Below are 57671 nucleotides of genomic sequence, written 5' to 3'. Positions count from 1 at the left end.
CCCTGCGCGGCCTGGTACTTGACCTGCGCGCCGTACGCCAGCTTGCGCTGGTCCAGGGCGCTGTTCAGGCGGTAGGTGGCCTGCACGCGCAGGTCGTTGAGGCTGGGGTCAACGTGATCCAGGGTGCGGGCGAGCGTGATGATGCCGGTGCGGGTGTCCAGGACGTAGTCCACGTTGCGTTGCAGCGTGACGTGGCCGAGGTCCTTGCCGGTGCCGCGTTCCAGCGTCACGACCTCCAGGGTTTCGCTGCCTTCGGAGACGTCGCCGTGCGTGAGCCGCAGCAGGCGGGTGTTTTCGGGAACGAGGACGTCGTGCACGCGGTCGTTGGGCACGAGGGCCGCGAAGCCGCTGACCTGGGGGGTGCTCTTGCTGCTGACGGTCAGGGCGGTCAGCTGTTCACGGACGGGCAGCACGTCAATGGGGAGGCTGCTGCGGCGGTACTCGGCGCGGAAGCTAGGGTGGTCGTAACGGATGCCGATGGGGTCGATGCCCTGCAGCGCAACCGCCTGGGTGCTGGCGTCCCCGTAGGCCGCGAAGCGTTTCTGGGGGTCGGTGTCGGTGGGCAGGCCGTCCTTGTTGGCCGCGACGTACAGTTTGCCGCCGGCAAGCGGCCCTTCGTAGGAGGCGCGGGCCTGCCAGGTGAGGTCGTTGCCGAGGCTCAGGCTGCCGTCCAGGCCAAGGGTGGCACTGACGACGCCCACGCCGACGCGGCTGCTGTCGGGCTTCACGTCGAAGGTATAGGTCCTGGTGTCCTGACCCTGCTGGACGTTCAGTTTCAGGGTGGTGGGCGCCGACTGGGGCTGCAGGACAAGTTCACCCTCGCCGTTGATGAGGCGCACCTGGTAACCGGATTCGCCGGGCAGGGCGTCGGCGTTGCGGGGTTCAAGGTTGCTGGTGACGGTCACGCTGCCCTGAGCGCTGAGGTTGCCGTTGGCGTCCAGGGTGCGGAGTTTTACGCGCAGCGGCGTGGCGCCGTCGGCAGTGAGGTTCACGGGCGTGACCTCGGTGCGTACAGTCGCGCCGACCAGCTGCACGCTGACCGTGTCATTCCCGAACTGCAGGGTGTTCTGGCCGGCTTTCAGCGGCACGCCCACGTACGTGAGCCGGCGCACGCCGCGGGCGGGGTCGGTGGTGGTCTCGCCGATCCGGTCGGTGCTGATTTCCTGACCGTTCACGGTCAGGGCCGCCGCCTGGTCGTCAGGCACTTCCACGGTCACGTTGATGCGGTCACGCAGTCGGATCAGGCTGCCGCGGAGCGGGAACTTGATCGCGCCGTCGTTCTCGGTGAGCGCTTCGGCGCTGTCCAGCGGACGGGCGGCGGCCAGGTCCTGCAGGTCCAGCTGTCCCTGGAGCGTCTCGCTGCGTTCACCCTTGAAGCGGGCCAGCAGGGCCGGTTCGCCCAGTTCATCGAGCGCTTCGGTGTGGGTGAGGTCGTACGTGACCGTGCCGCGCACGGCGGCGCTGGTGGCCGTCATGGCGCTGGTGGGGATGACCACCCAGTACAGGGTGCCGCTGGGGCCACGCACCGGGTCGGTGAGCGGCTGGCCGTTCAGGCGGGCGCTGCCGGGAATGAAGGTCGCGCCGGTCGTGGCGGGGTGGGCGATGACCAGCTCGGTGGACTGGCGCGGCGCGTCGAACGGCAGGGAGACGGTGCTGACCCGCTGCGCCTGGGGAGCCGCTGCCTCTGCGGGTGCAGGGGTGACGGCTTCGGCCAGGGCGGGCGCGGTGGGCGCCGGTTCGGCGGTGAGCTGAGCGCTGGCGGTCTGCACGGCGCTGCAGGTGTCGGAGCTGACCTGGGCGTTCAGGCTCAGTGGGCCGGCCTGCGTGACGCGGGCACGGTAACGGAGGGTGCGGGTCTCGCCGGCGCCCAGGGTGCCGGTGAAGGCGGTGTCGCTCAGGGCGTCGAGCCCGGCGGCGGGGGTGTCCTGCACGCGGTACGTGACGGGCTGCGCGGCCGTGTTCGTGACGCGCAGGCTGACGTCGATCTCCTCGCCGACCTGTGCGTCGGCGGGGGTTTCGCGCTGCACCTGCAGGCTGGTGGTGTCCGGCAGAACGTTCAGCTGCAGCTGGCGTTCCTCACCCCAGGGGGCGAGGCGGGCGGTGACGGTCAGCGGGCCGGGGCGCGTGGCGGTGGCGGTCAGGGTCACCTGGCCGGGCTGGGCGGCACTCAGGGTGCCCTGCGCGCGGCGCCCTTCACTGTCCAGGCCGGGGGCACTGAGACTGAGGTCCAGGGGCAGGTCCCCGGCAAAGGCGGTGACGGCGCGGGCCGTGACGGTCACGGTGTCACCCTGGCAGACCTCCAGCTTGTCGGCCTGGAGATCCAGGCCGACGCTGGGGCGGATCTGCACAAGGGTTTCACCGGTGCCGTCCCTGGGGACGGTGACGCTGGAGGTGCCGACCGTGACCTGGGCACCGGCGACGGGGGCGGCCGTCACCGGGTACGTGCCGGCCACGACGCGCCGCTCCAGCCGGCCATCGATGGTGACGGGCGTCTTGCCAAGCGTCACGGCGGCCCGGGTGGAGCGGGTTTCGCCGGGCAGAACGAGTTCGGCCCTGACGCGCAGCGTGCCGGTCTGGTCCACACGGGCGACCGTGATGGGTGCGGGGCTGCCGTCGCGCACGAGGCTGAACCCGACCGTGTTGCTGAACTGCTGCGCGGTTGCCGGCTGACGCAGTTCCACGGTGTAGGTGCCGGCCTTGGCGGGCAGGGGCAGGTCGGTGTGGTTCAGGTCGGCGCTGACCTGCAGGGGAAAGACGTTGCCCTGCGCGTCGCGCAGGCGGGCCTGAAGCTCCTGGGGGCCGTCGCCGTCGTACAGGCGCAGGGTGTGGGCGCGGCCGTCCGTGGTGACGTTCACGGCCGGGACCCAGTCGCGGCTGTGCACATTCACGCTGATCTGTTCGGCGCTCACTTCGGCGCTCACGCCGGCCAGCCGGATGGCGAAGGTGTTCTTGCCGCTGCCTTCGGTGGCGGCGCGGATGCGGTAGCGCCCGGCGGGCAGCGTCTGGTTCAGCAGGGTCTCCCAGCTGTGCTCGCCGGGCGTGAAGGTGCGGGTCAGGAGGATGGTGCCGTCGTCGCGCACCACCGTGAAGGTCGTGGTGACCTGGGGGCGGCCTGCGTCGTACTGCTCATCACCGTAGTAGGTGTCGGCGCGGTAGTCGCTGGGGGCCAGGCGGGGGCTGTACAGTTCCAGACGAACCGGACCGTCCAGAGGCACCTCCAGGTTCAGGTCCTGGTCGCCCAGGGACCACATCAGGCGGTCGCCGACGGTGGTCAGGGGCAGGCTGGTGCTGATCTCCTGCGCGGAGGCACTGACACTCACGGCCATGAGGGCCGAGAGGGCAGTGGCGATGCGCTTGAAGTCCGGTTGCACGTTCAGTACCTCCAGCTGAGTACCGGATCGGTCGTGGCGGCGCGTGGCTCGCCCGTCCAGTCAAAGCGGTAGGTGAGGTTCAGTTCACCTGCCCCGAAGGTACCAATGTGAATATTTCTGCCTTCTTTCAGCTGTGCGCCCACTGGGAGGGGATCGGTGAGCGTCAGATTCTCCAGGGTCCGCGGGGTGACCAGGCGCAGCGTGACCACGTACCCGCCGTCCACGGCGTATACCGTTTTCTCCAGACGCACGTCCCCCATGGTGAGGGTGGTGCGGCGCAGCGCGTTGATCTCCCCGCCGAGCGGCGCCAGCGGAAAGTCCGCGCTGGTCAGGCCCCGCACGAAGACCGTCTGGGTGCCGCTCAGGCCGCCGTCCTGCGGGACGTGCAGGGGGGGGTAGGGGGTGGTGTTGGGGTCCAGGCGCAGCGCCTGCGTGCCCAGGCCCACGTTCGGGAAGGCGTAGCGGCCGCGCGCGTCGGTGAGGGCCTCGCGGCCGCCGGCGAGCAGGAGGCGTGCGCGCGGCACGGGGAGGTCCAGGAGGGGGTCGAACAGGCCGTTGCGGTTGCGGTCTACGAACACAGTGCCGACAATATCGGCCAGAGGCGCGAATTTCAGTGGGTTGAGTTTCGTGGTGGCGGTGGCGCGGTTGCTGGCGACAGCGCGCGCGCCGCCCGCCCCGGTCCCGGTGACTTCCACGGTGTTCACGATCTGGCTGCCCGCTTCGGGCGTCACGCGTGTCTGGTACGTGATCGTGGCGGTCTGGCCGGGCTTGAGTTCCCCGGCGGTCCAGCGCAGTACGCCGCCACTGACGCTGGGGTCACTCAGTGGCTGCCCGTTCAGGGTGCTGGTGCCGTTCAGGTACTCCAGGCCGGGGGCGGGCGTGTCGGTCACGACGGCGCCGGTGATGGCGGTGGTGGTGGACTGGTTGGTGATTCTCAGCGTGTACGTCAGCTTGTCGCCGTAATTGGCCTCGGCGGCGCTGACGGTCTTCTCGATCACCAGGCGGCCGCTCCAGACGGGGGTCTGTACCTCGTTGCTGGGCAGCGTGCCGTTCAGTTCGCTGCTGACCATGGTGAAGGTGTTGCGCAGGGATTCGCCGTCCACGGCGCGGTCAGAGACGCGGGTGCCGACTGTCAGGGTTCGGGTTTCCCCGGCCTCCAGGCGTTCCAGGGTCCAGGTGACGACCTGCGCGCCGGGCTGGCCGGTCACCTGGGCGCCGGTGCTGGCGCTGGTCAGGTCCAGGTGAGCGGGCAGCGGATCGGTCAGGACGACGTTCGTGAGGGGGCGCGTGTAGGGGTTACGGACACTGAGGGTGTAGGTGATGGTGTCAGCAGTGGCGACCGTGCCGCCCTCAGGTATTACAACTTTCTGACTGTCCGCGTTCAGGGTGCTCGCCTCGAACGCCTTGCGCAGTTCCGGCAGGCCACTTTCGACCGTGCCGATGACGTCACTCGTGGCGTTGCTGGTGCCGCGGTCCCCGCGAATGGTGATCAGGGCGTTCAGCGGGCCGACCTGCGCGTCGTAGCACACACGCACCGGGGCGCTCTGCCCGGCCTCCAGCGTGATGGGCTGCGCGAGCGGCTGGCCGTTCTCGCCGTACAGCGTGGCGGTGGCGCCGCCCTGCGGGTACGTGATGGTCACGCGGTACGTGTCGCGCACGTCCCCCGTGTTCCGGGCGGTGTGGTCGAAGCACACCAGCTGCCCGGCGACCGCCAGCGGTTTGTTCTGCTGGTCGGCGGGGCTCCCTTCAGGCGCGTCGGGCGTGCCGGCCGGGCCGATGGCCACCGCCGGCTGGTAGCGCACGTCGGCGGTAGCGCTGCCCGACACGGTTCCGGCGCCGGTCTGGGCGGTGGCGGTGTTCACGAACGCCTGGTTTTCGGCGTCGTTGGTGGCCAGCATCCGGAAGGTCAGGGTCACGGCCGCGGCGGGTGCCAGGGCGGGCACGCGTGCGCGCACCCCGCGCACCGGGCTGGGTTCCGTGGCGCTCCACGTGGTGCCGTCCTGGGTGTACTCCAGGGTGCCGGCGTTCGTGTGGGCGCTGCCGGGCACGAACTGCAGGCCGCGTGCGATCTGCTCGGCCAGCCGGTCCGTGAGGATCACCTCGCGGCTTTCGCCCTGGCCGGTGTTGGTGGTCGTGACGGTCACGGTGGTTTCCGTGCCGGGCCGCACCAGGGCAGGCGTGAAGGTTTTCTGCACGTCCAGCACGGGCGGCGGTCCGACCCGCACGAGGCTCACGTTGTTGCTGTCCTCGCTGGTGCCGGCGCAGCTGCTCACCAGGTTCAGGTAGGCCTCGCCCTGCGCGGCGCCGCTGACGACCACCAGCACGGCCGCCTGCTCGTCGGGCGCCAGCGTCACGGTGCTCACGGTGGGTTCGTCCGGGTCGGCCTGCCCGTTCCCGTTCAGGTCACGGACAAGCTGCGTGGCGGGGCTGATGGTGCTGGGCGACTCGGTCCGCAGGGTCAGTGGGAACGTCTCGGTGGTGTTCCCGGTGTTCACCACGGTGTATTGGAAGGTGGCGCGCTCCCCGGGCAGCAGTGCGGCGCGCTGGCCGGGCTGCGCGGGCGTGCCGTCCGGCGCGACGCTCACCGAGCACACGGCCTGCACCACGGTCCGCACGACGTTCGACACGGCCTGCGTGGGGTCCTGCGGGTTGGGCGGCACGAAGTCCGCCTGCGCCTGGTTCACGATTTCCGTGCCTGCCGGCGTCAGGGCGTGGGCCGTGGAGGTCAGGACCAGCAGAGCGGTGAGGGTCGGGAGCAGGGGGGAACGGTTCACGGTGGGCTCCTTGCGGTGGGCGCACCTGCAGTGCGGGGAGAGGCGGCGGCGCACTCAAATGTGCGAAATTCAATATTGAGTCTGCTGTTGTGAAAACGGCGCACCCCGCGTTCAGGCAGGGTGCGCCGCGGCCCGTTTACTTGACGGTAACGATGAACTCGGCCGTCAGGGTAGTGCTGGCGGGGAGGATGTCGGGGATCAGGTCGCTGTTGTTGTCCAGGGCGATCTTGATCACGGTGGCGCTTGCCAGGCCGGCTGTGGGAGCGGTGGCGCTCCAGCCGCCGCTGTTCACCTGGTAGATGACCTTGCTGGTGATGGCGTTCCCGGCGCTGTCGAGCAGGGCGATGCTCTTGAACGTGGTGTTGGCCGGCACGGCGTCGCTCAGGAAGAAGCCGCTGATGCCCGTGTTGTAGTTGTTCTTCCCGATGATGCGGTAGCGGATGTCGTCGCCGGGCCTGGCGCCGGTCGCACCGGTCGAGGTGAAGTTGGCCGGGTTGTTCACGCCGTTGACGGGGTTGCTGTCCGCCGTCACGCCGGACTTGAAGACGAACTTCGCCACAGCCACATTCCCGTTCGGGGAGACGCGGATCACGTCGTTCAGGTCGGACATGCTGATGGTGCTGTAGTTGCCGGCGGCGTACTGGCTGACAGTGTAGTCGCCGGTGCGGGTGCCGGTGGGCACGTCAACCAGCCCGTAGGCCTTGTACTCGGTGCCGGGCGCCGTGACGGGCGTGATGAACTTGTTGTAGTCGGGGCTCTGGGGGTCGGTGCTCAGGCGGGGCAGCAGGGAGCCGTCCGGGGCGTAGTACAGCACGGGCACAGTGATGGTGGCGCTGGTGGCGGCGACTGTCAGGATCACGCTGCCGGACAGCGTGAAGCTGTCGTTGTACTGACCGTTGTTCACGATGTCCATGCGGAACACGGCGGTCGAGTCACTCAGGTCAGGGCTGCTGACGCCGGAGAACGTGCCGTTGGGGTTGACGGTCTGCGTGACCACCGTGGCGCTGCTGGTGCCCAGCAGGCTGGTTTCGTCACCGAACTGCGCGGCCGGAGCGTAGATGGTGTTGGTGGTGCTGCTGTCAGACACGATGCCCGCGTCTTTCAGGGAGTCCGCGCCGAGCTTCACGACAACCGCGGCGATCGGGTCGCTGTCGTTGGGGTCGGGGTAGGTGACTTCGGTGCGGTAGACCGCAGTGCTGCCGCTGGGCACGGTTACGGTGGGGTACTGCGCGACGGTCGGGTCGCTGGGGCTGCTGGACACCAGGATGGGGCTGCCGGTTACGGGGTCCAGGAAGCGGATGATCACGCCGGTGGCGCTGTTCGTGAACGTGCCTGCGGTGGCGTTGTACACGTAGGCGGTGTCAACGGTGCCGTCGGCCAGCACCGGGAACAGCTGCACGCGGTCGGTGGTGCCGCTGGTGTTCGTCAGGTTGTTGGTGAACACCACAACGTCGTTCAGGTTGTTCGCGTCGGCCTTGGGGTAGGCGATCTGGTTGTCGGTGGCCACGTTGGCCACGATGGGCGTGCCGGTGGGCGTGGGATCGCCGGTCGGAACGGTAGGGTTGAGGTACCCGGTGGCCGGGACGGTGGGGTCGGCGTCGCCGGTCTTGCCGGTGACTTCGGTGGGAATCTGCACCGTCTGGCTGGGCGGCACGAGCGCGGGGTTGGTGATGGGGGTGCCCTTGCTGTCGACCGGGGTGCTGGGGCTGGTGTTGGGGTTGTTGTCCAGCGACGGAGCGAACACCGTGATACGCACGTACTGCAGGTCGGTGTCGAGCGCCTTGCCGTTTTCGTAGTTGTTGGTGGTGCCGCTGGCGTAGCCGTTGCCCGGCTGGGCGAGGGGGTCGCTGCCGGCGGTGCCGGTCACGGCGCCGCGGGGGGAGGCGCCAAAAACGCTGGTGGGGGTGATCTGGGCAGGGTCAGTGGGCAGGGTCACGACCTGCACAATCCGCACGACGCCTTCATCGGCGCTGGTGGCGGGATCATCCACGGGCACGGTGACGGAGGTCAGCGCGGTGGTGTTGTCGGCCACTCCGTCGCCGTTGGCGTCAATAAAGTACTGAACGGTCTGACCCGGGGCGGCGTTGGTGGTGGCGGCCGTGAGATTCACCGTGAGTTCGATGTTGCCGGTGTTCAGGACGGAGTAGGCGGTGGTGATTTTCTGCCCGGGGACCGCGCCGGTGGTGACGATGGGGGTGGTGCTGATGGTGTTGCCGTCGGCAGTGCCGTCGCTGTACACCACGTCGAAGCCCGGGAGGGGCAGCACGGTCGTGGTGACCTTGTTGGAGGTGCTGGTCAGGGTGCTGCTGGTGTTCGCGGGGTCCTGGAAGCTGGCGGTCGCAGTGTTTTCAATGGCGGTGCCGGCGACGGTGCCGGCAGCGCTGGCGGTACCGGCGGCCAGGGCGGCCATCAGGGCGATCAGACGGGTTTTGTTCATGCGTTCCTCCGGAGGGGGGTAAGGCTTACTTGACCTGGATGCGGTAGCCGAGTTTCAGGGTCTGCGCGGCACCCAGTTCGCTGATGGTCCAGCGGACGGTGGTGTACTCGCTGGGGTTCACCTCGACCTCTTTGGTCACGCTGCGGCCGTTCTCGGTGACGGTGACTTTTTTCCTGAGGGGCGCAGCGGCGAAGGTCTTGCCGCCGTCGGCGGAGTACTCGGTGCGGACGTTGCCTTGGGGCTGCTCGGCGCTGAGGTACCGGGTGTTCTTGGGGACAGGCAGGGTCACGGGAACGCTCTGGATGGTTCTGGCGCTGGTGTTGCGGACGGTCACGACCTGGCTGATGACGTCGCCGGGCAGCACGGTCTTGGGGCTGGGGGTGAGCTGTTCGGTGACTTTGCCGTCAAGCTTGACGTTCTTCACCAGCGACATCACGAGGTTCAGGCTGACGGGGCTGGTCGTTTGGGCGGCGGCCAGGCCCGCGAGGCTGAGGATCATGGTGAGCTTCAGGGATTTCATAGGGATCTCCTTGGGGAAGGTGGGGCGCCAGGTTTGGCGGCGCGCTGGTGCAGTCCGCAGCCTGCCAGGACTCAGGGGAGATTAAGGAGAGATTTATTACGTCCTGCTTACACACTGTTCTCATTTTCAGGCCGACTCATTTTTTCCGAAGTGCGTTGCCGCGGCCTGACAGGATGAGGCCACGTGGAAAAATCCACACCAGCTGCACAGATTACGTCAGGAGCGGCCTCAACGGCAATCCGGCGACCTCAGCGGGCTCCCCACTGTGGCAGCCACCGGGGGGGCCCATGGACGCTCGGATGACCCACAAAAAGGTTGCCCAGAGGGTCTTCAGGCCGTTCTGTCAGATTTCTGAAAGGAAAACGCAAGCAGCCTCAACGGCCAAACCGGCGCTCACGGCCCTGAAAATCACGAAGGGCACGCAGAAAATCAACCCGGCGGAACCCCGGCCAGTACACATCACAGAAGTAGTACTCGGAATACACGCTCTGCCAGAGCATGAACCCCGACAGCCGGATCTCCCCACTCGTCCGGATGATGAAGTCCGGGTCGGGGATGTCCGCGGCGTACAGGTGCGCGCGGATGTGTTCCGGCGTCAACGTCTGCGCCACGTCCAGCAGCGACCGGCCTTCCTGGGCCTGCTGGGTCAGGTGCAGCTTCACCGCGTCCACGATCTCCTCGCGCCCGCCGTACCCCACGGCAATGTTCAGGCGCATACCGTCGTAGGCGGCTGTCTTCTCCTCCAGGTCCTTCAGGGCGGTGAGCACCTGCGGAGGAAAGCCGCTGTGCTGCCCGATGGCGCGCACCCGCACGCGGTTGGCGTGAATCCGGGGGTCCGTGGCGAGGTTGCGCGCCTCTCGTTCCAGCAGCGTCAGGATGTGCGCCAGTTCATCCGGGTCACGGCTGGTGTTGTCCGTTGACAGCACCCAGATGGTCGCGGCCGGAATCCCCAGTTCCAGGCACCACTGCAGCACCTCGTGCGCCTTGTCCGCCCCAAAAGAATGCCCCATCTCGCGCTGCATGCCGCTGGCCCGGGCGAAGCGGCGGTTCCCGTCCAGAATCAGGCCCAGGTGGCGTGGCAGGCGGTCGTGCGCGCGCACGTCGCGCCCCAGGCGCTGTTCATACCCCCACAGCAGAGCTCCCCGCGCCGCGTTCCTGAGATTCTGAGCGGTCCGGAGGGCAACTTTGAGGGGCTCACGCGACATAACGCCGCCAGTTTAGCGCCTGCGCAGCGGCCCGCGTCCCCCGAAAGGCGAGCCTGTCAGGCCGGGAACAGCGACGCCTCGCGGTCGCGGGCCAGGCCCAGCGCCTTCTGATCCAGGCGTGACAGGGCGGCGTCTGCCACGGCCTGCGGCGGCAGGTTCCCGGCCGCGCGGTACACGCGCAGCGTCACGTGCCGGTGCGTCATGCCGTGCGTCACCTCCCCCAGCAGCGCGCCGGGCCGCGCGCCCAGCCGGACGCACAGGCGGTGAAGGGCAGCTGCTTCGGTCGTGTCGACCAGTTCGGTGGGCAGGCCCATCAGTCCGCCCAGCAGGGCACCCTCACGCCGCTCGAGGACCGCGTGATCAGCCGTGCCGATCACCACCGCCACGGCCTGGACCGCCTGGACGGCCGCCCGGACTTTCGGGGCGGGGAACGCCGTGGGGGTGCCCTGCGCCAGCGCGGCGCACCACGGCTGAAGAGGGCACTCCGGGCAGACCGGGCTTTTCGAGGTGCAGATCGTGGCGCCCAGATCCATCACCGCTTCATTCCACGCGCCGGGCCGCTCGGGGTGCAGCAGCGTGTCGGCGCGGGCCTGAACCCAGCGGTCGGCAGGAACACGTTCGGCGTACAGGCGGGCCAGGACGCGGCGCACGTTACCGTCGTTCACGGCGCGGGGCTCGTTCAGCGTCAGGGAACTGATCGCCGCGGCCGTGTACGGTCCGACGCCCGGCAGGGCCAGCCAGCCGCCGTAACTCTGCGGGAAGCCGTCAAGAGCGACCTGCTGGGCCGCGCGGTGAAGATTCCGGGCGCGGGCGTAGTACCCGCATCCCTCCCAGGCTTTCAGCACGGCGTCCACCGGCGCCCGGGCCAGGGCCTGCACGTCGGGGAAACTCTCCAGGAAACGGTCGTAGTACGTCAGGCCGCGCGCCACCTGGGTCTGCTGCAGCAGCACTTCGGACACCCACACGCGGTACGGGTCGCGCCGGCCCTCCTGGCCCAGCCGCCACGGCAGCGCGCGCCCGCGCCGGTCGAACCACTCCAGCAGCGCGGCGCGGGCGGCCGGCAGGGCCGCGTCCAGCGGCTCAAAAGCATTCACCGCGCCAGTCTAGGGGCGCGGTGAATGCAGAACCGTGGCGGGCGTTTCAGGCGGGCACGGCCTCCCGGGCGGGCACGCGCATGCGGCGGCGCACACCGTCGGCGTACTCGGCCAGGTCGGTGAGCAGGTCACCCACGCCGGTGCGCAGCAGGTACTGTCCGCCGGGGAGGGGGGTCAGCGCCAGGAACGGAGCGCGGGTCAGGGTGTCCAGAATGGTGCCCAGCTCGGCGTAGTTCACGCCGCTGCCCAGCCGCTCGGCCAGACGCTGCACACTGACCACGGAGTGCGCGGGCTGCTGCGCCAGGGTGAGCAGCACCACACTGAAGGCTCCGCGCTGCGCGAGGTGCGCGCCAACCAGTTCGGCGACGCTGTCGGCCGCTTCCAGGTCCACGCTGCCGGCCTTCCAGTAGCCGCGCAGGTCCACCGGGGTCAGTGGAGCCAGTTGCGCGTGTTCGATCAGGGCGTCGAGCGCTTCGCGGGTCAGGCGCGGGGTGTTCTGCGGCCGCTCGCCCTCCCCGGTGAGCAGCACGCAGTAATCGGCCTGTTCCTTCCAGGCGGGCGTGCGCACGGCGGCCTCGCTGGTCGCCACCAGCACCGAGTAGCTGTGGGGGCCGAGGTCGGCGTTCAGGCGCAGCACGCCGCCGCTCAGGTTCTCCAGGCGGTACCCGGTCAGGCGCGCCAGGTCGGCCAGGGTGTCCTCGGCGGCGTTCAGGGGCGTGGGGGGCAGCGGCGCAGCGCGCAGGGGCACGGGTTCTGCCGGCGCATCGAACCGGACGTCCATGGGCCGGACGCTGGCCGTTACGGCCGTGCGGGGCGCGGCGGGCGCCGGACGGGGCGTGACCTTCACGCTCTCGGCACGGGGGGCCTCCTGGCGGGCAGGCTCGGCCCGCCGTGCCTCCGGGCGTGGGGTGTCGGTCCGGGCGGCGTCGGCGTGGCTCTGGCTGGTGCGGGCGGCCGTCTGCACCGTGAGTTTCGGCGCTGGCTCAGCCGGCTCGGGGGCCGCGCGGAGTTCCGGGGTCCGGGCGGCGGACAGGCGGGCGTCGACAGGGCGGGCCGCTTCTGTTGCAGCTGGCGTGTGCGCGGCAGGTGCAGTCGCGGGCTGGTCCGGTCGGACCTCCTGCAGGCGGACCTCACGCACGTGCGGGGTCGTGGACACGACCACGCGGCGCGTTTCAGGCTTCGGGGTGCTCTGCTGCTCGCGGCGTGGCGCGGGCGGCGGTGCGTAGGGTTTCACGATGGCCTCGATCTGGTAGCGGCCGGCGGCGAGCGGCGTGATCATCAGCACGTCGTTCACACCAAGGTTCTGCGCGTGGTACACGCTGCCCAGCCCAGTGATCCGTCCGGCGTGCAGGTCCACGTGCGCGGCATGGTCATGCCCCTGGTCATCCACGAAGGTGATAGGTCCGGCGGCCGGGAAGGTCGCGGCGAGGTACTTCAGAAGCCTCAGGCTCCCTTCCTGCAGGCAGGGGCGGGTGATGATGTAGCGCATTGCTTTCACGCGTGACTCCTCCGGTGCGGACCCTGAACGGTGGGTGAAACGTACTCCCCTGAATAAAGTGTTTCTAAAGTAGCAGATTCTCACCTGTCAACCACACGATTTGCCCTAAGGAGCAGGTACGGGTCCACGCGGTCCATTGAAGGGTGCCCCTCCTTCATGAGAAGGCCTCTGCACTGTCCTGAAGGCCAGGTCAAGAAACCGTTGTCAGTGCTGCCGAAAGAACAGCGTCTGCGACTGATTCCACCCGAACAACTGCTTTATCCTGCCGGCATGCACGACGCCACAGTGACCCTCATAGGGCAGTACTACGCCGCTTTCAACGCCGGAGACAGCGCAGGGATGCTGGCCCTGCTCACCGACGACGTCCGCCATGATGTCAACGAAGGTGCCACGCAGGTCGGAGCTCAGGCGTTTGCCGCGTTCCTGACCAGAATGGACGTGCATTACCGTGAACGGGCCGAGGAACTTGTGGTCATGAGCACCCCGGACGGCACACGCGCCAGCGCGGAATTCGTGATTCACGGCGAGTACCTGCGCACCGACGAGGGTCTGCCCGAGGCGCGAGGACAGCGGTACGTGCTGCCGGTGGGGGCCTTCTTCGAGGTGCGCGGCGGCCGGATCGCGCGGGTCACGAACTACTACAACCTGGCCGACTGGACCCGGCAGGTCAGCCATTGAGCCTCAGGGTCGAGCCGGTGCGCGGCGCGGCCCTGGCGCCGTTCATCGCGGACCTTGCCCGTCTGCGCACCGAGGTGTTTCGCGCGTTTCCCTATCTGTATGACGGGCAACCCGCCTATGAGGAACGGTACCTGCGCACCTACCTCGACGCACCGGACGCCGTGGTGATCCTGGCGCGCGACGACGGGCGGGTGGTGGGTGCGAGCAGCGCGCTGCCTCTGACGCAGGAAACGGCCGAGATCCGCGCGCCCTTCCAGGCGCCGGAATTTCAGGAGACCGACATTCTGTACCTGGGAGAAAGCGTGCTGCTGCCCGAGTACCGCGGCCGGGGGCTGGGGCACGCCTTCTTCGATGGGCGTGAAGCGCACGCGCGGCACCTGGGCCTGAACGTCACGACCTTCTGTGCGGTGCAGCGGCCCGACACCCACCCGGCGCGGCCCAGCCTCTACCGGTCCCTGAATGCCTTCTGGACCGCCCGGGGGTACGTGGAACGCCCGGACCTGCACACCACGCTGTCCTGGCCGGATGTGGGCGAAACGCAGGACACGCCCAAACCCATGCGGTTCTGGGTGCGCCGCGCCTGACTCACCCCCGCCGCTCAGCGTTTGGGGTTGGACTGACGGGCAGCTTGCCCGGGGCCTTCACGCCGGCGCGCCTGGGCCCAGCGGTACGAGCGCAGGGCGTCCACCACGAACCACACCGCAAAAATGGCGGCCAGCGCCCCCCACACGACGTGACCGCTGCGCAGGCCCGCGTACGCGCCCCACGCACACAGCGCGGCCAGCACGAGGCTCAGGGCGAACACAATGTGGGGGGGGACGCGGCGGCCGAACATACCCGGCATGGTACCGCGTCCCGCGGCCTGCAGGGGGCGTGGACCTGACAGGAGCAGCCCGGCCCTGCCTTCACGGCCGGGCGCCTCGTCCGGAGGAGCCCCGTGCCTCAGGACTTCTGTTCGTCAGGCGGGCGGCTGTCCTGGGCTGTTCAAGGCGCCCAGCGGGTTTGAACAGCAGGCGGCCCGGCACCGCAGGTGTGCCGGGCCACGCCGAGTCCTGGGCCTAGTGGCGTTCGCTGTGAAGCTCGCCGCCACCGACGGCGTCTTCCAGTTTGACGGCGCCGTATTTGCGCATCAGGCTCAGGGCCTCATCGGCGCGCTGCCCGGTGGGGTCGCGGGCGATCACCATCACGTGACCGCTCTTCATGCCGTCGTAGAACCTGGCAGCCTGCGCCGCAGGCACCCCCATGTTGCGCAGGAGATTCACGAAGTCACCGTGGTCGCTGCCGGCCAGGGCGCCGAACAGCCCGCCGAGCGCAGCGCCGCCGATCACGCCGAACAGCATGCCGTACAGGCCGCCCTGCTGGTAGATGCGGGTGATGGGAATGATCAGCAGCAGCAGCCAGATGGGCACGGTCAGGGCGAGGCCCGCCACGGCGCCGATCAGACTGCCCCGGATGACGGAGGCGGACCCGGCCGGCTGGCCGGCCTCGGGGCTCACGCCGGTGCTCTGGGCGAGGTCATCTTCCGCCACCACGTCGGTCAGGGCAAAACCGAGGTGGTCCCGTTCGAAGCCGCGTTGCAGCAGGGCCTGCAGCGCCCCTTGCGCCTGGCTGGGTTCGCGGAACAGAGCAACGACACTTTCCATACCCTGTTTTCTAGCATGAGGAGTGTGGGCGCTGCGAGGGACAAAGCGCTGGGGGCAGGGCACCTTCGCTTCATGCTTGGGGGTCCACCCGCCGGACGGGGCGCGGCGGTACGTTTGCCTGAAGGCCCTTTCCTATACTGCGGTCATGACTGGCGTGGTGGCTCTCGGCGTTCCGGATGCGGCCTTTGAGGCGCGGCTGCGCGAGGTGCTGCGCTCACGCGTGGAATTCATTGAGCTGATCGGGGATGACCTGGTGGCCGCCGGGGGGAAGCGTGTGCGGCCCCTGATCACCCTGCTGGCCGCACAGGTGCTGGGGGCGGACCCTGACCGGGCGGACTGGGCCGCGATACGTGACCTGGGTGTGGGCGTGGAACTGCTGCACTCGGCGTCGCTGCTGCATGACGACCTGATTGATGACGCGGACACGCGGCGCGGCCAGCAGGCGGCGTTCCGCCGGTTTGGGAATGTCGTCAGTGTCATGAGTGGGGATTTCATGCTGTCCCGCCTGCTGATCCTGCTGTCTGGCATGCCGGGGGGCGCCGCCCTGACGCGCATGTTCGGGGAGACCGCCAGCGTGATCTGTGAAGGAGAGGTGCTGCAGTTTCAGGTGGCCGCCTATCAGGAGTACGCGCTGGAGCATTACCTGACGGTGATTCACGGCAAAACGGCGGCCCTGACGGAGCTGGCGGCGTCGGCGCCAGCGGTGCTGCTGGGGGTTCCGGTGACGCAGCGCGAGGCGCTGGCGACGTTCGGGCGGGAGTACGGCATGGCGTTCCAGATGCAGGATGACCTGCTGGATCTCGCCGCGGATGAAGCGACGCTGGGGAAACCGGTGGGCGGTGACCTGCGGGAAGGCAAGGCGACGTTCCCGCTGCTGCACCTGCTGCGTGGTCGGTATGCCGGTGAGGTGCGCGACGTGCTGGAGCGCCGCGCTGCGCATGACGGGGACGTGGAGCGGGTGCGGACGCTGGCCGTGCAGGACGGGGCGTTTGAGGCGACGCGGGAGGAGATCCGGCGCCGGGCGTGGCTGGCGGTGGAGGCCCTGAGAAGCCTGCCTGCGGGTGACGCTCGCGGTGCCCTGGAACGGCTGGCGATGCGTGAGATTGAACGCAGCCGGTAGACGAACAGAAAATCCAGCCGTCCGCTTGGGCAGGACGCTCTCACTGGCCTGGTCTTCCCGGCCCTCAGCAGCACCGGCTTTTCAATTGCGATGAGGCGCCCGGGTGCAGTTCGGGCGGCGCAGGTGGAAGCGGTTCAGGATTTACGCGTGTACAGCGGCCCTTCGCGGGGTTGACGCTGGATTGAATACTGGATACAACTTCAGGGGCCACGGTCCACATCTCAGCGCCGGCACCGCGCGCAGCCGGGCCTCACCCTGTCTATGCAGCTCACGGGGCGCGTGTATGCTGCGCTCAGCCAACCACCCTTTTCACCCCAGTTCCCACCGAAGGGAAGGAGACCGTCAAATGCGGGCATCAGGACTCAACTGGCAGGGCCTCATGGAGCAGCTCCAGCAGGCACTTCCCCACTGCGAGGTCACAGACCAGTCCCTCGCGTACTTCAAGTACCCCAAACGCACTGTCAGCGTGAACCTCCCCGTGCGCATGGACGACGGCAGCATCCGGGTGTTCCGCGGCTACCGCACCGTGCACAGCACCTCCCGCGGGCCCAGCATGGGCGGCGTGCGTCTGCGCGAGGGCATCAACGCCCACGAGTGCGAGGTGCTCGCCGCGATCATGACCCTCAAGGCCGCGGTGGCCGACCTGCCCCTGGGCGGCGCCAAGGGTGGCGTGGACGTGGACCCCGCCACCCTCAGTGCCCACGAACTTGAAGGGCTCGTGCGCCGCTACACCAGTGAACTGGTGGATTTCATCGGGCACAACGAGGACATCCTCGCGCCCGACGTGGGCAGCGGCGCACAGGTCATGGCCTGGATGCTCGACACGTACACCGAAAATACCGGCACCACCAGCAACGGCGTGGTCGTCGGCAAACCCATTCCGCTGGGCGGCAGTTACGGCAGCAAGGACGCCCGCGGCCGCAGCGCCGCACTCGTCGCCGGCCGCATCCTGCAGGAGCAGGGCGAAACCCTTGAACGGGCCAAGGTCGCCGTGTACGGCTTCGGCGACGTCGGCCGCAAGGCCGCGCAGGCGCTGGCCGCGCAGGGCGCCCTGGTGATCGCCGTGTCCGACCAGGACGGCGCCACCTTTGCCAGCGCCGGGCTGGACCTCGACGCGCTCTCCGCGTACCGCGAGGAGCACGGCAGCGTGGCCGGCTTTGCCACCGACATCACGCCCGGCGAGGTGGCCGAACTTGACGTGGACGTGCTGATGCTCGCCTACGACTACGGCACCATCAACGCCGGCAACGCCCACGCCGTGCGCGCCCGGTACGTGGTGGAAGCCACCAACCGCGCCGTCCTGCCCGAAGCGGAACGTTTCCTGGCCTCCCAGGGCGTGCAGGTCATCCCGGACCTGATTGCCAGCATCGGCGGCGTGGTCGTCAACTACCTCGAATGGGTGCAGGACGCCAGCAACTTCTTCTGGACCGAAGAGGAGATCGAGGGGGCCATCGACCAGCGGGTGAACGTCGCCGTGAATGACGTCATGCAGGTGATGCGCACCCGCGGCACCGATATGCGCACCGCCGCGTACGCCCTGGCCCTGAACCGGCTGCACAACGCCACCGTGATGCGCGGCGTGTACCCGTAACCCGGCCCGCGCCGCGTACCGGGCCTGTCCGGCGGCGCACCGTCTGCCCCACCCACGACCCACCCGCCCATTCCTCCCAAGGAGGCCAAGCCATGACCGCCACGCAAGACCCCACGCAGAAGGCCGGCACGCACGCCATTCCCAGCTACCTCGACCCGAACAACATCGGGCCGTACGAGATCTACCTTGAGCAGGTCGAGCGGGTCACGCCCTACCTGGGCAAACTCGCCTACTGGGCTGAAACCCTGAAGCGGCCCAAACGCATCCTGGTGGTGGACGTGCCCATTCACCTGGATGACGGCACGGTCGCGCACTTTGAAGGGTACCGCGTGCAGCACAACACCTCCCGCGGCCCCGCCAAGGGCGGCGTACGTTTCCACCAGGACGTGACCCTCAGTGAGGTGATGGCGCTCTCCGCGTGGATGACCATCAAGAACGCTGCCGTGAACCTTCCCTACGGCGGCGGCAAGGGCGGCATCCGCATTGACCCGCGCCGGTACTCCACCGGTGAACTCGAGCGGCTCACCCGCCGGTACACCACCGAGATCGGTCTGATCATCGGCCCGGACAAGGACATCCCCGCGCCGGACGTGAACACCAATCCGCAGACCATGGCGTGGATGATGGACACCTACTCCATGAACGTCGGCCGCACCGCCACCGGCGTCGTGACCGGCAAACCCGTGTCGCTGGGCGGCTCGCTCGGGCGCGGGGACGCCACCGGGCGCGGCGTGTTCGTCACGGGCGCCGAAGCCATGAAAACGCTCGGCATGTCCATGGAAGGCGCACGTATCGCCGTGCAGGGGTTCGGGAACGTCGGTGAAGCCGCGGCCCGCATCTTCCACGCGCACGGCGCGAAGATCGTCGCCATTCAGGACGTGACCGGCACCGTCTACAGCGACGCGGGCATCGACCCGGTCGCCGCCCTGGCGCACCTGCGGCGCACCGGGAAGATCACCGAGCTGCCCGGCACCGAGGAACTGCAACGCGACGAGTTCTGGGACGTGGCGTGCGACGTGCTGATTCCCGCCGCGCTGGAAAAACAGATCACGCTGGCGAACGCCGGGCGGATCAAGGCGAAACTGATCGTGGAGGGCGCCAACGGTCCCACCATCCCGGCGGCCGACGATCTGCTGGCCGAGCGCGGCGTGACCGTGGTCCCGGACGTGCTGGCGAACGCGGGCGGCGTAACGGTCTCGTACTTCGAGTGGGTGCAGGACTTCAGCTCGTTCTTCTGGACGGAAGAGGAAATCAATGCGCGCCTGGACCGCATCATGCGTGAAGCGTTCCAGAGCCTGTGGGAGGTCAAGGTGCGCCACGGCGTGACGCTGCGCACCGCGGTGTACATCGTGGCCTGCACCCGCGTCCTCGAAGCCCGCGCGCTGCGCGGCCTGTACCCCTGAGTCGCTCGGACGTCTGAGCCCCGGCGGCCACCCCCGCCGCCTGCCCCCGGCCCCGCGCCGGGGGTGTGTTCTGGCTTCTTCTTTCCGTCCGCTGCGTTCACGTGGCGGGGGCCTCCTTTCAATCCGGCCGGGGAAGGCGAATAATCCGCAGGTCATGTCGCATCCGCCCTCTGCCCTGAAACCCGTTCTGGACCGCGCGTCACGCTGGGTACTGGAGCAGGACACCCGCCGGGAACAGGACGGTGACTTCGAGCAGGAACGCGAGGGCCGCGCGCACGAACGCACCCACCCCTGGTGGCAGGTGATGTGCCTGACCGGCGTGGACTACTTCAGCACGCTGGGCTACCAGCCGGGCATCGCGGCGCTGGCGGCCGGGGCCGTCTCTCCGTTTGCCACGCTGGTGCTGGTGCTGGTCACGCTGTTCGGGGCGCTGCCCATGTACCGCCGGGTGGCGGAGGACAGCCCGCACGGCGACGGGTCGATCAGCATGCTGGAGCGCCTCCTGACGTACTGGCCCAGCAAGTTTCTGGTGCTCACCCTGATTGGGTTTGTGGCGACCGGGTTCATCATCACGATCACGCTGTCCGCCGCGGACGCCGCCGCGCACGTCATCGAGAACCCCTTCCTGAAACCGGCGCTGGAAGGGCATCAGGTGGGGGTCACGCTGCTGCTGCTGCTGCTGCTCGGCGCGGTGTTCCTCAAGGGGTTCAAGGAAGCGATGGGCATTGCCGTGGTGCTGGTCGTCGCCTACCTCAGCCTCAGCGCCCTGGTGATCGGCCGGGGCCTGCAGCTCGTGGCCGAGCAGCCGCACGTGATCCGCGACTGGCTTGGCGCGCTGCACAGCGGGTTCGGGTCACCCCTGGCGCTGCTGGGCGCGGCGCTGCTGGTCTTTCCGAAACTTGCCCTGGGCCTGTCCGGCTTTGAGACGGGTGTGGTGGTCATGCCTCTCATTCAGGGCGACGCGGGCGACACCGAGACCCGGCCTGCCGGACGCATCCGGAACGGCAAGAAACTTCTGACGACCGCGGCGCTGCTCATGAGTGCGTTCCTGCTTTCCAGCAGCCTGGTCACGACGCTGCTCATTCCCGCCGCCGAGTTCCAGCCGGGCGGCAGTGCCAACGGCCGCGCCCTGGCGTACCTGGCCCATGAAACCCTGGGCGAGTGGCTGGGCACCGCATACGACGTCAGCACCATCGGCATCCTGTGGTTTGCGGGAGCGAGCGCCATGGCGGGGCTGCTGAACATCGTGCCCCGCTACCTGCCCCGCTACGGCATGGCGCCCGAGTGGAGCCGCCTGCACCGCCCGCTGGTGCTGATCTACCTGCTGATCGCGTTCGTGGTGACGGCCGCGTTCCGCGCGGACGTGGACGCGCAGGCCGCGGCGTACGCGACCGGCGTGCTCGCCATGATGACCTCCGCCGCTGTGGCCGTGGGGCTCACGGCCGCGCGGCGCCGGCAGCGGCAGCGCGCGTGGACGTTCGGGGTGATCAGCGCCATCTTCGTGTACACCAGCGCCGTGACTGTCATCAGCAACCCGCAGGGCCTGCTGATCGCGCTGCTGTTCATCGTGCTCGTCCTGGCCGTGGGCATCAGTTCGCGCGTGTCCCGGTCGTTCGAACTGCGGGTCAGTCAGGTGCAGTTCGATGAAGCGGCCATTCAGCAGCTCAAGACGCACCCGATCCGCCCGCTGCGGTTCGTGTGCCACCACCCGGGCCGCGCGAACGAGGCCGAGTACAGCCGGCAGGAACTCCGCGTGCGGCAGATGGTGCACCTGCCCGACGACGTGCCGTTCCTGTTCCTGGAAGTCGAGGTGGATGACGCCAGTGAGTTCACGGACGTGGTGGAGGTCACGGGCCTCCAGGTCGGCCCGTACTCGATCCTGAAAGCGCGGGGGTCCAGTATTCCCAACACCATCGCGGCCGTGCTGCTTCACCTGCGCGGCAAGGGCGCCCCGCCGCAGGTGTACATGCGCTGGACCGAGGAGAGTCCCCTGCAACTCGCACTGGACTTCGTGATTGGCGGGCGCGGGGACGTGCCGCCCCTGACCCGGGAGATTCTGCGGCGCGCGGAACCCGACCGTGACCGGCGGCCCATCGTCCACGTGGGCGGGTAAAGAGAGCCCCCTACCTCCCACAGTCAGGGCCGCCCGCCGGCCCCTCAGTACAGTTTGTCCAGCACGTCGTCTTTCATCACGAACGAGTTGTCACGGGTGGGGAACTGCCGGGCACGCACCTCGGCGGCGTACGCTTCGATCGCTTCACGTGCCAGGCGACCGATCTCGGCGTAGCGTTTGGCGATCTTCTTGTCATCACCCTCGTAGATGCCCAGCAGGTCGTGGGTCACGAGCACCTGACCGTCGCAGTTCACGCCCGCTCCGATTCCGATGGTGGGCACCTGCAGGCGGTCACTGATGAGTTTGGCCAGTCGTGCCGGAATGGCCTCCAGCACCACGCTGAACGCGCCGGCGGTTTCCAGTGCGGCGGCGCCCTCCAGCGTGGCGCGCGCGGTGGCGTCGTCCTTGCCCTGCACGCGCAGGCCGCCCTGGGCGGTGGCGGTCTGGGGCATGAGGCCCACGTGGCCCATCACGGGAATGCCGTTGCGGGTGAGGGTCTGCACGACCTGCAGAATCTCGGGCGTGGCGCCTTCCATCTTGATGGCGTCCGCACCGGTTTCCTGAATGACGCGCACAGCGTTGCGCATGGCGTCCTGCACGCCGGTGTGGTACGTGCCGAACGGCAGGTCCACCACCATGAACGTGCCGGGCGCGCCGCGGCGCACGGCGCGCGCGTGGTGAATCATGTCGCCCAGGGTGACGGGCGCCGTGGAGTCGTACCCCAGGACCACGTTGCCCAGGCTGTCCCCCACCAGGATCAGGTCCACGCCGGCCGCCTCGGCGTGCCGGCCGCCCGGGTAGTCGTACGCGGTGACCATCACCAGCGGCGTGTCGGAGTGCTGCAACTCCGGAATGCTGCGTTTCATCCCCGGAGCGTAGCAGAGGGGCTGGGCGCTCAACCTCCGGAACCCGCGGCCGGGAGTGCCTCAGGCTGGTGTCCGCTCAGTCGTCCCCGGTGTCGGCGAGGTTCATGGCGCGCAGTTCCGGGGCGAGCGCAGCGGTGACGGCCACCACGATCAGCGTGACGAGGCCGCCCAGCCAGACGCTGCGGCCGGTGCCGAGCAGCCGGGCGGCCACGCCACTTTCGAAAGCGCCCAGTTCGTTGCTGGCCCCGATGAACATGCCGCTCACGGCGTTCACGCGGCCCCGCATGTGATCCGGGGTTTTCAGCTGCAGGGTGGCGCTGCGGATGACCATGCTGATTCCGTCGAACACGCCGGCCGCGACCAGCGCCGCCACGCTGAGGCTCAGATTGTCGGACAGGCCGAAGACCACCATGCTCACGCCGAAGCCGGCCACGGCCAGCAGCAGGGTGCGCCCCGCGTTCTCGCCCGGGGGGCGGCGCGTGGCGAACAGCATCACACCCAGGGCGCCCACGCTGGGCGCCGCGACAAGCACCCCGAGGCCGGTGGGTCCCACCTTCAGGATGTCGCTGGCGAACACCGGCAGCAGCGCCACAGCGCCGCCGAACAGCACACTGAACAGGTCCAGGGCCATGCTGCCCACCAGCACCTGCCGGGCCATCACGAAGGCGAGGCCGGCCTTGATGCTCTGCCCGAACGGTTCACCGGCCGCGAAGGCGGGCCGGCCCTTGCTTTTCACGATCGCCACGCACGCCAGTGACACCACGAACAGCACGCACGCGAAAGCGTACGCACCCTGCGGCCCCAGGGAGGCGTACAGCACGCCGCCCAGCGCCGGGCCGATGATCGCGGCGGCCTGCCACGCGCTGGACCGCCACGCACTGGCGCGCAGCAGCAGCTCGCGCGGCACCACCTGCGCCTGGAAGGCCGGCAGGGCCGGATCGGAGAAACCGCGCGCGACACCCAGCGTGAAGATGAGTGCCAGCAGGGGCCAGATTCCCCCCGAAGGGGCGTGAGGGGCGTACAGCGCGAACAGCGCGGCGCACACGACCTCCACCGTGATGGTCCCCAGCAGAATGCGCCGGCGGTCGGTGCGGTCAGCGACCACGCCGCCCAGCAGCGCGAGGCTCAGGGCGGGGATTGCCTCCACGAGGCCCAGCAGGCCCAGCGTGAGGGGGTCTCTGGTCAGCTGGTACAGCTGATAGGCAACGGTCAGGGCTACAGCGCGCCCCGCGAGGGTGCTGGTCACCGCGGCAATCAGCATCGCCCGGAATTCCGGGTACTGCATGACGTCACGCACAGGGGCGGAGTTGGGAGCGGCACTCACCGGGAGAGTGTAGGTCCGCGGCGCCCTGCCCGGGGCGTTCCTGCACGCGGAACAGGGGCGCCCCGGCCAGCTCCAGGCCTGGGGCACCCCTCAAGGCTTACCGTGACCCTCAGCTGCCCTTGATGACCTCTCCGTACCGGCCCAGCACCAGGTAGATGATCCAGCCGGTCACCGCGACATACAGCCAGACGGGAACGGTCCAGCGCACCCAGGCGCGGTGGCGGTTGAAGTACCCGCGGGCGGCCGGCAGGTCGATGTTCCCCAGGTTCCCGGCGGCCTTCAGGCCCCGCACGGCGTTCCACAGGGCGCCGAGGGCGAGGGGGAGGTTGGCGGCGGCCAGGATGATGTGGCTGATCAGCAGCGCGAAGTACGCCCCGCGCCACGCGTCGGGCCCCGCGTACTTTTTCTCGTACCCCAGGCCCAGCCGGGTGAGGTACAGCACCAGAAAGATGGTGGCCAGGGTGGTGGCGACGATCATGGCGCGCATGTGGGCCTCGCGCAGGCCGCGCCGGATGAGGTACACGCCCACGCACAGGGCCAGTCCGCTCAGGACGATCGTGATGACCGCCCACTGGTTGATGGTTTCCGCCATATCCCGGTCAGTGTACGTGGAGGCACGCAGGGCAGGTGTCCGCGCGGCGCGGGGGACAATCCTCTACCGCAGGAGACAGGTAGAATGCAGGCCAGCTGACCGCCGCACCCTGCACGCCGGGGGCCGCTGGCGGCGAGGATGGTAACGATGAGTGGAACGTTGACAGTTCCGCGCGCCCGCGCGGGCGTGTGGCTCCCCCGGCTGGCCTGGGGTGCACTGGCGTACAACGTGCTGGTGATCCTGTGGGGTGCCGTGGTGCGCATTACCGGCGCCGGGGCGGGCTGCGGGGACCACTGGCCGCTGTGCAACGGGGTGGTTGTGCCGCAGAGTCCCACGCTGCACACGGTCATCGAGTTCAGTCACCGCCTGACCAGCGGCGCCAGTGGCGTAGTGGCCATCGCGCTGGTGGTTCTGGCCTTCACGCAGACCGCCAAGGGGCACCCGGCGCGCCTGGGGGCGCTGCTGTCGCTGGGCCTGATCATTCTGGAGGGCCTCGTGGGGGGCGTGCAGGTGCTGCTGGGCCTGACCGCCACGAGCACCGATCCGGCCCGAGGGTTCGTGCAGGGCATTCACCTGGCGAACACCTTCGCGCTGCTGGGGGCGCTGCTGCTCACGGCGCTGTGGGCGTCCGGTGGTCCCCGGGTGCGGCTGCGCGGTCAGGGTCTGGTGGGCGGCTGGAGCACGGTGGGGCTGGCGCTGCTGCTGATGCTGGGCATGGCGGGCGCCGTGACGGCGCTGGGGGATCTGCTGTTCCTTCCGGCCGACGGCAGCACGCCGGTTCAGACGGTGAAACGGGATTTTGCCGCCACAGCCAGCGTGATCGAGAACCTGCGGGTCGTGCATCCCATGCTGGCCGTCCTGACCAGCGCGTTCCTGGTCTGGCTGGGTGTGTTCCTGCGCCGTGAACGGCCGGACGCGCAGGTGCAGCGCTGGAGCGGGGTCGTGTGGGCCCTGATTGCCGCGCAGATGCTGGCCGGCTTTGCCAACGTGGCGCTCAAGGCCCCCGGCTGGATGCAGCTCACGCACCTGCTGCTGGCCTGCGCGATGTGGCTGGCGACCGTGACGCTGGTGTACCGGGCCATGACCGCCCTGCGGGCACAGTCGCCTGCGGCGGCGCGGAGTAACGTGGACGTGACTGTATGACCACCCCCAAGACCCTGATCGCCGAACCCCAGGCGCGCGCCACCTGGCGGGATTACCTGTCCCTGACGAAACCCAAGGTCATCAGCCTGCTGCTCTGGACGACCGTCACAGCGATGTTCATGGCTGCGCGCGGCTGGCCGGGCGGCTGGCTGCTGCTGGTTGTGAGTGTCGCCGGGTACGCCTCGGCCGGGTCGGCGGGCGTGTTCAACATGATCATCGACCGGGACATTGACCTGAAAATGGCCCGCACCGCTAAGCGGCCCACCACCAGCGGCCTGATCAGCACGCGGGACGCCGCGGCGTTCGGGGCAGCCCTGCAGCTGCTCTCCTTCGCGATGCTGTGGGTGTGGGCCACGCCGCTGAGTGCCTGGATGAGCCTGGCGGGGTTCCTGACGTACGTGGTGCTGTACACACAGGTGCTCAAGCGCAACACGTGGCATAACATCGTGCTGGGCGGTGCCGCAGGGTGCTTTCCGCCGCTGGTGGGCTGGGCAGCCGTCACGGGCGACCTGAACCTGTTCGCGTGGTTTCTGTTCGCGATCATCTTCTTCTGGACCCCAGTACACTTCTGGGCGCTGGCGCTGATGATCAAAGATGAGTACCGCGAGGTGGGAATTCCGATGCTGCCGGTGGTCCACGGGGACAAGCTCACGGTCGCCCAGATCGGCCTGTACGCGATCTACACGGTGGTGCTCTCGCTGATGCCGGTGCTGCTGCACGAGGTGGGAATCATCTACTTCACGTCGGGCGCGGCCCTGGGCGCGTGGCTGCTGGTGCTGTCGTGGCGGCTGTACCGGCACGTGATGGCGGGTCACGCGGTCGAGCGCCGCGTGGCGGTTCCGCTGTACCTGTACTCCATGCTGTATCTGGCCCTGCTGTTTGTGGCGGCCACCGTGGACCGCGTGGTGTTCGCGCACCTGTAGGGTTTAGCGTCGGGCAGACAACGCCCCGGAAGGAAACAGGCCTTCTGGGGCGTTGTCTGCCGGGTCGGTCTGCCGGGGTCCCGGAGAGCGCATCATGAAGACTGGTTGCACCGTGGTCAGGACACTTGCCCGCAGCTCATCTGGTCTCATGGGGGGTATGCCTGACCGGTCGGTAGAATGCGGACGGAATGCCTGAACGCGGACTGCGCTGGGCGACCCCGCTTGACACGCAGAGTCCTGCGTGACGCTTTAGACTGCAAGCAGAGGAAAGGAGCGACGTTGAACACCATCACACACCGCCATAGCGGCATACGGAGGCGAGCCCGGCAGGCGCTGCCGATCGCGGCGACTCTCGGCGTGACCCTGCTCACCGGCTGCCAGCAGGTCAGCCGGTCGCTGAGCATCGGGGACATGTCCTCAGCGTACAACCGGGAGATGTTCTGGATGAGCGTCTGGGCCATCGCCCTTTCGATCATCATTTTCGTGGGTGTGTCGTACGCCCTGTTCCATACGGTGCAGAAGTTCCGTGAGGACCGGCACGACGCGCCGCCCGCACAGTTCCACGGGAACAACAAGCTCGAGACGATCCTGGTGGCCGTGCCCGTCGTGATCGTGATCCTGCTGAGTGTGCTCACGGTGCGTTCCATGGCAATCCTGAACCCCACGCCCAACCAGGCGGTGAAGATCGACATTCTGGCCCGCCAGTTCTGGTGGAACTTCGCGTACCCGGAAACGACGGCCAATGCGGGCGGCGTGGTCACCAACGGCAACGAGATGCTGATGCCCACCCGGCAGTCCGTGGCGCTCACCGTGACCAGCGGCGACGTTATTCACGGCTTCTGGGCGCCGAACATCGGCGGTCAGCGCGCCGCGATGCCCGCCGTGAAGAAAACCTGGCAGGTCGACACGAACCGCGCCGGGGCGTACCAGGGCAACTGCTCGCAGCTGTGCGGCGCGAGCCACGCCAACATGCGCTACAAGGTCATCGCTCTGGACCAGGCGCGCTACGAGGCCACCCTCGCCGCCATGAAAGCCTACCGCGCCCCCGAACCGGCGCCTGGCAGCGCCGAGGCGCGCGGCTACGCGCTGTTCATGCAGGGCAAGGCGAGCACCGGCGCGCTGGCGTGCGCCAGCTGCCACCGTGTGCAGGGCACGCCCGCCAACGGGGCTGCGGGACCGGACCTGAGTTTCTTTGGAACGCGCCGCACGCTGGGCGCCGGCATGTGGGAAGCCATGACGCCTGCCCAGTGGACGGATGAAAAAGCCGCTGCGGCGCTGCACGCCTGGATCAAGCACAGCCCCCTGGTCAAGCCCGGCGCCCTGATGCCCACCTACGACGGCAGCGAGTACGTCGTGCAGGGCAAGAAAGCCAAGGGCGGCGTCCTCACCGACACTGAAATCGACGACATCGCCGCGTACCTGCGCAGCCTCAAACTGCCGGAGGAAGCGGACTACTGGCGGAACACGCCTGTGAATGGCGCGGCCGCCAACGGAGGCACCCAGTGACCGTGCAGCACGCACCCATTCAGGAAACCGGCGCCCGCCGCGGCGTCTGGGAGGTCCTGAAGGACTACATGATGACGACCGATCACAAGAAGATCGGGACGCTCTACATCACCACCAGCATCCTGGGCTTCGCCATCGCCGGGATCCTGGCGGTGCTGATCCGCCTGCAGCTCGCCGTGCCGAACAACACGCTCCTGGTGGGCAACACCTACAACCAGGTGCTGACGGTGCACGCCGCGCTGATGATCTTCTTCTTCCTGATCCCGATTGGCCTGTTCGGCTTCGGGAACTGGTTCCTGCCCCTGCAGCTTGGCGTGCGGGACGTGGCCCTGCCGCGCATCAACACCTTCGCGGTGTGGCTGTTCATCTTCTCGCTGATTCTGGTGGTGCTGGGTCTCGCCAACGGCGGCGCGCCCGGCGTCGGCTGGACCTTCTACTACCCCCTGTCCGTGGATGCCAACCAGACCGGCGTGTCCGTGCTGATGGTCGCGCTGATCCTTAACGGCGTGGCGTCCCTGCTGGGCAGCGCGAACTTCGCGGCCACAGTCGTGAACATGCGCACCCCCGGCATGAGCCTGTGGAAAATGCCGATCTTCGCCTGGAGCATCTTCGCCACGTCCATGCTGCAGCTGGTCTCGCTGGGCGGCCTGACCGCCGCGGCCCTTGTCACCTACCTGGAACTGAAGCTAGGCCTGAGCATGTTCAACCCCGGCATCGGCGGCGTGCCCGTGATGTTCCAGCAGTTCTTCTGGTTCTACTCGCACCCGGCCGTGTACGTGATGCTGCTGCCCTACCTGGGGATCGGCGCGGAGATCGCGTCCACCATGGCCCGCAAGCCGCTGTTCGGATACCGCGTCATGGTGTACTCGATCCTGGGGATCGTGCTGGTGTCGCTGCTGGTGTGGGTGCACCACATGTTCGCCGTCGGGCTTCCTGAAGCGTGGCAGATCGCGTTCATGATCGCCACCCTGATCGTGGCCGTGCCGACCGGCGTGAAGATCTTCAACCTGATCGGCACGCTGTGGGGCGGGCGCATCATCATGAAGTCGCCCACCTACTGGCTGGTGGGGTTCATCTTCAACTTCCTGATCGGCGGGATCACCGGCGTCAGCCTGGGCATGATTCCCTTCGATTACCAGGTGACCATGTCGTACTACGTGGTGGCGCACTTCCACAACGTGATGATGTTCGGCACGGCGTTCCTGGCGATGGGCGGCCTGTACTACTGGTGGCCGAAGATGACCGGCCGGTTCCTGAACGAGAAGTTGGGGCTGGCGCACTTCTGGCTGTTCATGATCGGCTCGTGGATGACCTTCCTCCCCCAGTACATCCTGGGCCTGCTGGGCATGCCCCGGCGCTACTACACCTACCCGGAAGGCAACTTCGCGTGGAGTGAACTGAACTTCATCTCCACCCTGGGCGCCCTGACCCTGCTGGCCGGCGGGATCGTGTGGGTGTGGAACATGCTGCAGAGCTTCCAGAAGCCCGCCACGGCGTCCCCGAACCCCTGGGGCGGCTTCACGCTGGAATGGACGGCCGACAGCCCGCCCAAACCGTACAACTTCGCACACGACTTCCCCACCAGCTTCCCCACCGAGCGGCCCCTGTACGACTGGGAACAGAGTGGTGAGACGCTAACCCCGGTGGATCCCAAGAGCATTCACCTGCCCGTGGACAGCATCTGGCCGTTCATGACCGCGTTCGCGCTGCTGCTGATGGGCTACGGCCTGAGCTTCGGGTGGTTCACGAACTACCACCCGGGCGTGGGTCTGCAGGCGTTCGGTGAAGCGAGCTTCGGGTTCAAGCTGGCCAGCGTGCTGCTGTACGTCAGCATTCCGGTGTTCCTGTACTCCCTGTTCAAGTGGGCCGGCACCCGCGAGTATGACGTGCCTGTCGCGCATCACCACCTGACCAAGTACGACAACGGGTTCATGGGCATGGCCTGGTTCATCATCAGCGAAGTGGGTCTGTTCGGCGTGCTGATCGCCGGGTACGTGTACCTGCGCGTGATCGGCGCCGCCGAGCCGCCCGTGACGCGCCCCAGCATCTGGCTGGCTGCGCTGAACACCCTGATCCTGGTGAGTTCCTCGTTCGTGATTCACCGCGCCGAGCAGGACAACCACCACGGCAAACTCACCCGCTTCCGGCTGGGTCTGTTCGTCACGCTGCTGCTGGGCGCCGTGTTCATGCTGTTCCAGGTGTACGAGTTCAGTCTGTTCGGCTCGGAAAATGACTGGAAGCAGAACCTGTGGCAGTCGTGCTTCTTCACCATCGTGGGTCTGCACGGTCTGCACATCCTGATCGGCGGCACAGGCGTGGCGCTGCCCTACTACCAGTCCCTGACGGGCAAAATGGACAAGTACAACCACGGGTCCATCACCCCGGCCAGCCTGTACTGGCACCTGGTGGACGTGGTGTGGCTGTTTATCGTGGCGATCTTCTACGCCTGGTAAAGCTCCCGCCTTCAAAGAAAGGGACGCCCTTGCGGGCGTCCTTTTTTCTGGCGGTCCTTCGGCAGTGAAGTCAGCAGGCAGGCTGGGCGCCGCCGGAGCGGCCGTCCGGCTTCCCGCCAGGCGCGGCGTGTGGGACACGCCACCCCTCGCCTCTCCCCTACCCTGAACGCATGACGGGGTTCTCGAAATGGCTGACAGCGGTGCTTCTGGTGGTGGCAGCGGTGCTGGGCGGACTGCTGCTGTTCCGGCGGGTCAGTCCAGCGGTGCAGGCGGGCGAGGCACTGGAGTCGCCCACGCCTCTGCCGGTGCTGAGGCTCGTCAGTGACCGGGGAACCCCGGCCACTCTGGCGCAGGCCGACGGGCGGGTGCGGCTGGTGTTCTTCGGGTTCGTCCGCTGCCCGGACGTGTGCCCGGCAACCCTGGCAAGTCTGAAGAACACCTACGCGGCGCTGAGTGAGGCGCAGCGCGCGAAGGTGCAGGTGCAGTTCATTACCGTGGATCCGGGCCACGATACGCCGGCCGTGATGCGGGCGTATCTGGACCGGTTTGATCCGGCGTTCACGGGTCTGACCGGGCAGGCCAGCGTGATTGATGACGCGGCGCGGACGATGTTCGTGGCGAACGTGGCGCCCCTGCCGGCAGAGGATCACAGCGCGCACACGGGCGCGGCGCAGGGTGGCGCCACGGCGAGCGGCGCGGCGAACGCCCAGGCTGTGGGGGCGGCGGCAGCCGTGGCGGCGCGGATTCACGGGGATCAGGTGAGTGTCGTGGACGGCCAGGGCCGGTTCGTGAGGGTATACGGGAACACGGACGTGGTGAGTGGCGCACTGGACCGGGATCTGCCGGGTCTGATCCGGCAGTACGCGAACTGAGAGCCTGGCGCGTACAGAACACCGACTGAGCACAAATTGTAGGAGCAATATTCCGCTCACAGCGAATTTACGCTAGACTCTCTGCTATGACTGAACCGCTCGACGCCGCCCTGCGGCCCAAGACCCTGACAGAGTACGTCGGGCAGGAACGCCTCAAGGAGAAACTCGGCGTGTACCTCCAGGCCGCCCGGGGCCGCAAGGAAGCGCTCGACCACACCCTGCTGTTCGGCCCACCCGGACTGGGCAAAACAACCCTGGCCCACATCATCGCCGCGGAACTTGGCGTGAACATCCGCGTGACGTCCGGCCCCGCCATCGAGAAACCCGGCGACCTCGCCGCCATCCTCACCAACAGCCTTGAGGAAGGCGACGTCCTGTTCATCGACGAGATACACCGCCTGGGCCGCGTGGCCGAAGAACACCTCTACCCGGCCATGGAGGACTTCAAACTCGACATCGTGCTCGGTCAGGGCCCGGCAGCCCGCACCATCGAGCTGCCCCTGCCCCGCTTCACGCTGGTGGGCGCCACCACCCGCCCCGGCCTGATCACCGCGCCCATGCGCAGCCGCTTCGGGATCATCGAGCACCTGGAGTACTACACGCCCGAGGAGATCGGCGTGAACCTCATGCGTGACGCCCGCCTGCTGGGGTTCGGCCTGACCGAGGAATCCGCCGTGGAGATCGGAGCCCGCGCCCGCGGCACCATGCGCATCGCCAAGCGCCTGCTCCGCCGCGTGCGCGATTACGCCGATGTGGCTGGTGAAACCACCATCGAACTGCCGCGCGCGCAGGACGCCCTCGACCGGCTGGGCCTCGACAGCGCCGGCCTGGACGACCGCGACAAGAAGTACCTGGAAACCCTCATTCACCGCTTCTCGGGCGGCCCGGTCGGCGTGGACACCCTGGCCACAGCCATCAGTGAGGACTCCCTGACGCTTGAGGACGTGTACGAGCCCTACCTGATCCAGCTTGGCTTCATCAAACGCACCCCGCGCGGCCGTGTGGCCACCGCGCACGCCTACGATCACCTGGGCCTGCCGGTCAGCGGCGGGGACCACGACCTGGGCTTCTACACCAACTGACCCCCAGCGCGGTACCACACTGGCCCTGAGATCTCCTCAGGGCCAGTGTCCCTTTTGGAAGGCCCCTCTGCTGACAGGACGCCGTGGAGCGCCCCCTGCCGCACGCCTTCCCCGCGGCCGTACCCGCGTTCTCCGCCGGGGCTACACTTGCCGCATGAGTGACCTGCAGGTGCAGATCTTCGGTACGCGCAAAAACAAGGAGACCCGCGCCGCCGAACGGTTCTTCAAGGAACGGAAGATCAAGATTCACTTCGTGGATCTCAAAGAACGGCCCATCGCGAAGGGAGAACTGAGCCGCTTCGTGCAGAAGTACGGCCTGAACGCCCTGCTGGATCTGGACGGCAAGGCGTACGAACGCAGCAACCTCGCCTACCTGCGCACCACCGAAGACGGCGTGATCGCCAAGGTGATCGATGATCCGGAGCTGCTGCGCCTGCCGCTCGTGCGGGCCGGCAAACACCTGACGGTTGGAGAGGACCTTGAGGGCTGGAAGGCGATGGTGGCGACCGGGTAGGCGCTGCAACAGAGTGAATTCAGGTGCACCGGCGCCCCGTTCCCACCAGCGGGCCGCGAGAAACACCACGGATGAGCCGCAGCGGAACAGTGGGCGCAGCACGGCGCGCATCCAGGCACCGGGAGACGGGCGCGGTGGTCACAAATGGGCCGGGGATCAGGAGGCGGGCGTCAGGCGCACCCGGGTGTTGTGGAAGGTGCTGCCACCCCCCAGGTCCGTGAGGGTCTGCGCGGTCAGTTCATTGATGCTGCGTCCGTCCGGGGCGCTAAGCCCCCACCAGGTGCCCTCCACGACGGCCGTACCGGGCTGCGTGGCCTCGCTGAGCTTCACGCGGCGCCGCACGGCGCCCACCTCAGACTGCAGGTGAGCGTAGGCGTCATCGGTCAGGCCGTACGCCTCGGCGTCCTCGGGGTGCACGAGAACGTGCGGTTCGCTGCCCTCGGCGCGGTTGAGGTTCTCCAGCAGACCGTAGGTGCTGTTCAGGAAATGATGCGCGGGCGGCGTGATCAGCCGCACGGGGTACGCGGCGTTCAGCTGGGCCTGCGGCTCGCGGTGCTGCGGCGCCGGGCTGAGCTGCACCCGGCCGCTGGGGGTGTCCGCGCCGTGCGCGTAGGGCAGAAAGGTGTCCGGAAGGTTCAGGGGCACGCTGCCTTCGGTCTTGATGCGTTCCGGTGTGATGCCCGCGAGGTGAGGATGGTCCGTGCGCAGCAGTTCGTCCAGCAGGTCATCCATGCTCCAGTACACGCTGGGTTCCGTGATGCCCAGGCGCCGCGCGAGTGCCTGAAAGACCCAGGAGTTGGGACGCGCCTCCCCCGGTGCGTCGATGGCCACGGGGTTGTACCCGAGGTGGTGGTGGCCGTAGCTGGTGTACAGGTCCGCGTGCTCGGCGAAGGTGGTGGCCGGCAGCAGGTAGTCGGCCAGGCGGGCCGTTTCGGTCAGGGCCTGCTCAAGCACCACGACCAGCAGGTCGTCGCGTTGCAGGCCGGCGCGGACGCGGCCGGCGTCCGGGGCCACCACGGCCGGGTTGCAGTTGTAGATGAACGTGGCGCCGAACCCTGCCTCGGGCCGCAGGGCGCCGGCCAGTTCGTTCATGTTCACGTGCGGGGTGCTGGGCTGAATGAGGTGCGCGGCGCCCAGACGGGCGCGGTTGAGCTTGAATGCGCCGCTGCTGCTCAGGGTGCATCCGCCCCCGCGGACGCGCCAGTCGCCGGTCAGGGCCGGAATCAGGGTGACGGCGCGCAGGTTGGTGCCGCCGTGTTCATGGCGGGTCATGCCGTACCCCACGCGGATGTACGTGGGGCGCGTGGTGCCGATCGCGCGGGCGAACGCCCGAATGGTGTCGGCGTTCAGGCCGGTGACCTGCGCGGTGCGTTCCGGCGTCCACGCCAGCGCCTCGGCGCGGAGGTCCTCGATGCCGGTGGTGGCCTCGGCAATGTACGCGTCGTCCGTCCAGCCGTGCGTGAACAGCTCGTGCATCACGCCGAGGGCCAGGGCGGCGTCCGTTCCGGGTCTGATCTTCAGGTGCTCGTCGGCAAAGGCGGCGGTGCGGTTGCGGTACGGGTCGACGCACACGATCCGGGCACCGGCCTTGCGCGCGGCGGTCAGGTGCGGCGTGAGGTGGCTGTTGGTGGAGAGGCTGTTGATGCCCCACAGCACGATCAGCCGGGCGTGCGCCACGTCGGCGGGCTCCACGGCGTACCGGCTGCCGTACCCCAGGCTCCAGGCTTCAGTGCCGGCCGTAGCGCAGATGGTTTCATCCAGTTCCGGCGTGCCGAGCGCGCGAAAAAAGGCGTGAACGTGGGTGCCTTCACGCAGGCCCATGGTGCCGGCGTAGTTGTAGCGCAGGATGGAACCCGGGCCGCGGGTGTCCAGCAGGGTTTTCAGGCGCGCCGCGATGTCGTCGAGCGCCTCATCCCAGGTGACGCGCGCCCAGATGGGCGCCGGGTCGGTCTTGGGGTTCACGCGCCGCAGGGGGTACAGCGGCCGGTCCGGGTGATTGGCGCGGGCGGGGTAATGCACGGTCTTGGCGCAGGCAAAGCCACGCGTGAAGGGATGGTCGGGGTCCCCGGTGACCTTGCTCAGGCGCTCGCTGACCTGCCCGGTGCGGGAATCCTCGCCGCGTGTGAGGGTGACTTTCAGGCGGCAGGCATCCGGGCAGTCCAGGGGGCAGGTGAGCAGTACGTCGCGCGTCAGGGCGGTCATGCCCGGAGTCTACGCGCGCGGGTCCTGGGCGCGGGAGGTCCACTTCACTCTGTGGTGAGCGTGAACTGGCGGCCGGTCAGGGCCGGGCGGTGATCTGCTGCGCGGCCCAGGGGTGGCCGTCGGGGGCGCTGAACAACAGAACGCCGGCGTGGTTCAGGTCGTCGTCTGGCGTGATGGCCCGGGGGGTGGCCGTGCCAAGCAGCTGAATGTCCGAGACGTCCACGTTTCAGCCGCGCCGTTCGGTCTGCGCGGCGCGCAGGTCATGGATGACAATGCCGCGCAGGCTGCCGGGGAGCATGGGCCGCAGGGGCCGGGCCGAACACGACCGAGCCTCCGGAGCCGCGGGCGGTCAGCTGCACGGTGCGTTGCCTGCCGCGCACGGTGTCATGGTCGTCGTGGACACCCAGCTGCCCGGCCGTAGAAGGCTCTGGCGCGTTCGACACCGGAGACGGGCTCGGCGGTGCCTTCCAGGGTCCAGTTCATGGGGTGGCCGTGGGGCCAGGGGCGCATCAGGCCTGCGGGGCGTTGATCATCCAGCGGATGCCGTAGCGGTCGGTGACGTGCCCGAAGGTGGACTCCCAGCAGGAGGGGCCGAGGGGGTGCGTGATCTCGCCGCCCTGCGCGAGCCGGGCGAAGAGGGTGTGGGCCTGCGCAGGGTCGTTGCACTGGAGGATCAGGGAGACGCTCTGGTTGCGGGTGATGTCGCCCGCCAGGTCTGAGGCGTTCAGCGTGATGGTGCTCGTGGTCAGACTGCCGCGCACGGGGCGGTCCGCGTGTTCGGCGGGCATCTGATCGGCCATGGGAGAGTCCGTGACGGTCATGAGGTCCAGCGTGCTGCCCAGGCAGGTCCGGTAGAAGCTGAGGGCTTCGTGCGCCTGGCCGTTACAGCCAAGGAAGGGTTGAAGGCGGGGCGTGAGAGACCATCAGGCCGCTGGAATGAATCTGAATGTGGCGAGATTTATGATGCCCGGTGAGCTTGAAACAGAATGCCTCACATTGCAGGGGCCCAGGACAACCTGCCCCGGGCCCCTGTTCCTTCTGCTTCCCGCCAAGAAAACGCAGGTTGCCTCAACTCCGGCACTGGGTCCGCCTCAATTCAGAATGCCGCGCGCAGCGAACGCCGCTTTCACCGTTCCGGCCACCTTCGTGCCGTACATGGCCTGCGCCGTCTCCACCGTCGCCTGCGCCGCCGCCGCGAAGCTGGTGTCCGGCGCAAACCGGAACTGCGCATGGATGATCACGCGGTCGGCCGTGCGCGCCCCCAGCCCCTGGCGGATATCCCACAGCGCCCGCGACCAGATCTCTCCGTCGGCATGCACCTCGCCCCGCACGTCCTGCGGGTAGTGCTTGTCCCGGTCGGTGCGGCGCAGGCAGTGCGGAACGCTGCTGGTGTAGCTCACGCTGTCCCAGTCCGCAATGCACGGCAGGGGCGTACGGATGGGCGCGCCGTTCGCCTTCGCGACCGCCTCACCCACCGTCAGGGCCAGGTAGTCGCCGAACCCTTCCCCGATGCTTCCGGCCTCCAGACTGGTACCGAAGCCCGGCACCTGCGCGGCGTGCACGGCGTGCCCGTACTCGTGCACGATCACCTCGCCGTCCTCGGCGTCGTCCACGCCGCCCTTGCCCAACCGGATGATGTCCGGCTGGTCACTCTGGTACGAGTTGTCCACCCCGTACTGGCTGACCTTGATCTGCTGCTGGTCACTGTTCACGGCCGGCAGTTCCGTCCCGAAGCCCAGCGACTGCAGGTATGTCTGCGCCTCAGTGATCCAGTAGTACGCCATGACCTGTTCGAACCCGTCCTGGTCACGCGTGAAGTTGAACGGTCCCGCGCCGTACACCGGGGTGCCCGTCTCGCTGACCACGCGGGCGTAGGTGCCGCTCAGGTACCCGCTGCCGTCCAGGTGCGTGAGGGTGACGTTGAAGTACGCACTGGCGGGCACGGCCGCCGGGCTGTCCCTGGCGTCCGTGAGGGTCTGGTCACCGGTGGTCTGCAGGGGGTTGGGCATGAACGCCCGGGCGGCCACGCTGGTCTGGCCGGTCGCGGGTTTGCCTGCCCCGCCCTGCGCCGAGAGCGTGCCGCCCGGCGTCTGCCCGCACGCCGTCAGCAGTGAGAGGCTCAGCAGTCCCGTCAGGGCCGTCCTGGGTGTGAATTTCATGGTGCGGGCAGTCTACTCCACCCGTCAGGGGTTGTCGGGGAACGCACAGCGCCCCCCGGTCAGGGGGGCCATACTGGATGGTTTTCAGGCGCAGGTCAGTCCCAGACGGGGCGGGCACTTTCGGGGCTGGCGATGCGGGCGGCCTCGCCCTCTTCGAGCCCCGCAATGCGGCGCATGTCCTCGTCCGTCAGGTGCAGGTCCTGCGCCCTGAGGTTCCCGGCGAGGTTCTCGCGTTTCGTGCTGGACGGAATCACGCTGAACCCCTGCTGCATGGCCCAGGCGAGCGCCACCTGCGCCGGGTTCGCGCCGTGCGCCGCCGCAATGGCCTGCATCACGGGATCTCCCATGACCTTGCCGACCGCCAGGGTCATGTACGACGTCAGGTGCAGCCCCTGCTCCTGCGCGAAGGCCACCAGCCGGCGGTTTTGCAGGTACGGGTGGATTTCCACCTGGTTTGTTGCCAGGGGCACGTCTCCCAGGACCTCACGCGCCTGCCGCAGCCCGGCGATGTTGAAGTTCGACACGCCGATTTCACGGGTCAGACCCAGCGCCCGCGCTTCTGCCAGCGCACTGAGATACTCTTCGGGGCGCACCTCGCCGTTCGGGACCGGCCAGTGAATCAGGGTCAGGTCCACCTGCTCCAGCCGCAGCTTCTCCAGGCTTTCACGCAGGCTGGCAAGCAGCGCGTCCCGGCGGTAGTTCGGCGGTTTGATTTTCGTGGTGACGTACACCTCGCTGCGCGGCACGCCGCTGCCCGCAAGCACCTCGCCGATCTCCGCCTCGTTGTCGTAGCCCTGCGCCGTATCAATGGCGCGGTACCCGAGTTCCAGCGCGTCGGATACCACCCGGCGTACCACGTCGTCTTTCAGGCGAAACGTTCCCACACCAAACTTCGGTACCGTCATGTTCAACCTCCTGTTCAGCTGGCACTCTGCCACGCGCGGCCAGCCCCACGCTTCACCTGGCCTTCAGGGACGCCGGCCGCACGCCACCGCGGCCAGGAGAGAAGGGTGATCCCGGGGTGCCCAGCTCCACGGCGTCCGGCACGGGGCGGCCCAGGCGAGCGGGCCGCGCCGTGCCGGCGCAACGCTGAGCGTGCTCACGGCGCACGCCTCCCCCAGCGGGATAGACTGCCTTCCATGATTGGAAAGACCTATAAGACGATGCTCGGGGACCGTGAACTGAGCATCGAGACGGGCCGGCTCGCCAAACTGGTGAGTGGTTCCGTGACCCTGCGCTACGGCGACACTGTGGTGCTGGTGACCGCCCAGGCCCGCGACGAGAAGAGCACCCTGGACTTCCTGCCCCTGACCGTGGAATTCGAGGAGCGGCACTACGCGGTCGGGAAGATTCCCGGCAGCTTCCACCGCCGCGAGGGCCGCCCCGGTGAGAAGGCGATCCTGTCCGCACGCATCACCGACCGGCAGATCCGGCCGCTGTTCCCCAAAGGCTACCGTCACGAAACGCAGGTCATCATCACGGTGCTCAGCGCCGACCAGCAGAACATGCCGGACGTCCTCGGCCCGATCGGCGCGTCCGCCGCGCTGAGCGTCAGTGACATTCCCTGGAACGGCCCGACCGCCTGCGTGCGCGTGGGCCAGATCGACGGGCAGTTCATCCTGAACCCCACCACCGAACAGCTCGGGCGCAGCCGCATGGACCTCGTGGTGGCTGGCACGCGTGACGCCGTGATGATGGTCGAGGCGGGCGCGCAGAACGTGACCGAAGAGGACCTCGTGGCCGCCATCGAGTTCGCGCACGCCGGCATGCAGGGCGTCCTGGACCTGATCGAGCAGATGCGCGCCGAGCTGGGCCAGGAGAAATTCAACTTCCTGTCCGACGGCGATCTCAGCACCGACCTCGTGCCGGAACTCGCCGAAGCGGCGCGCGCCGCGGGCCTGCGCGGCGCGCTGCTGACCACGAAGAAAAAAGACCGCTCGGCCGCCCTCAAGGCGCTGCGTGACCGCGTGATTGCCGAGCGCGTCCCCGACGCCACGGCCGACGGCGCCGCGGAGCAGATCGCGGCCCTGAAAGGCGCGTTCGGGAAGGTCGAGAAACAGGAACTGCGCCGCCTGATTCTTGAAGACGACCTGCGCGCCGATGGCCGCAACGCGAAAACCGTGCGGCCCATCTGGATTGAGGCGCGCGCGCTGCCCCGCGCGCACGGCAGCGCCATCTTCACCCGCGGCGAGACGCAGGTGCTGGGCGTCGCCACGCTGGGCACCGAACGCGACGAGATTCTCGTGGATGACCTCACCACGGACACCGGCGACAAGTTCCTGCTGCACTACAACTTCCCGCCGTACTCCACCGGGGAGGTCAAGCGGATGGGCGGTCAGTCCCGGCGCGAGATCGGGCACGGGCACCTTGCCAAGCGCGCCATCCGCGCGGTGCTGCCGAGCTTCGAGGAGTTCCCGTACGTGATCCGCCTCGTGGGCGAGGTGCTGGAATCCAACGGCTCGAGTTCCATGGCGACCGTGTGCGCCGGCACGCTGGCGCTGATGGACGCGGGGGTACCCATCAAGGCGCCCGTGGCGGGCGTGGCGATGGGCCTCGTGATCGAAGGGGAACGCTACCGCGTCCTGACGGACATCCTGGGCCTGGAAGACGCGCTGGGCGACATGGACTTCAAGGTGTGCGGCACCGCTGAAGGCATCACGGCGCTGCAGATGGACATCAAGGTGGGCGGCATCACCCCGCAGATCATGCGTGAAGCGCTCGCCCAGGCGCGCGAGGGCCGCCTGCACATCCTGGGCAAGATGGCCGAGGTGCTGCCCGCGCCCCGCGCGGAGCTCTCGCCCACCGCGCCGCGGATCGTCAGCCTGAAAATCAACCCGGAACTCATCGGGAAGGTCATTGGGCCCGGCGGGAAGCAGATCCGCGAACTCGAGGCCATGGGCGCGCAGGTCACCGTGGAGGAGGACGGCACCGTCCGCGTGTTCAGCGCGGACGGCGCGGCCGCCGAGGCCGTCCGCGCCCGTATTGAGGGCATCACCCGCGAGGCGAAGGTCGGCGAGGAGTTCGAGGGCACGGTCGTGAAAACCGCGCCGTTCGGGGCCTTCATCAACCTGTTCGCCGGGCAGGACGGCATGCTGCACATCTCCCAGATGAGTGAGGAACGCATCAACGCTGTCGAGGACGTCATGAACGTGGGTGACAAGCTGCGCGTGAAAATCGCCAACATTGACGACCGCGGCAAGATCGACCTGATCCGGCCGGAACTTGAAGGGAAGATCGCGCCGCGCGAGGCACGTCCCAGCCGCCCCGGCGGGGACCGCGGGGGCCGCCCGCCCCGCCGGGACTGAACCCGCAGAGCACGAACGACCACGTTACACGCCGCGCCCCTGAACTGGGGCGCGGCGTGCACCGTGATGGTGTTCAGCGGTTCAGGAAGCGGTACAGGCCCAGCGCAGTCCCGGCCAGCCCGGCCAGCAGCACCAGCAGCAGGCACGCCAGCGGCGCCCCCGTGAGCAGCAGCGCGCCCACGAGAGCGAAGGTCAGGAGTTCACCGATCACGCCCGGCACGGACACACGCGGCAGGGCCCGCGTGAGCAGCAGCACACTGCTCAGCGCCAGCGCGGAGGCCAGCAGGGCCAGGGGCCAGTGCAATGCGGTCATGCCCGCAGTGTAATGCAGCCGGTCCAGACGCCCGGCCGCCGGCCCTCATTCCAGTGGAGGCAGGTCATTGATGGGGTCGTTCGGGTCCTGCGCCTCGCCGGGGTCCGTCGGCTCCGGCTCGACCGGTTCAGGGTCCTCGGGAAGCGCGCCGGGGTCAGGAGAGATGACCGGTTCCTCTTCCAGCGGAGCGGGCGGGTCCTGCACCGGCACCTCCTGCGCCGGGGCGGGCGCAGCGCCTGAATCCGGCGTGGCCGTCGGGGCCGGTGTGGGCGTGGGGTCGGGGGTTGGGGTGGGCGTCACCGGGACTTCCGGTGTCACCTCGACCTCCGTCTCGGCGGGCGGAGTCTCGGCGGCCGCGGCTGGGGTCTCCTCCGGAGCTGCAGGCTGCTCGGCCGGGGGCGCCTCCTCCGGCGGGGCCGCAGCGGGTACGGCGCTGGGCTGCGCGGGCGCGGCGGGCACACGGCGACGACCGAAGAAACCGCGGCTGGTGCCGCTTCCGTCCCGCGCGACAGGCTCAGTGTCGGCGTCCTCAGTGCGGAAGGCCATGTTCACGTTGCGGACCACGCGGTACGCAATGCCGTCCGGCTCGCGGAAGTCCGCTTCCGGCTGCCCGGCCAGGGTGCCGGCCACGGCCCGCTGCCACACGGGCGTGGGAATCTCGCCGCTGTACGCCCAGGACGGCAGCGCGCCGCCTTCCTGCCGGCCGACCCACACGGCCCCCGCGACGTTCGGGGTGACGCCCGCGAACCACAGGTCCTTGACGTCATTAGTGGTGCCGGTCTTGCCGCCCACCGGCCAGCCGTTGATGCGGGCACGTGTGGCGAGGCCGCCCTGCGCGGCGCTCAGGTCATTCACGACGCCGCGCAGCATGTCCAGCCCCAGCCACGCCGTGCGGGCGTCCCACACGCGTTTCCCGGCGGGCGCAGGGCGGGTGTACAGCAGCTTGCCGCGCGCGTCCTCGACCTTGCGCACCAGGGTGGGCGTGAAGTACAGGCCGCCGTTGGCGAAGGTCGCGTACGCCGCGGCCATCTGCAGCGGACTGGCTTCCAGCGTGCCGATGGTCAGGGACAGTCCGGCGTTCGCGGGCGGCGTGAGGCCCAGGTCACGGAGTTTCGCCTCGAAGGCCGGCACGCCGAGTTCCTGCCCGATCCGCACGGTGGGCAGGTTCAGGCTGTGGTCCAGGGCGTAGCGCATGGTGACGTACCGTCCGCTCCAGCGTCGGTTGTAGTTCATGGGCTGGTATTCGCCGCTCAGGGGCGCGTCGAGCACCGTGTCGCTCTGCTTCCAGCCTTTCTCCAGGGCCAGGGCGTACAGCAGCGGTTTGACGCTGCTGCCCACCTGCCGGCGGGCCTGCGTGGCGTTGTTCCAGTCGCTGGGGCGGCCGCCGTCCGTGAGTTTCTGGCCGACCAGGGCCAGTACCTCGCCGCTGTCCGGCCGCAGCAGCGCGGCGCCCAGCGTGGCGCCGTCAGGCAGACGGGCGTCCCGGCTGGCCTGCTCGGCGGCCGCCTGCGCCTGGGCGCTCATGCCGGTGTAGATCCGCCCGCCGCCGTACAGGGCCTTGCGCCCGATGATGGGCAGCAGTTCCTTCTCCACGGCCTGCAGGTAATAGAAATTCGGGTAGCGGTTGACGCCTTCGGTCAGGGTCAGGTTCTCCATCAGGCGCCCGGGGCGTTCCAGGGTGGCTGTACGGACGCTGCCGTCCGCGTTCCAACCGATGCGCCATCCGGCCGGATAGATCGGGGTCTTCCAGGCGGCGTCCGCTTCCGCCTGCGTGATCTGGTCGTCCTCGACCATGCGGGCCAGCAGGCTTTTCATGAGCGGCCGGTACGCCTTGAAGTTCTTGTACCGGCGGTTCGGGGCCGGAATGATCGTGGCGAGGTACACACTCTCGGCGAGGTTCAGCTCGCCGGCGTCCTTCCGGAAATAAGCGTGCGCCGCGCCGCCCGCTCCCACGATGTCGCTGCGGCCGCCGTCCCCCCAGTAGATCACGTTCAGGTACGCGTTCAGGATCTGCTTCTTGTCGAAGTTGCGTTCCAGCTGGTAGGCCAGCACCGCCTCCTTGAACTTGCGTTCCGCCGTACGCGCGCCTTGAAGGTCATCGAGCAGGGTGTTCTTCACGACCTGCTGCGTGATGCTGCTGCCGCCTTCCAGGTCGTTCTGCAGCAGGCCCTTCAGGAGGCCGCGCGCAATGCCGACCATGTCCACGCCTCCATGCTGGTAGAAGCGGCGGTCCTCGCTGGTCACCACAGCCTTGTGCAGCCACGGGCTGATCTGACCCGCTTTCAGCAGGTTGCGGTTGACGCTGCTGCCTGAACCCAGGCTGGGCGTCAGGGTGCCCACCAGGGTCCCGGCGCGGTCGTACACGCGGGTCTGCCCGCTGAACTCCAGCACGTCCAGGTCGGACACGCTGGGCAGATCGCGGCCCCAGGTGTACCACAGGCCGCCCGCGCTGGCCACGCCGACCAGCAGCACGCCTCCCAGGACAGTAAAGAGCCTCATCGGGTCCACTCTAGCCCGGTGGGCAGGCGGCGGTCTGGCGGCCCGGCACGGTCGGGGCAGCTTTCCATCGGCGCGGCGGGGTGGGCCGTCATGCGCGGCAGTCTGCCACGCGCCCCCCGCCCGCTCATCCCCCCAAAGCATGAGCGGCCCTTACGGTTTGCGCGCCCGGGCAGCCCGGACGTCAGGAACACTTGCCCCGCCCGGCGCCGCGTAGGATGACGTGTTAGCGCACCATGACCCACACTGCCCTCCCCTCTGCCCCTGACCTGACCCGCCTCTTTCAGCCGATCGTGAAGGGGGTGGGCCAGGCCATCGGCGACTACCGCATGATTGAGGACGGTGACCTCGTGATGGTCTGCCTGTCCGGCGGCAAGGACAGCTACACCCTGCTGGACGTACTGCTGCACCTGCAGAAGAAAGCCCCGGTTGACTTTGAGATTGTCGCCGTGAACCTTGACCAGGGGCAGCCGGGCTTTCCGAAGGACGTGCTGCCCCGGTACCTCACGGCGCTGGGCGTGCGGCACGACCTGCTGACGCAGGACACGTACTCGGTGGTGAAGGAGAAAACGCCGGCCGGCAAGACCACCTGCGCGCTGTGCAGCCGCCTGCGCCGCGGCGTGCTGTACGGTCACGCCCGCGCCATCGGCGCGACGAAGATCGCGCTGGGCCACCACCGCGAGGACATCCTGGAAACACTATTCATGAATCTGTTCTTCGGCGCGCGCCTGAAGGCCATGCCGCCCAAACTGCAGAGTGACGACGGCACGAACGTCGTGATCCGGCCCCTGGCGTACGTGGCGGAAGCGGACATCATCCGCTACGCGCAGGCCCGGGCGTTCCCGATCATTCCCTGCAACCTGTGCGGCAGTCAGGAGAACCTGCAGCGCCGGGTCGTGGGCGAGATGCTCGCAGGGTGGGAACGCGAGCATCCCGGGCGCCTGACGAACATCGCCCGGGCCCTCACCCGCGTGACGCCCAGCCACCTGATGGACCCGGAACTGTTTGATTTCGCGTCCCTGAGCGTCACGCCCGCCGAGGGCGACAAAGGGTTCGACCCGGACGACTACCCCGGGCGGGAATTCCTGAGCGGCATTCAGGAACTCGGCATGCTCGGCTGAGGGCACAGGGGCGGGCTGCCCAGTGCCCTCAGTCTGGCGTCAGCGCAGGCGCAGGTGGTGCTCCAGGAACGCGTGAATGTCCGCCTGCTCCTCGATGATCAGCGCCGTGGGTTTTCCGGCGCCGTGCCCGGCACGGGTCTGGATGCGCAGCAGCACCGGCGCCGGGCCGCCCTGCGCCGCCTGCAACGCCGCGCCGAACTTGAAGGAATGGGCCGGCACGACCCGGTCGTCGTGATCGCCGGTGGTGATCAGGGTGGGCGGGTACGCGGTGCCGGGGCGCAGGTTGTGCAGCGGCGAGTACGCCAGCAGGGTGCTCAGCATGTCCGGGTCGTCGCTGCGGCCGTAATCGCTGGCCCACGCCCAGCCGATCGTGAACTCGTGGTAGCGCAGCATGTCCAGCACGCCCACCTGCGGGACGGCCGCCCCAAACAGGTCCGGACGCTGGGTCAGACAGGCCCCCACCAGCAGGCCGCCGTTGCTTCCCCCCTGAATCCCCAGGTGGGCCGGCGCCGTCCAGCCGCGCGCGCTCAGGTGCTCGGCGCAGGCAATGAAGTCATCGAAGACGTTCTGCTTGCGGCGCAGCGTGCCGGCCTGATGCCACTCCTCGCCGTACTCGCCCCCACCGCGCAGGTTGGCCTGCGCGTACACCCCGCCGCGTTCGAGCCACGCGACGCGCGCGGGACTGAACGCCGGCGTGAGGCTGATGTTGAAGCCGCCGTACCCGTACAGCAGGGCAGGGTTGCGCCCGTCGCGGGGGAGGTCCCGGCGGGCCACGATGAACATCGGCACGCGCGTGCCGTCCCGGCTGATGGCGAAGTCCTGCGTGACCTCGAACGCCGCCGCGTCAAAGGCCTGCGGTTCGGGGGACAGGGCCTCGGGCAGGCCATCCGGAAGGCGCACGCGGTAGGGCCGGCTGGGGGACAGGAAGGACGTGAACCCGAAGAACACCTCGTCGGAGGCCGGGTGGGTGCTGAGCTGCACGCTGCCGAAGGTCGGCAGGGTCAGTTCGCCCAGCCGCTCGCCCTGGCGGCCGTGCCGGTGCAGCCGGTGACTGGCGTCGCGCAGGGTCAGGCTCAGGAAGCCGCTGCGCACCGCGCGCACCTCCTCCAGTTTGTCGGGCCCTTCCGGAATGAGGGTGCGGCGCTCCCCGGTCGCGGCGTTCCAGGCAAGCAGCCGCCCGCGCGGGGCGTCCTCGTCGGTCAGGACGTACAGGGTGTCAACGTCACTGCCGACCACGCTGTACATGGCGCGGAACGCCGCGACAAGTTCCGTGAAAAGCCCCTCGTCCGCCAGGGGACGCACCCACAGCAGGCCGCGCGGGTCGGTGCCCTGCCACACGTGCACGATCAGGTGGCGGGCGTCCTCGGTGACGCGGGCGCTGAAGCCCCAGGTGGGCTGATCCGGCCGCGCGATCACCAGCGTGTCCTGCACCTGTGGGGTGCCCAGGCGGTGGAACATCAGGCGCTGCTGGCTGTTCGTTCCGGTGAGCGTGCCGCCGGGCAAGGGCGCGTCGTAGGCGCTGTAGTAGAACCCCGTGCCGTCCGGGTGCCACTCTGCGCCGCTGAACTTGCTCCAGAGCAGCTCGTCCGGCCGGTCCTGCCCGCTCGGCACGTCCCGCACGCGCCACGTGAGCCAGTCACTGCCGCCACTCTGCGTGGCGTACGCGAGCACCTGCCCGTCACGGCTGACGCTGAGGCCCCCCAGCGCCACGGTGCCGTCGGCGCTCAGGGCGTTCGGGTCCAGCAGGGTGCGCCAGGGCCCGTGCGGGTCCGCAGCCACCTGCAGCAGAGGCTGGTTCAGCAGCCCCGGGTTGAACATCCGGAAGTACTGCCCGCCGCGCTGCCACGGCACACCGGGCCGCTCGTCGTCCCACAGGGCGGTCAGCCGGTCCCGGTACGCGGCGCGGGCCGGCAGGCCGCTCAGGTGCGAGTCGCTGAACGCGTTCTGCGCCGCGACCCACGCGCGGGTGTCCGGGTGGTCCGGGTCTTCCAGCCAGCGGTACGGGTCGGGAACATGAACGGGCGCGCCGTGGGCGTCCGTGTAGGTGTCCACGTGGTCGTCCCGGCGGGTGGCCGGCAGGGTCGGCGGGGGTGTGGAGGTCACCTGGGCACTCTGGCAGAGAGCCTGAGGTTCCCGGCGGGCCTGTGACCCCCGGCCCGCACTCCGGGGCACCAAGCAGGCCCAGGGCGCAGCCGGGACCTGCAGCATGCAAGAAGGACCGCACACCGGCGGGCGTGCGGTCCAGCGAGGCGGGGCGCTCAGGGGGTTTCGGTGTACGCGCCGAGCCGGCGGAAGCGTTCGGCCCGGGTGGCTCTCAGGGTGTCGGGCGTCTGGGCCATCAGGTCGCGCAGATGCCGGGTCACGGCCTCCCCCACCGCGTGCGCAGCGTCTTCGGGGTTCTGGTGGGCGCCGCCGGCGGGTTCAGGAATGACTTCCTCCACAATGCCAAGTTCCAGGAGGTCCGGGGCGGTCAGGCGCAGTGCCTCGGCGGCCAGTGGGGCTTTGCTGACGTCTTTCCAGATGATGCTCGCGGCCCCCTCAGGGGAGATCACGGAGTACCAGGCGTTCTCCTGAATCAGGACGCGGTTGCCGACGCCGATGGCGAGCGCGCCGCCCGATCCGCCCTCGCCGATCACGACGTTCACGACCGGCACGCGCAGGTTCAGCATCCGGCGGATGCTCTCGGCAATCGCCCAGCCCTGGCCGCGCTCCTCGGCTTCCAGACCGGGGTACGCGCCCTGGGTATCCACGAGCGCCACGACCGGCAGACCGAACTTGTCGGCGAGGTCCATCAGGCGCACGGCCTTGCGGTACCCTTCCGGGTTGGCGCTGCCGAAGCGGCGTTTGATCTTACTTTTCGTGTCGCGGCCCTTCTGCTGAAGCAGCAGCATGACCGGCACGCCCTGCCAGCGGGCCGGGCCGCCGATCAGGGCCGGATCGTCGCCGTAACGGCGGTCGCCGTGCAGTTCAATGAATTCGGTGCACAGCCGGTCCACGTAGTCCAGCGCGGTGGGGCGGCCCTGCGCGCGGGCCAGCTGCACGCGTTCCCAGCGGCTCAGGGCGCGGGGGGTCTGCTGGGCGCGCAGGCGGTCCACCTCGGCGCGCAGCGGGTTGAGTGCCGCGTCGAGGTTCTGCCCGGTGTTCTGCGCGGTCCGTTCCAGGTCCCGGACCCGCGCCTCAAGTTCCTTGAGGGTGTCGAGACTGACGGGCGCAGGGGGCGTGGCGTTGGGCGTGGTCATGCGCTGACCTCCTGGCGGGTCAGGAGGCCCAGCAGGGACGCGAGGTACGCGCGCTGCTCGCGGCGGTCCACGACGGCGTCCACCATGCCGTGCTCCAGGAGGAATTCGGCCCGCTGGAAGCCTTCGGGCAGGTTCTGGCGGATGGTCTGCTGAATCACGCGCGGGCCGGCGAAGCCGATCAGCGCGCCGGGTTCAGCCACGATCACGTCGGCGATGGTGGCGAAGCTGGCGGTGACGCCGCCGGTGGTGGGGTCGGTCAGCACGCTCACGTAAGGCAGGCCGCGCTGCGTGAGGGTCTCCAGGGCCACTGTCGTTTTGGCCATCTGCATCAGGGAGAGCGCACTTTCCTGCATGCGGGCGCCGCCACTGGCCGTCACGATAATCAGGGGCGTACCGTGCTCGGCCGCGTATTCGGCGGCGCGGGCGATCTCCTCACCGACCACGCTGCCCATGCTGCCGCCGCTGAACGCGAAGTCCATGACGGCCAGCGTGACAGAGGTCCCCTGGATGGTGCCGCTGCCCGTGAGGATCGCGTCGGGCCGGCCGGTTTTTTTCTGCGCGCGGCGCAGGCGTTCGGTGTACGTTTCGGTGTCGTTGAAGTTCAGGGCGTCGGTGGGGTGCACGCGGCCCGACAGCTGCTGGAAGCTGCCCTCGTCAAGCAGCACCTGAACGCGCTGCGCGGCGTCCAGGCGCAGGTGGTGGCTGCACTTGGGGCACACGTAGGCGTTGGCTTCCAGGTCGCGGTTGTAGACCCCTTCCTTGCAGGCGGGGCACTGGGTCCATAGATCAGGAACGTCGGCGCCCGTCTGCTGCTGTGGGCGGCGGCGGCGGAAAAAACGGTCAAGCGCCATGCGGTGTAGTCCTCCCGGATGAAATCCTTACCTGCGCATTCTATGCGGGCCTTCCCGCGGGAGTTGCACCAGGTTCAACGACAGGGCCTGCCCGGCCACGTGACCGGGCCTCAGCCCAGTTTGCTTTTCAGGTAATCGTCCAGCTGGGCCAGCTGAAGATTCATGTCGCGCTGCAGGGCGTCCACCCTTTCACGCAGCGCCGCCACCTCAGGCTGGGCGGCGCCCTGCCCCAGCGTGCGCAAGCGCTCGTCGATGTGCGTCTGAAGCTGCGCGAAGCGGCTGCCCTCCTGCTGGTCGAGACTCACGCGCAGGCCCTCCATGTCCCGCAGGAGCTTGGCACTGTCCGCCTGGGCGCGCAGGCCGGTAATGCCGGCCCAGAAGTAAAACACCAGACTCAGCGCGGTGGTGAGGATCAGCAGGATCAGGCCCATGGGCACGCCGGAGTACGTCACGAACCCCAGGCTCAGGGTGTGAGGGTACATCAGGGCGTTCGTGTTCAGCACGGCAAACAGCCCCAGAAGCACGAGCACCACGATCAGGACGACGGTCCGCATAGGTGCAGCGTAACACCGGCCTCAGGGGCGGCTGCTTACGGGAATGTTTACGGTCACGGGGGGCGTTTCTTTACGTGCCGGGCGCACGGCAGGCCCTCAGGGAGTATGCTGCGACGTACCTATGTCACTGGTCGTCATGGTCACCCTTCCCCCCGAGCGGGCGCTGGACCTGGCCCGCACCCTGGTTGCTGAACATCTGGCCGGCTGCGTGAATATCGTGCCGGGCGTGCAGAGCGTGTACCGCTGGCAGGGCGAGGTGGCCGAGGACCCTGAGAGCCTGCTGCTGATCAAGACGAGCGGTGAGCAGTACCCCGACCTGGAGGCCCGCATCAAGGCGGTGCATCCCTACGAGGTGCCGGAGATTATCGCGCTGCAGTACGACCGGGCCCTGCCGGAGTTTCAGGCGTGGCTGCGTGACGCGCTGCAGCCTGACCGGAAGTAGCGCCCGCGGGCAGCGCCCCCGCCAACCGTCGGGGGCGCTGCCCGGCTCAGGGTGAATCTCAGGAGAACTTGGAGAGAATCACCTCGGGGTCTTTCACGGTGAAGGCCAGCGTGCAACCGGCGAGACTGTCCTGATCCACACGGATCAGCGCGGTGATGCTGGCCTCGTTGGCCTCACCAGTGGTGAGGACGGTCGTGAAGGCGTCCGTGGTGCTGGCGTCGGCCTTGATGCTCACCACGTCGCTGGAGGCAACGTACGTACCCTGGGCGGCATTCCAGGTGAGGGTCAGCGTCGCGGCGGGGCTGGCACTGAACGTGGCGGTGCGCGCGGCGTCACTGACAGTCACGCGCAGGGTGCTCAGCGTGACTGTCGCGGTGGGGTGACTGAGCTGCGCCTGGCACACGCCGCCCAGGGTGACGGTGCTGAATCTGGTGCGGAACTCCACGGCGTGCGGCATGATGCCCAGCGGAATCTTGCTGCGGTCGAAAACGAGGTCCTGGAAGCGGGCGCCGTTCGTGCTGTAGCTGAGGTGGCCCTGCACAGCGGCGGGTTGCAGCGGCGTACTGGTGGTCAGGGTCTTGCCGTTCAGGCCGATCGGGTCACCGATGGACTGCGCAGGAATGACGGCCCCAATGACCTTGCCGCAGCTGGACAGCGCGGCACCGACGGTCATGAGGGTCAGCAGCAGGAACAGGTTCTTCATGGAGGCTCCTTGGGGTGGGCCACGTGAGTCGCGTGGGGCCTGCCGGCGACCGGCTGGGTTCACTGCACACCTGGCCTTTATTGTTACTGCGTGTCAGGTCAGGACGAAAGGGCAGGCACCACAGAAACGCACCCCCACTTGTGGTGGGGGTGCAGTGTGGCGGGCCCTGAAGGACTTGAACCTACGACCTACGGTTTTGGAGACCGCCGCTCTACCAACTGAGCTAAGGACCCGTTCTCGCGCGCTGTCGCGCGGGCCGTTGCAGAGTAGCAGACGTGCTGCGCGCCGCGCAAGGGTGCCGGCTGGCCTCAGAGCAGGCCACCGCCCAGGAACAGCCGCAGTGCACCGAGCGCGAGCACCACGACATTCAGCGTGGTGGCCCCGCGGTCGCGCGCGGGGACGGCCAGGATCAGGCCCAGCACGGCGGGCGGCAGCACCACCAGCCAGTTCAGCCAGCCCAGCAGCGGCAGGAACCCCAGCAGGAGACCCAGGGTGGCCAGCCCCCCAGCACGATTGCAATCACTCTCATGCCGCCCTGACATGGCGGGCGTGGGGGTGCGCTGGTCAGTTTTGTCCCCGCGGAGCGGACGCCGGGGGTGAGAGGGGTGTAGCGTGGGCAGAGTGACCATCAGGGGCAGGACAGGGCAGGCGCGGCGCCTGCCAGCAGGAGCGCGGGTGCGCGCCGGGCAGGTGCTGGGCGCGCTGGAGACGCTGTATCCGGACGCGCGGACGGAACTGGCGTTCCGCACGCCCTTCGAGCTGCTGGTGGCCACGGTGCTGAGCGCGCAGGCGACGGACGTCAGCGTGAATGCCGCCACACCCGCCCTCTTTGAGGTGTACCCGGACGCGCAGGCCATGAGCCGCGCCGCGCCGGAGGACCTGGAGCCGTTCATCCGGCGGATCGGCCTGTACCGCGGCAAGGCCCGCAACCTCGCGGCGCTGGCGCGGCTGCTGGTGGAACGGCATGGCGGGGAGGTGCCCAACGATTTCGACGCGGTGGTGGCGCTGCCCGGCGCGGGCCGCAAGACCACGAACGTGGTCCTGAGCAACGCTTTCGGCTACCCGGCCATTGCAGTCGATACACATGTGGGGCGCCTGTCGCGCCGGCTGGGCCTGAGCGTGCAGACGAATCCCGACAAGGTGGAGGCCGATCTGCAGCGCCTGTTCCCGAAGGAACGGTGGGTGTTCCTGCACCACGCGCTGATCCTGCACGGGCGGCGGGTGTGCGTGGCGCGCCGCCCGGCGTGCGGGGTGTGCCTGATGGCGCCGTTCTGCCCGAAAGTGGGTGTGGAGTGACGCGTGTACGCGGGCAGACGTGGCGCTTTTCCGCGCAGGTCTGGCTGTTTCTGGGGTCGGTGTTCACGTTCGGGCTGTCGCAGGCGTTCACGAGCCTGTTCCTGAACTTCTACCTGCGGGCGCTGGGGCTGGGCGCCGAGTGGCAGGGGGTCATGAACGCCGTGCCGGCCATTACGCTGGCGGCCCTGAGCCTGCCGGCGGTGGCGGTGGCGCGGCGGATCAGTAATGCCCACGCCCTGAAGGTCGGCGCCGCCCTGAACCTGCTGGGCATGCTGCTGCTCGTGGCGGCGGGTGGCCCGGCGCTGGTGGTGCTGGGCGCGGTCGTGCAGGGGGCCGGGTCGGCGCTGAGTATGGTATCGGCCTCACCGTTCATGGCGAACAACAGCGATGAGCGCAGCCGCGTCACGCTGTTCAGCGTGCAGAATGCCCTGATGACCGGCGCCGGGTTCCTGGGGAACCTGATGGGTGGGCAGGTCCCGACCCTGTACGCCGCCTGGACCGGCACGGGCGCCGGGAGTCTGGGCGCCCTGCGTTCGGCGCTGCTGGTCGCTTCGGGCCTGCAACTGCTGGGGCTTGTGCCGGTCCTGGCGCTGCGCCCCACTGAAAAGACCCGCCGTGAGGGCCGCAGTTTTCACGTGCGGGACCGGGCGACCATGGCGCGGCTGGTGCTGCCGAACGTGCTGGTGGGGCTGGGGGCCGGGGCGACCATTCCGTTCCTGAACGTGTTTATTGAGGGGAAGTTCGGCATCAGTTACGCGGGGCTGGGCACGCTGTTCGCTTGGACGAGCCTGGCGACGGCCGCCACGGCGCTGCTGCAGCCGCTGCTGGTGCGGCGCATGGGGCAGTTGCAGGCGGTGCTGTTCGTGCAGGCCAGCAGCCTGCCGTTCCTGGCGCTGCTGGGGTTCGCGCCGCACCTGTGGCTGGTCACGGCGGCGCTCTTCACGAGGGGCGCCCTGATGAACGCCGCTGGTCCCGTGTACAGCGCGTACGCCATGACCGCCCTGCCCGAGGAGGACCGCCCGATGTACTCGGCGGTGAACATGATCGCCTGGGACCTGGGCTGGGCGGTCAGCAGCGTACTTTCGGGCGTGGTCCGGGGGGCATTTCCGTTCAGCACGGCGTTTACCGCGCTGTTCGCGTGGACGCTGCTGATGTACGCCGGGAGTGTCGTGGCGATCTATCTGGGGCTGTACCGCCGGGCCCGGATGAACGCCGCCACAAGTGCGTCCGGGGCGGGCACTTGACCCGTGAACTCATGAACGGGGGTAGACTGCCAGTGATGAGCGACACGTCCCCCCTTCGCCGCCTGCACCGCGTTCAGGACCTTGACCTGAACCTCGACCGACTGCGCGACGAGGAAAGCAACATTTCCGAGGAGCTGCGCGCCGCGCGCGCCGAGCAGGAACGCCTGAACAACGCCCTGGAAGACGCCGAGATCAGCCTCGAAGGCGTGGAGAAGCAGATTCGCCGGGTGGAACTCGACCTGAGCAGCGTGCGTGAACAGGTCACGCGCGCGCAGGACGAGCAGGAGAAGAACGCCTTCGACGCCCGCGCGCAGTCACAGTACGGCAGCCGCATCCAGATGCTCAGCGAACGTGCCGATGAGATGGAAGAGGACCTGCTGCCGCTGCGCGAACAGCAGCAGGCGCTCACTCAGACCGCCGCGGACCTGCGCGCCCAGCACCGCGCGCTGCGGCCCAGCCTGAACAGTCTGGAAGAGCAGGACGAGGTGCGCGTGCAGGGTCTGCGGGACCAGGGTGAGGCGGACCGGCAGGAACGTGCGCAGCTGGCCGGCGAGCTCGACCAGCGCACCATGCGCGAGTACGACATGATCCGCCGCGCCAAAAAGGGCCTGGGTGTGGTGGAGATCAAGGCCGGGCGCTGCAGCGGCTGCAACGTGAACCTGCCGGTGAACGTGCAGCAGAAGGCGGCGCAGGGCAAACTGCCGCCGGTGAAGTGCCCCAGCTGCGGCCGGTTCCTGATCCGCATGGACCTCGCCTAAACGCGCCTGACAGGAGACGGCCCCCTGGAGCGTCCAGGGGGCCGTTTCCTGTCAGCCTGACCGGGGCAGCCGAGGCTCCGCTGTTCAGAACTCGTCGCGGTCGAAGACGGCGCGGATCTGCTCGCGGCCAAGTCCCTGCCCGAGCAGGATCAGCAGCAGCAGCCGGGCCTTGTGGGCGTTCAGGAAACTGGCGGGGATGGCGCCGGCGGCGACCAGGGTGGCGCCGCCCCCGGCGTACCCGTACACCGGGAGGACCGGGCCGGCGTGGGTGCGCGTGGCGATCACCACGGGCTTGCCGGTGTTCTGTATCAGCGGCAGCAGTTGCGCGGGCAGATTCCCGGTGCCGAGCGCGGCGATGACGAGTCCGTCGGCACGCTCGGCGGCCTCGGCGTACCCTTCGCCCTGCCAGCCGGCGTAGGCGTACAGGATTTCGACGCGGGCCTCCAGATGCGCGGGGTGGTACGTGGCGCGCGGTTCAGGCATCGCGAAGTAGTGCACGCGGGGCACGTGACCCTCGCGGTCAATGCGGCCGATCGGGCCGGGGTACCCGCCGAAGGCGTCCACGGCGGTCGTGTGGGTTTTCGTGACGGTGCGCGCGTCGAAGATGTCCCCTCCGATCACGACGAGCGGGCCGCGGCCGCGGCTGGGGGGGTGCAGGGCCACGTGCGCGGCGTCGAGGAGGTTGGCGGGGCCGTCCCAGCTGATTTCCTCGGCGTGGCGCATGCTGCCGGTCAGGACCACCGGGATGGGCACGTCGAGCAGCAGGTGCAGCGCGAACGCCGTTTCCTCCAGGGTGTCGGTGCCGTGCGTCACGACCACCCCGTCGTGGGTGGGGGCGAGGGTGCGGATCAGGGCGGCGAGCTCGCCCATGTGCGCGGGCGTCATGTGAGGGCTGGGCAGACTGAAGGGCTGCGTTTCGGTGAGCCCCACCTGTTCCAGGCCGGGCAGGCTGGGCGGCGCCTGTGGGGTCAGGCCGCGCCCGTCGGGGCTGGGGCGGCTGGCGATGGTGCCGCCCGTGTGAATCACCGCGAGGCGGGGGGAGGGAACGCTGGGCATGACGGGTATGCTAACGCGCCCCCGCCGGACGGGTGGCCGGCGGGGGCGCAGGGAACGCGGCTTAGGGCCTGTTCAGCTGCGGGCCGCTTCGATCAGGGCCTGCGCGCCCCGTTCGAGCATGTCGGTGGCCAGTTCGGCGCCCAGTTCGGCGCATTCGCTGGGGTCGCCCTGCGTGGTGGCGCGGATGACCTGCGTGCCGTCCAGGGCGCCCACCCACCCTTCCAGGGTGAGGATGCCGCCCTTGACGCTGGCGTGCGCTCCTACCGGCGCCATGCAGCCGGCGCCCAGGCCGGCCAGGAACTCGCGTTCGGCGGTGATGCGGTCGTCGGTGGTGTGGTCGTGAATGGCGTAGGCCACCTCGATGGTCAGGTCGTCGTCCGCGCGGGTTTCGAGGGCCAGGGCGCCCTGGCCCGGCGCGGGCAGCAGGATGTCGGGCTCCACAAACTCGTCGATGCGGTGGCGCATCTCGGTGCGGATCAGTCCGGCGGCCGCGAGGATGATCGCGTCGTACTCGTGGCCGGCCAGCGCGGCGAGACGCGTGTCGATGTTGCCGCGCAGGTCGACGACCTGCAGGTCCGGGCGGAAGGAGCGCAGGAAGGCCTTGCGGCGCACGCTGCTGGTGCCGATCCGGGCGCCCTGCGGAAGCTCGGCGAGACGTTTCATTCCTTCTTTGCCGATCAGTACGTCCCGGGCGTCCACGCGGCGGGGAATGGAGCTGACTTCCAGGCCTTCGGGCTGCTCGGTGGGGAGGTCCTTGAGGGAGTGGACAGCGATGTCGATCCGCTTCTGCAGCAGGGCGTCCTCGATCTCCTTGACCCAGAAGCCCTTATCGCCCTGCTGCGCCATGGCTTCCAGACTGCCGCGGTTGCGGTCACCCTTGGTGCTGATGGTCTGAATGCGGAAGTCTGTGTCCGGCCATTCTTCCTTCAGGCGGGCCACTACCCACTGGGTCTGTGCGAGCGCGAGCGTACTGCCGCGCGTTCCTACCGTCACCATCCGCATAACCCGCGCATTATACGCGGTCCGGGGGCACGCTGCCTCGTGCCGCGTCCGGGCGGCGCACAATAGGCCGATGTCAGGCTTTCCGAACGGCTTCGTGTGGGGCGCGGCGAGCGCCGCGTATCAGGTAGAGGGGGCGGTGCTGGAGGGTGGGCGCGGCGTCAGTGTCTGGGATACGTTCACGCACACGCCCGGGCGCACTGCGGACGGCAGTACGGGTGACGTGGCCTGCGATCACTACCACCGCGCCGCACTGGACGTGACGCTGCTGCGGGAGCTGGGCGTGGACGCCTACCGTCTGAGTGTGGCGTGGCCGCGGGTGCAGCCGCAGGGGCGCGGCCGGGTGAACGTGCCGGGCCTTGCCTTCTACGACCGGCTGCTGGACGAGTTGCTGGACTCGGGCGTGCAGCCGTGGGTGACGCTTCACCACTGGGATCTGCCGCAGGCGCTGGAAGACGCGGGCGGCTGGCTGAACCGTGACACCGCGTTCCGGTTCGAGGAGTACGCGTTTGTGGTCGGGGAACGTCTGGCGGACCGCGCGGCGGCGTTCATGACCCTGAGTGAGCCCGGCGAGGTCATGCTGCGCGGGTATGGGCTGGGCACGCATGCACCGGGACGCTCGCTGGGTCTGGGGGCCTTCCCGGCCGCGCACCATCAGCTGCTGGGGCACGGACTGGCTGCGCGGGCGCTGCGGGAAGCGGGCGCGCGGCAGGTGGGGATCGTGAACGGGTTCGCGCCGGCCTGGCCTGCCAGCGACCGCGAGGCAGACGTCCAGGCGGCCGCCCGCTGGGACGCGCTGCGCAACCACCTGTTCACGGACCCGCTGCTGCGCGGCACGTACCCGGCGGCGGCGCTGGATCTGCTGGCTGAGCGGGCGCCGGCGCTGCTGGAGGCCGTGCGGCCCGGAGACCTGGGCGTGATGGCCGCGCCCCTGGAGGTCCTGGGCGTCACGTACGAACAGCCGGCGTGGGTGCGGGCCGCGCCGGGCCAGCCCTTTGGCGTGGAGGTGGGACCTGTGCCCGGCCGGGAGCGGACGACCGGCGGCGCGGCCGTGGTCCCTGAAGGGCTCACAGCGCTGCTGACCGGCCTGAGTGCCCGGTACGGGGAGAGCTGCCCGCCGCTGGCCGTTACCCTGCCCGGTTCTGCGCAGCCGGACGTCCCAGGACCGGACGGCCGGGTGCGGGACGCGGGCCGCATCCGCTTTCTGGAAGGGCACCTGGAGGCCACGCTGGAAGCGGTCTGGCAGGGCGCGCCAGTGGGTGCGTGGTTTGTGGAGGGGCTCCTCGATCACTTCGCCTGGGCGCAGGGGTACAGCGTGCGCTCGGGGCTGGTGCACGTGGATTTCGCCACGCAGGAGCGCACACCCAAGGACAGTTACCGCTGGTGGCAGGCGTGGCTGCGCGCGGCCCATTAAGGCGCCGCCCGGGCCATGCGCCACTCGGCGGATGCAACTTCACGGACCGTTCCCTAGCCTGGGGGGATGACGTCCTCCGCTCCTGCCGAGCCGCCCGTCCCGCCGCCTGAACGGTCCCGCAGCGCGCTGGGCGTGCTGGGCACGTACCTGGGGCCGCTGAAATGGCAGGTAACGGGTCTCGCGGCGCTGCTGCTGTCCGGCACGGGACTGAACCTGCTGCTGCCGCAGCTGCTGCGCCGGTTCGTGGACAACGCCAAGCTGGGTGCCGGGGCGGACGTGGGTCTGCTGGCCCGTCTGGCCGGCACGTACATCGCGCTGGCCGTGGGCGTACAGCTGATGACGGCCGGAGCGACGTACGTGGGCGCCCGGGTCGGCTGGACGGCCACGAACCGCCTGCGCGCCGACCTGATGGCGCACCTGCTGTCCCTGGATATGCGCGAGCACAAGGAGCGCACGCCCGGCGAGATGATTGAGCGCATTGACGGCGACGTGACGGCCCTGAGCAATTTCTTCTCGCAGTTCGCGGTGCGGGTCTTTGGGGCCGCGCTGCTGCTGACCGGCGCGCTGATCATGTTCTTCCGGGAGGATTGGCGCATCGGGCTGGGCGTCACGGTGTTCACGCTGATCACGCTGGGGGCCATGAACCGCGTGCGCAAACTGGGCGTGGAGCCCACCCGCCTGGAACGTGAGGCGAGTGCAAAACTGTTTGGCTTCGTCGAGGAGCGTCTCGCGGGTCTGGATGACATTCGCAGCCTGGGCGCGGGCGGACACCACCTGGGGCGCTTCCTGCAGGTGCA

General features: G+C 68.9%; 47 protein-coding genes, 1 tRNA gene and 1 pseudogene (2 of these 49 running past the window's edge). 21 read left to right on the top strand and 28 right to left on the bottom strand.

What is annotated here, in order from left to right:
• From LAJ19_RS00695 to LAJ19_RS00665, 7 genes are all read right to left on the bottom strand, one after another.
• Positions 1-3371, bottom strand: partial view of a DUF11 domain-containing protein gene (locus tag LAJ19_RS00695; RefSeq protein WP_349774816.1) — the 5' portion only. Its footprint begins 1465 nt before the window's first position; 3371 of the gene's 4836 nt are visible here — the first part of the coding sequence; it begins with the start codon at positions 3369-3371; its stop codon lies beyond the left edge, outside the window.
• A 2-nt stretch (positions 3372-3373) separates the two neighbouring features.
• Positions 3374-6145 carry an isopeptide-forming domain-containing fimbrial protein gene (locus LAJ19_RS00690; protein WP_225476430.1) on the bottom strand — a complete coding sequence of 924 codons (2772 nt, stop codon included), beginning with the start codon at positions 6143-6145 and terminating at the stop codon, positions 3374-3376.
• Between the two features lie 136 nt (positions 6146-6281).
• Entirely contained in the window at positions 6282-8582 is a 2301-nt protein-coding gene (locus LAJ19_RS00685; RefSeq protein WP_225476429.1) for an Rta and bZIP domain-containing protein, read from the bottom strand.
• 25 nt (positions 8583-8607) lie between these two features.
• Positions 8608-9102 carry a hypothetical protein gene (locus LAJ19_RS00680; protein ID WP_225476428.1) on the bottom strand — a complete coding sequence of 165 codons (495 nt, stop codon included), beginning with the start codon at positions 9100-9102 and terminating at the stop codon, positions 8608-8610.
• A gap of 374 nt (positions 9103-9476) precedes the next feature.
• On the bottom strand, positions 9477-10307 hold the full coding sequence (locus tag LAJ19_RS00675; protein ID WP_225476427.1) for an isoprenyl transferase: 831 nt from the start codon (positions 10305-10307) through the stop codon (positions 9477-9479).
• A 56-nt stretch (positions 10308-10363) separates the two neighbouring features.
• Positions 10364-11401, bottom strand: coding sequence for an A/G-specific adenine glycosylase (mutY, locus tag LAJ19_RS00670; protein ID WP_225476426.1), 1038 nt, complete (start codon positions 11399-11401; stop codon positions 10364-10366).
• Between the two features lie 46 nt (positions 11402-11447).
• Complete coding sequence (locus LAJ19_RS00665; protein WP_225477888.1) at positions 11448-12890, bottom strand: hypothetical protein; 1443 nt, start codon at positions 12888-12890, stop codon at positions 11448-11450.
• Between the two features lie 279 nt (positions 12891-13169).
• Between LAJ19_RS00665 and LAJ19_RS00660 the strand changes: the two genes are divergently transcribed.
• Both LAJ19_RS00660 and LAJ19_RS00655 read left to right on the top strand, forming a co-directional pair.
• A complete protein-coding gene (locus LAJ19_RS00660; protein WP_225476425.1) occupies positions 13170-13577 on the top strand; it encodes a ketosteroid isomerase-related protein in 408 nt (135 codons plus the stop codon).
• The gene (locus LAJ19_RS00655) at positions 13574-14161 is read left to right on the top strand and encodes a GNAT family N-acetyltransferase (protein ID WP_225476424.1); all 588 of its coding nucleotides are present in this window, start codon (positions 13574-13576) and stop codon (positions 14159-14161) included. The genes LAJ19_RS00660 and LAJ19_RS00655 overlap by 4 nt, the downstream gene beginning before the upstream one ends.
• Before the next feature lie 14 nt (positions 14162-14175).
• On the opposite strand, the gene LAJ19_RS00650 is transcribed toward LAJ19_RS00655, so the two are convergent.
• On the bottom strand, positions 14176-14412 hold the full coding sequence (locus tag LAJ19_RS00650) for a hypothetical protein (RefSeq protein WP_225476423.1): 237 nt from the start codon (positions 14410-14412) through the stop codon (positions 14176-14178).
• Between the two features lie 223 nt (positions 14413-14635).
• Positions 14636-15220, bottom strand: coding sequence for a hypothetical protein (locus tag LAJ19_RS00645; protein ID WP_225476422.1), 585 nt, complete (start codon positions 15218-15220; stop codon positions 14636-14638).
• Positions 15221-15365: 145 nt separating this feature from the next.
• Here LAJ19_RS00645 and LAJ19_RS00640 point away from each other — a divergent pair, with 145 nt between their 5' ends.
• The 4 genes from LAJ19_RS00640 to LAJ19_RS00625 all read left to right on the top strand — a co-directional run bounded on the left by LAJ19_RS00640 (position 15366) and on the right by LAJ19_RS00625 (position 21447).
• Entirely contained in the window at positions 15366-16340 is a 975-nt protein-coding gene (locus LAJ19_RS00640) for a polyprenyl synthetase family protein (protein WP_225476421.1), read from the top strand.
• A gap of 346 nt (positions 16341-16686) precedes the next feature.
• Positions 16687-17931, top strand: a complete 1245-nt coding sequence (locus LAJ19_RS00635; RefSeq protein ID WP_225476420.1) for a Glu/Leu/Phe/Val family dehydrogenase — start codon at positions 16687-16689, stop codon at positions 17929-17931.
• Between the two features lie 92 nt (positions 17932-18023).
• Entirely contained in the window at positions 18024-19334 is a 1311-nt protein-coding gene (locus LAJ19_RS00630) for a Glu/Leu/Phe/Val family dehydrogenase (RefSeq protein ID WP_225476419.1), read from the top strand.
• 154 nt (positions 19335-19488) lie between these two features.
• Complete coding sequence (locus tag LAJ19_RS00625) at positions 19489-21447, top strand: APC family permease (RefSeq protein ID WP_225476418.1); 1959 nt, start codon at positions 19489-19491, stop codon at positions 21445-21447.
• Between the two features lie 44 nt (positions 21448-21491).
• Here LAJ19_RS00625 and panB read toward each other — a convergent pair whose 3' ends face one another.
• The 3 genes from panB to LAJ19_RS00610 all read right to left on the bottom strand — a co-directional run bounded on the left by panB (position 21492) and on the right by LAJ19_RS00610 (position 24229).
• Positions 21492-22313, bottom strand: coding sequence for a 3-methyl-2-oxobutanoate hydroxymethyltransferase (gene panB, locus LAJ19_RS00620; RefSeq protein ID WP_225476417.1), 822 nt, complete (start codon positions 22311-22313; stop codon positions 21492-21494).
• A gap of 76 nt (positions 22314-22389) precedes the next feature.
• Positions 22390-23637, bottom strand: coding sequence for an MFS transporter (locus LAJ19_RS00615; protein WP_225476416.1), 1248 nt, complete (start codon positions 23635-23637; stop codon positions 22390-22392).
• 109 nt (positions 23638-23746) lie between these two features.
• On the bottom strand, positions 23747-24229 hold the full coding sequence (locus tag LAJ19_RS00610; protein WP_225476415.1) for a DUF420 domain-containing protein: 483 nt from the start codon (positions 24227-24229) through the stop codon (positions 23747-23749).
• A 147-nt stretch (positions 24230-24376) separates the two neighbouring features.
• Between LAJ19_RS00610 and LAJ19_RS00605 the strand changes: the two genes are divergently transcribed.
• From LAJ19_RS00605 to LAJ19_RS00575, 7 genes are all read left to right on the top strand, one after another.
• Complete coding sequence (locus LAJ19_RS00605) at positions 24377-25372, top strand: COX15/CtaA family protein (RefSeq protein ID WP_225476414.1); 996 nt, start codon at positions 24377-24379, stop codon at positions 25370-25372.
• Positions 25369-26295, top strand: a complete 927-nt coding sequence (locus LAJ19_RS00600) for a heme o synthase (RefSeq protein WP_225476413.1) — start codon at positions 25369-25371, stop codon at positions 26293-26295. The genes LAJ19_RS00605 and LAJ19_RS00600 overlap by 4 nt, the downstream gene beginning before the upstream one ends.
• A 279-nt stretch (positions 26296-26574) precedes the next feature.
• On the top strand, positions 26575-27801 hold the full coding sequence (coxB, locus tag LAJ19_RS00595; protein ID WP_349774815.1) for a cytochrome c oxidase subunit II: 1227 nt from the start codon (positions 26575-26577) through the stop codon (positions 27799-27801).
• Entirely contained in the window at positions 27798-30254 is a 2457-nt protein-coding gene (locus tag LAJ19_RS00590; RefSeq protein WP_225476412.1) for a cbb3-type cytochrome c oxidase subunit I, read from the top strand. The genes coxB and LAJ19_RS00590 overlap by 4 nt, the downstream gene beginning before the upstream one ends.
• Before the next feature lie 170 nt (positions 30255-30424).
• Positions 30425-31126, top strand: coding sequence for an SCO family protein (locus LAJ19_RS00585; RefSeq protein ID WP_225476411.1), 702 nt, complete (start codon positions 30425-30427; stop codon positions 31124-31126).
• A gap of 86 nt (positions 31127-31212) precedes the next feature.
• Entirely contained in the window at positions 31213-32208 is a 996-nt protein-coding gene (ruvB, locus tag LAJ19_RS00580; RefSeq protein WP_225476410.1) for a Holliday junction branch migration DNA helicase RuvB, read from the top strand.
• A 154-nt stretch (positions 32209-32362) separates the two neighbouring features.
• Entirely contained in the window at positions 32363-32722 is a 360-nt protein-coding gene (locus tag LAJ19_RS00575; protein ID WP_225476409.1) for an ArsC/Spx/MgsR family protein, read from the top strand.
• A gap of 156 nt (positions 32723-32878) precedes the next feature.
• Here LAJ19_RS00575 and LAJ19_RS00570 read toward each other — a convergent pair whose 3' ends face one another.
• The 5 genes and pseudogenes from LAJ19_RS00570 to dkgB form a co-directional block, all read right to left on the bottom strand.
• A complete protein-coding gene (locus tag LAJ19_RS00570) occupies positions 32879-34924 on the bottom strand; it encodes a molybdopterin oxidoreductase family protein (protein WP_225476408.1) in 2046 nt (681 codons plus the stop codon).
• Between the two features lie 76 nt (positions 34925-35000).
• Positions 35001-35147 carry a hypothetical protein gene (locus LAJ19_RS00565; RefSeq protein ID WP_225476407.1) on the bottom strand — a complete coding sequence of 49 codons (147 nt, stop codon included), beginning with the start codon at positions 35145-35147 and terminating at the stop codon, positions 35001-35003.
• A gap of 286 nt (positions 35148-35433) precedes the next feature.
• A pseudogene (locus tag LAJ19_RS00560) lies at positions 35434-35814 on the bottom strand (VOC family protein); the annotation flags it as partial.
• Positions 35815-36015: 201 nt separating this feature from the next.
• The gene (locus LAJ19_RS00555; RefSeq protein WP_225476406.1) at positions 36016-37083 is read right to left on the bottom strand and encodes a M36 family metallopeptidase; all 1068 of its coding nucleotides are present in this window, start codon (positions 37081-37083) and stop codon (positions 36016-36018) included.
• A 95-nt stretch (positions 37084-37178) separates the two neighbouring features.
• Positions 37179-37988, bottom strand: coding sequence for a 2,5-didehydrogluconate reductase DkgB (gene dkgB, locus LAJ19_RS00550; RefSeq protein WP_225476405.1), 810 nt, complete (start codon positions 37986-37988; stop codon positions 37179-37181).
• Between the two features lie 234 nt (positions 37989-38222).
• On the opposite strand from dkgB, the gene pnp reads away from it, so the two are divergent.
• A complete protein-coding gene (gene pnp, locus LAJ19_RS00545) occupies positions 38223-40388 on the top strand; it encodes a polyribonucleotide nucleotidyltransferase (RefSeq protein ID WP_225476404.1) in 2166 nt (721 codons plus the stop codon).
• A gap of 73 nt (positions 40389-40461) precedes the next feature.
• Here the strand turns inward: pnp and LAJ19_RS00540 are convergent, their stop codons facing one another.
• Positions 40462-40701, bottom strand: coding sequence for a hypothetical protein (locus LAJ19_RS00540; RefSeq protein ID WP_225476403.1), 240 nt, complete (start codon positions 40699-40701; stop codon positions 40462-40464).
• A gap of 45 nt (positions 40702-40746) precedes the next feature.
• Positions 40747-43200, bottom strand: coding sequence for a transglycosylase domain-containing protein (locus LAJ19_RS00535; protein WP_225476402.1), 2454 nt, complete (start codon positions 43198-43200; stop codon positions 40747-40749).
• A gap of 233 nt (positions 43201-43433) precedes the next feature.
• Between LAJ19_RS00535 and ttcA the strand changes: the two genes are divergently transcribed.
• Positions 43434-44318, top strand: coding sequence for a tRNA 2-thiocytidine(32) synthetase TtcA (gene ttcA, locus LAJ19_RS00530; RefSeq protein ID WP_225476401.1), 885 nt, complete (start codon positions 43434-43436; stop codon positions 44316-44318).
• A 39-nt stretch (positions 44319-44357) separates the two neighbouring features.
• Here ttcA and LAJ19_RS00525 read toward each other — a convergent pair whose 3' ends face one another.
• From LAJ19_RS00525 to LAJ19_RS00510, 4 genes are all read right to left on the bottom strand, one after another.
• The gene (locus LAJ19_RS00525; RefSeq protein WP_225476400.1) at positions 44358-46421 is read right to left on the bottom strand and encodes a prolyl oligopeptidase family serine peptidase; all 2064 of its coding nucleotides are present in this window, start codon (positions 46419-46421) and stop codon (positions 44358-44360) included.
• 155 nt (positions 46422-46576) lie between these two features.
• Positions 46577-47557 (bottom strand): acetyl-CoA carboxylase carboxyltransferase subunit alpha, encoded by a 981-nt coding sequence (locus LAJ19_RS00520; protein WP_225476399.1) that lies wholly within the window; start codon positions 47555-47557, stop codon positions 46577-46579.
• A complete protein-coding gene (accD, locus tag LAJ19_RS00515) occupies positions 47554-48408 on the bottom strand; it encodes an acetyl-CoA carboxylase, carboxyltransferase subunit beta (protein ID WP_225476398.1) in 855 nt (284 codons plus the stop codon). The genes LAJ19_RS00520 and accD overlap by 4 nt, the downstream gene beginning before the upstream one ends.
• A gap of 110 nt (positions 48409-48518) precedes the next feature.
• Positions 48519-48962 (bottom strand): LapA family protein, encoded by a 444-nt coding sequence (locus LAJ19_RS00510; RefSeq protein ID WP_225476397.1) that lies wholly within the window; start codon positions 48960-48962, stop codon positions 48519-48521.
• A gap of 121 nt (positions 48963-49083) precedes the next feature.
• Between LAJ19_RS00510 and cutA the strand changes: the two genes are divergently transcribed.
• Positions 49084-49404, top strand: coding sequence for a divalent-cation tolerance protein CutA (gene cutA / locus LAJ19_RS00505; protein WP_225476396.1), 321 nt, complete (start codon positions 49084-49086; stop codon positions 49402-49404).
• A gap of 58 nt (positions 49405-49462) precedes the next feature.
• Here the strand turns inward: cutA and LAJ19_RS00500 are convergent, their stop codons facing one another.
• From LAJ19_RS00500 to LAJ19_RS00490, 3 genes are all read right to left on the bottom strand, one after another.
• A complete protein-coding gene (locus tag LAJ19_RS00500; RefSeq protein WP_225476395.1) occupies positions 49463-50107 on the bottom strand; it encodes a hypothetical protein in 645 nt (214 codons plus the stop codon).
• A 157-nt stretch (positions 50108-50264) separates the two neighbouring features.
• Positions 50265-50340, bottom strand: a tRNA-Trp gene (locus tag LAJ19_RS00495).
• Between the two features lie 75 nt (positions 50341-50415).
• Positions 50416-50736: a hypothetical protein gene (locus tag LAJ19_RS00490; protein ID WP_225476394.1), complete on the bottom strand. Its 321-nt coding sequence runs from the start codon at positions 50734-50736 to the stop codon at positions 50416-50418.
• On the opposite strand from LAJ19_RS00490, the gene nth reads away from it, so the two are divergent.
• The 3 genes from nth to LAJ19_RS00475 are packed head-to-tail and all read left to right on the top strand — an operon-like array spanning position 50729 to position 53405.
• On the top strand, positions 50729-51403 hold the full coding sequence (nth, locus tag LAJ19_RS00485) for an endonuclease III (RefSeq protein WP_225476393.1): 675 nt from the start codon (positions 50729-50731) through the stop codon (positions 51401-51403). The two genes, LAJ19_RS00490 and nth, sit on opposite strands and share 8 nt — an antisense overlap.
• Entirely contained in the window at positions 51400-52647 is a 1248-nt protein-coding gene (locus tag LAJ19_RS00480; RefSeq protein ID WP_225476392.1) for an MFS transporter, read from the top strand. The genes nth and LAJ19_RS00480 overlap by 4 nt, the downstream gene beginning before the upstream one ends.
• Positions 52648-52682: 35 nt before the next feature.
• Complete coding sequence (locus LAJ19_RS00475) at positions 52683-53405, top strand: zinc ribbon domain-containing protein (RefSeq protein ID WP_225476391.1); 723 nt, start codon at positions 52683-52685, stop codon at positions 53403-53405.
• Between the two features lie 84 nt (positions 53406-53489).
• Here the strand turns inward: LAJ19_RS00475 and LAJ19_RS00470 are convergent, their stop codons facing one another.
• Positions 53490-54461, bottom strand: coding sequence for an asparaginase (locus LAJ19_RS00470; protein WP_225476390.1), 972 nt, complete (start codon positions 54459-54461; stop codon positions 53490-53492).
• Between the two features lie 72 nt (positions 54462-54533).
• On the bottom strand, positions 54534-55463 hold the full coding sequence (hemC, locus tag LAJ19_RS00465; RefSeq protein ID WP_225476389.1) for a hydroxymethylbilane synthase: 930 nt from the start codon (positions 55461-55463) through the stop codon (positions 54534-54536).
• 70 nt (positions 55464-55533) lie between these two features.
• On the opposite strand from hemC, the gene LAJ19_RS00460 reads away from it, so the two are divergent.
• Together LAJ19_RS00460 and LAJ19_RS00455 are read left to right on the top strand one after the other, a co-directional pair.
• Positions 55534-56874, top strand: a complete 1341-nt coding sequence (locus LAJ19_RS00460; protein ID WP_225476388.1) for a GH1 family beta-glucosidase — start codon at positions 55534-55536, stop codon at positions 56872-56874.
• A gap of 66 nt (positions 56875-56940) precedes the next feature.
• A protein-coding gene (locus LAJ19_RS00455; protein ID WP_225476387.1) for an ABC transporter ATP-binding protein crosses the window boundary here: on the top strand, positions 56941-57671 show its beginning. The gene runs 1072 nt beyond the window's last position; only the first 731 of its 1803 coding nucleotides appear in the window; it begins with the start codon at positions 56941-56943; its stop codon lies off the right edge, out of view.

It is taken from the genome of Deinococcus taeanensis (assembly GCF_020229735.1).
GTDB classification, from domain to species: Bacteria; Deinococcota; Deinococci; order Deinococcales; family Deinococcaceae; genus Deinococcus; species Deinococcus taeanensis.
Note: the sequence above shows the minus strand (reverse complement) of the source record. Positions and strands in the feature narration are given on the sequence as shown.

Bases quoted from the DNA above. Each gene is read 5' to 3' on its own strand.
- LAJ19_RS00685 (WP_225476429.1), bottom strand. From the start codon at position 8,582: ATGAACAAAACCCGTCTGATCGCCCTGATGGCCGCCCTGGCCGCCGGT.
- LAJ19_RS00680 (WP_225476428.1), bottom strand. From the start codon at position 9,102: ATGAAATCCCTGAAGCTCACCATGATCCTCAGCCTCGCGGGCCTGGCC.
- LAJ19_RS00675 (WP_225476427.1), bottom strand. From the start codon at position 10,307: ATGTCGCGTGAGCCCCTCAAAGTTGCCCTCCGGACCGCTCAGAATCTC.
- LAJ19_RS00665 (WP_225477888.1), bottom strand. From the start codon at position 12,890: ATGCGCTACATCATCACCCGCCCCTGCCTGCAGGAAGGGAGCCTGAGG.
- LAJ19_RS00660 (WP_225476425.1), top strand. From the start codon at position 13,170: ATGCACGACGCCACAGTGACCCTCATAGGGCAGTACTACGCCGCTTTC.
- LAJ19_RS00650 (WP_225476423.1), bottom strand. From the start codon at position 14,412: ATGTTCGGCCGCCGCGTCCCCCCCCACATTGTGTTCGCCCTGAGCCTC.
- LAJ19_RS00645 (WP_225476422.1), bottom strand. From the start codon at position 15,220: ATGGAAAGTGTCGTTGCTCTGTTCCGCGAACCCAGCCAGGCGCAAGGG.
- LAJ19_RS00640 (WP_225476421.1), top strand. From the start codon at position 15,366: ATGACTGGCGTGGTGGCTCTCGGCGTTCCGGATGCGGCCTTTGAGGCG.
- LAJ19_RS00635 (WP_225476420.1), top strand. From the start codon at position 16,687: ATGCGGGCATCAGGACTCAACTGGCAGGGCCTCATGGAGCAGCTCCAG.
- LAJ19_RS00630 (WP_225476419.1), top strand. From the start codon at position 18,024: ATGACCGCCACGCAAGACCCCACGCAGAAGGCCGGCACGCACGCCATT.
- LAJ19_RS00625 (WP_225476418.1), top strand. From the start codon at position 19,489: ATGTCGCATCCGCCCTCTGCCCTGAAACCCGTTCTGGACCGCGCGTCA.
- panB (WP_225476417.1), bottom strand. From the start codon at position 22,313: ATGAAACGCAGCATTCCGGAGTTGCAGCACTCCGACACGCCGCTGGTG.
- LAJ19_RS00610 (WP_225476415.1), bottom strand. From the start codon at position 24,229: ATGGCGGAAACCATCAACCAGTGGGCGGTCATCACGATCGTCCTGAGC.
- LAJ19_RS00605 (WP_225476414.1), top strand. From the start codon at position 24,377: ATGAGTGGAACGTTGACAGTTCCGCGCGCCCGCGCGGGCGTGTGGCTC.
- LAJ19_RS00600 (WP_225476413.1), top strand. From the start codon at position 25,369: ATGACCACCCCCAAGACCCTGATCGCCGAACCCCAGGCGCGCGCCACC.
- LAJ19_RS00585 (WP_225476411.1), top strand. From the start codon at position 30,425: ATGACGGGGTTCTCGAAATGGCTGACAGCGGTGCTTCTGGTGGTGGCA.
- ruvB (WP_225476410.1), top strand. From the start codon at position 31,213: ATGACTGAACCGCTCGACGCCGCCCTGCGGCCCAAGACCCTGACAGAG.
- LAJ19_RS00575 (WP_225476409.1), top strand. From the start codon at position 32,363: ATGAGTGACCTGCAGGTGCAGATCTTCGGTACGCGCAAAAACAAGGAG.
- LAJ19_RS00570 (WP_225476408.1), bottom strand. From the start codon at position 34,924: ATGACCGCCCTGACGCGCGACGTACTGCTCACCTGCCCCCTGGACTGC.
- LAJ19_RS00555 (WP_225476406.1), bottom strand. From the start codon at position 37,083: ATGAAATTCACACCCAGGACGGCCCTGACGGGACTGCTGAGCCTCTCA.
- dkgB (WP_225476405.1), bottom strand. From the start codon at position 37,988: ATGACGGTACCGAAGTTTGGTGTGGGAACGTTTCGCCTGAAAGACGAC.
- pnp (WP_225476404.1), top strand. From the start codon at position 38,223: ATGATTGGAAAGACCTATAAGACGATGCTCGGGGACCGTGAACTGAGC.
- LAJ19_RS00540 (WP_225476403.1), bottom strand. From the start codon at position 40,701: ATGACCGCATTGCACTGGCCCCTGGCCCTGCTGGCCTCCGCGCTGGCG.
- LAJ19_RS00535 (WP_225476402.1), bottom strand. From the start codon at position 43,200: ATGAGGCTCTTTACTGTCCTGGGAGGCGTGCTGCTGGTCGGCGTGGCC.
- ttcA (WP_225476401.1), top strand. From the start codon at position 43,434: ATGACCCACACTGCCCTCCCCTCTGCCCCTGACCTGACCCGCCTCTTT.
- LAJ19_RS00520 (WP_225476399.1), bottom strand. From the start codon at position 47,557: ATGACCACGCCCAACGCCACGCCCCCTGCGCCCGTCAGTCTCGACACC.
- accD (WP_225476398.1), bottom strand. From the start codon at position 48,408: ATGGCGCTTGACCGTTTTTTCCGCCGCCGCCGCCCACAGCAGCAGACG.
- LAJ19_RS00510 (WP_225476397.1), bottom strand. From the start codon at position 48,962: ATGCGGACCGTCGTCCTGATCGTGGTGCTCGTGCTTCTGGGGCTGTTT.
- cutA (WP_225476396.1), top strand. From the start codon at position 49,084: ATGTCACTGGTCGTCATGGTCACCCTTCCCCCCGAGCGGGCGCTGGAC.
- LAJ19_RS00500 (WP_225476395.1), bottom strand. From the start codon at position 50,107: ATGAAGAACCTGTTCCTGCTGCTGACCCTCATGACCGTCGGTGCCGCG.
- LAJ19_RS00490 (WP_225476394.1), bottom strand. From the start codon at position 50,736: ATGGTCACTCTGCCCACGCTACACCCCTCTCACCCCCGGCGTCCGCTC.
- LAJ19_RS00475 (WP_225476391.1), top strand. From the start codon at position 52,683: ATGAGCGACACGTCCCCCCTTCGCCGCCTGCACCGCGTTCAGGACCTT.
- LAJ19_RS00470 (WP_225476390.1), bottom strand. From the start codon at position 54,461: ATGCCCAGCGTTCCCTCCCCCCGCCTCGCGGTGATTCACACGGGCGGC.
- hemC (WP_225476389.1), bottom strand. From the start codon at position 55,463: ATGCGGATGGTGACGGTAGGAACGCGCGGCAGTACGCTCGCGCTCGCA.
- LAJ19_RS00460 (WP_225476388.1), top strand. From the start codon at position 55,534: ATGTCAGGCTTTCCGAACGGCTTCGTGTGGGGCGCGGCGAGCGCCGCG.